The following is a 42,354-nucleotide window of genomic DNA, read 5'->3' as shown; positions in this document are numbered from 1 at the left end:
CTGAGCTAACGACCCATCTTCCGGCTTGCCAGACACTGTTTAGAAGTGCTGGTGCAACGGCGGCATATATTACTGATTTACGGAGATGGCGCAACCCTATTTTTCAATAATTTGTTCATATGCTTACCTTTCATGCAGCATGACCAGAATTCAGACGAAAACTGGTCATGGTAAGCACAATTACAAACTATTGAGTCGTTTTTGCGCGAGTTTTGCAGATTCACTGTTTGGGTAAACTTTGATCACCTGCTGGAAAACCGCCTTCGCTTTCGCGGTGTCGTTTTTCTCTTGCATGATCACGCCGACCTTAAACAACGCCTCTGCGGCTTTCGGTGACTTAGGATAGTTTTTCACGACAGTGGCAAAATAGTAGGCTGCGTCGTCCTTTTTGCCCTTGTTGTAATACAACTGCCCCAGCCAATAATTCGCATTTGGCTGATAAGTCGAGTCCGGATACCGTTTGACCCACGCCTGAAGCGCGGTAATCGCCTGATCGAACTGTTTCTTTTCGAGAATCAGTGAGACGGCAGCGTTGTAATCGGTATTGGCATCACCGCTCTGCGTCGGTGCGGCCGCAGCAGGTGCAGGTGTGCTGCTGTCAGCGCCTGCGGCTGCCCCAGCTGCGGCGCCCGCTGCTGCTGCATCTGCGCCCGGCTGTGCGGCTGCGCTGCCACTGCTCATGCTATCCATCTGCTGATACATCTGTTTTTGACGATCAACAGCCTGGTTGAGCTGATAGGTATTTTGCTGGATTTGCCCACGCAAAGAATCGATATCGCTTTGGGTATCGTTCAACTGCTGCTGCAGCTGCTGAATGAGCTGTGCCTGAGCATTCGTGATTCGTTCAAGGGTGGTGACACGGTCTTCGACCGAGCCTGAGCCAACGCTACTGATTGACGCCTGGGCATTAGCGGCCCAAGGGGCCGCTACGCCAACCAGTAACGACAGACCCAACAGGTGATGTCTGAAGTTACTAATCATGTGATTCTCTTAGTAGACCAGTACGGCACGACGGTTTTTAGACCATGCAGCTTCGTCATGACCCAGAACAGCCGGCTTCTCTTTACCGTAAGAAACGATAGACATCTGGTCTGGAGAAACGCCTTTGCCCTGCAGGTACATTTTCACTGCAGAAGCACGACGCTCGCCCAGCGCGATGTTGTATTCTGGCGTGCCACGCTCATCCGCATGACCTTCGATGGTCACTTTGTAAGATGGGTTGCTACGCAGGAATGCCGCGTGCTGATCCAGCATCTGAGCGTACTCAGACTGGATGTCATACTTGTCCAGACCGAAGTAAACGATGTTGTTCTGCTGCAGCTGCTGCATCTGCAGACGAGCTTGCTCGTCTGAAGACATGTTGCCGCCGTTAGCGCCAGCGCCGTAAGCACCGTTGTCTGCGCCAACGCCAGTCTGATCGTTGTTGTTGTTTTTGTGTGAGCTACATGCCGCTACCGCGAGAACTGGCACAGCCAGCAGTAAGCCCTTCAGCACTTTGTTCAGTTGCATTGTTTTAGTCCTATTATTGTTTGCTATACGTATTTACACACGCATTTATCATGCATTACAGATAAGGCGACCAGGCAGGGAATGAGACCTGACCATCTGTCGCCGGAAGACGCGCTTTGAAACGCCCATCTGTTGAGACCAACTGCAACACGGAACCATACCCCTGAGTAGAGCTGTAGATTACCATCGTGCCGTTAGGCGCCAGACTTGGCGTCTCATCCAGATACGAGTTGGACAAAGTTTGTACCGCCCCGGAATCCAGATCTTGTTTGGCGATATGCTGCGCACCACCATTGGTGCTCACCATCACCAGAGTTTTACCATCAGCAGAGACGTCGGAATCCTGGTTCTGGGCACCTTCCCAGGTCAGGCGTTGCGAAGCGCCACCGTTGACGTTGATTTTGTACACTTGTGGTGCACCGGCCTGATCCGAGGTATACGCCAGGCTTTGGCTATCCGGGAACCATGCTGGTTCAGTGCTGTTATAGCGGCCATCTGTCAGCTGGCGGATCTGTCCAGAGGCTAAATCCATCACATACAGATTCAGGCTGCCGGTTTTAGACAGGGCAAACGCCAGCTTGCTGCCATCTGGGGAGAAGGCTGGAGCACCGTTGTGGCGCGGGAAACGCGCAACCTGACGAATGGCACCATTAGACAAGGTCTGAACCACCAGAGCAGACTGGCCGCTCTCAAAGGTCACGTAAGCCAGTTTAGAACCATCTGGTGACCATGCTGGTGACATCAGTGGCTCTGGCGAACGGTGGACCACAAACTGGTTGTAACCGTCGTAGTCTGCTACACGCAGCTCGTACGGGAACTGGCCGCCATTGGTTTTCACTACATAGGCGATACGGGTGCGGAATGCCCCTTTAATACCGGTCAGCTTCTGGAACACTTCGTCACTGGCAGTGTGCCCGGCATAGCGCAGCCACTGCTTGGTCACTTTATAAGAGTTCTGCGCCAGTACCGTACCTGGTGCGCCTCCGGTGTCCACTAACTGGTAGGAAATCTGATAGCTGCCATCTGGATTGGCACCCACTTTACCGACCACGACAGCGTCGATACCCAGCGCGCTCCAGGCAGCAGGCTGAACTTCCTGCGCCGTCGTTGGCTGCTGCGGTAAACGTGACGTATCAAGCGGATTAAACTTACCGCTGTTACGTAAGTCAGCGGCAACGATCCCGCCGATATCTTCTGGCGCAGCCCCTGGACCGGCCCACTGGAATGGCACGACACCAATTGGACGTGCAGTGTTTACACCTTGCGTGATCTCAATGCGCACTTCCGCATGGAGAACCGCTGCCCACAGCAGTAAAAAAAAGCTTAACGTAATACGAAATGCCTGCTTCATTTTCTCTCCCTTATCTGAACCTCAGTTCACGATAATTCGCACTTGTCCTGAAAACCACGGTTTAGAATCTAATACGGCAAGCTAAACATAGTTCAACCTGCCGCAAGATACTGCATTATTCCGGCTTGAAACGCATTGGGGCATTTTTAAACACTTCGTAGACCGCCTGGCTTGGTGGCTTAGGAATGTGTGCCTGTTTAGCAGCAGAGATAGCGGCCTGACATAACGCCGGATCGCCCCCTTCAGCTTTAACATCAATCAGTAAGCCATCCGGTGCCAGCTTGATACGCAGATTACACTCTTTGCCTTTAAACGAATCCGCATCGTAGAAGCGGCTCTGAATAGCCCCCACGACCTGACCCAGGTAAGAGTTGATCTCCGCACCAGAAGCACCGGCTTTCTTCTGATTACCCTGCCCAGCCGCACCCGCAGAAGCACCGCTTTTCGGCGCATTCTTACCTGATGAGAGGCCACCCAGCAGGTCATCAACGGCATCGGTGTTCTCCGCAGCCGCAGCCGCTTTGGCTTTTGCGGCAGCAGCAGCTTTGGCTTTCGCCGCGGCATCTGCTTTGGCCTTAGCCGCAGCTTCTGCTTTATCTTTCGCTGCCTGAGCCGCAGCAGCTTTCGCTTCTTCAGCGGCTTTCTCTTTGGCTTCCTGCGCTGCAGCAGCCTTAGCTTCAGCAGCAGCTTGTTTCTTCGCTTCTGCATCCGCCTGTTTTTTCGCTTCGGCAGCAGCAGCTTTAGCATCAGCATCCGCCTGCTTTTTCGCCTCAGCGGCAGCAGCCTTGGCATCCGCTTCAGCCTGTTTTTTGGCTTCAGCTGCGGCGGCTTTTGCCTGGGCATCCGCTTGCTTCTTCGCCTCGGCGGCAGCGGCTTTCGCATCGGCTTCGGCTTGCTTTTTCGCTTCAGCTGCGGCGGCTTTCGCTGCGGCATCCGCCTGTTGCTTCGCTGCCGCGGCAGCCGCAGCAGCGGCCTGTTTAGCCTGCTCGACCGCTTTCTCTTTAGCGGCTTCAGCCGCTTTTGCCTGCGCTACGGCTTCGGCTTTGGCATCTGCTTTCGCCTGGGCAGCAGCAGCTTCAGCGGCTTTCTGCTGCTGTTCTGCCTGCTTAGCCGCAGCTTCGGCCTGGCGCTGCTGTTCAGCGGCTTGCTGCTTCGCTTCCTGCTGTGCCTGAAGTTGCTCTTTAGCTTGCTGCTTCAGACGCTGCTGTTCGGCAGCCTGCTTTTGTTGCAACTCTTCAGCCTGCTGCTGCGCCTGTTTCTGGCGCTGCTGCTCGGCGCGCTGGCTATCGCTACGCTGATTTTGTTGACGATTATACTGGTCAACGACGGCCGCGGGATCGACCATAACGGCGGCGATATCGCTACCACCACCGCCGCCACCGCTGGAATCAACGTGCTCGTTAAACGAGCTCCAGATCAGTAGCGCGATCAAAACAATATGCAAAATCACCGAAATGATTATCGCGCGCTTTAATTTGTCGTTTTGTTCGGTTGCCTTCGACACTCTCGGTTCCCAAAAACGGTTCGGCTTTAAATCGGCTGCGTCATCAAACCGACAGATTTAACACCTGCCTGATGCAACAGGTTAAGCGCCTTGATGATCTCGTCGTAAGGCACATCTTTCGCTCCGCCAATCAGGAAGACTGTTTTCGGGTTAGCTTGCAGACGGCGTTGCGCTTCACTCACCACCTGTTCCGGTGGCAGCTGCGACATACGATCGTGATCCACGACCAGGCTGTACTGCCCTACCCCGGCGACTTCCACAATCACGGGCGGGTTATCATCACTGGAGACAGTTTTGGAATCAGTGGCATCCGGCAGATCCACCTCCACGCTCTGCGTGATGATGGGCGCCGTTGCCATGAAGATCAGCAACAGCACCAGCAAGACGTCCAGTAACGGAACAATGTTAATTTCCGATTTCAGGTCGCGACGGCCGCGACCACGCACTCTGGCCATCGTTTACCTCTGATTACTTAGCGTTGTCGCTGGTGAATGCCTGACGATGCAGGATGGCAGTGAACTCTTCCATGAAGTTATCGTAACCCTGTTCCAGCTTGTTCACGCGCTGGTTCAGACGGTTATATGCCATCACGGCGGGGATCGCAGCAAACAGGCCGATTGCGGTGGCAATCAACGCTTCTGCAATACCCGGAGCTACCATTTGCAGCGTAGCCTGTTTTACCGCACCCAAGGCGATAAAGGCATGCATGATCCCCCACACGGTACCAAACAGGCCGATATACGGGCTGATTGAACCCACTGTGCCCAGGAAGGGAATATGGGCTTCAAGGCTTTCCAGCTCACGGTTCATCGAGATACGCATCGCACGGCTGGCACCTTCAAGAACGGCTTCCGGTGCATGGTTATTTGCACGATGCAGACGAGCAAACTCTTTAAAACCGGCATAGAAGATCTGTTCGGAACCGCCGAGCTCATCACGACGCCCCTGGCTTTCCTGATAGAGCCGCGACAGCTCAATGCCTGACCAGAATTTATCTTCAAACGCTTCGGCCTCACGACCTGCTGCATTTAAAATTCGGGTACGTTGGATAATGATGGCCCATGAGGCAATCGAAAAGCCGATCAAAATCAACATGATAAGTTTGACCAGAAGGCTCGCCTTCAGGAACAAATCAAGAATGTTCATGTCAGTCACTGCTTGAACTCCGCGACAATAGACTTGGGAAGCGCTATCGGCTTCATTAGATGTGGGTTGATGCAGGCAATCAGGACTTCGGCTTCGTTTAGCACTTTCCCTTCTGCATTCACGATACGCTGGGTAAAAGTCATCGTCGCGCGGGTCATTGCCGTGACTTCACTCTGGATTTCCAGCAGTTCATCAAGGCGAGCCGCAGCGTGATACTCAACCGTCATGCGCCGTACCACAAATCCCACCTGTTGCTCTAACAGGGTTTGCTGACTGAAATGGTGCTGACGCAGCATTTCGGTACGTGCTCGTTCATAAAAAGCGATATAGCTGGCGTGGTAAACCACACCGCCGGCATCAGTGTCTTCATAGTAGACCCGAACCGGCCAGCGAAACAGCGTTGTACTCACTCTACATCCCGGTCTCATTTTAAACGTTGCTACTATACTTAAGTGAGATCGGCTTGGGAATGGGTCGCCAGGACCTGGAGAAAATAATTATCAAACAGTTACAAAGCATCGAAGATTTACGGAGAAAAGTTGACCGGATGCTGACAGAAGTCGACCGCCAGCATCGGTTTATTTGGTCTTGAATCAGGATTTACTCGGTGGATTCGGGTGCTGATTTTTCTTCAAGGTGTTCCAACGCTAACGCGGTGATCACCCCAAAGGCACAGGCCAGCAACGTGCCAAGTATCCAGGCAAAGTACCACATGATTGATCTCCTGTTCTCAGTAAAGGGAGTGAGTGTTGCGTTCAATATCTTCACGGGTGATGCGACCAAACATCTTGTAGTAGCACCAGCCGGTGTAGCCCAGCACCACCGGCACAAAGATAATGGCGGCGATGGTCATAATCGTCAGCGTCAGATGACTTGAGGTGGCATCCCACATTGTCAGGCTGATATCCGGCACGGTGCTGGACGGCATGATGAACGGGAACATAGCAATACCCGCCGTCATGATGACCCCCGCCAGCGTGAGCGAACTGCTGATAAATGCCCAGGCACCCCAGTTAAGGCGTGAACACAACACCGTAACCAGTGGCAATAACGCCCCCAGCAACGGGAAGATCCACAGCAACGGCGACTGCTCAAAGTTGTGCATCCAGGCACCGCTCTCACGAATCACGCTTTTTCCCAGAGGATTAGACGCAGCATGGTGATCAAGCACGCTGGTGACCACATAGCCATCGATGCCGTATTTAACCCACAGACCCGCCACCACAAAGGCGACCAGCATCACCAGTGCAGCCACCTGCGCAGTGAGGCGACTGCGCAGTCGCAACTCACCCTGCGTGCGCATCTGTAAATAGGTTGCTCCCTGAGTCAGGATCATCGCGACGCTGATGACACCCGCTAATAACCCAAACGGATTCAGCAACTGGAAGAAATTGCCGGTATAGAAGAGACGCAGATACTCATCCGCATGGAATGGCACGCCCTGCAGCAAGTTGCCGAACGCGACACCGATCACCAGCGGCGGGACAAAGCTGCCAATGAAAATGCCCCAGTCCCACATGCCGCGCCAGCGCGCATCTTCAATTTTTGAACGGTAGTCAAAGCCGACCGGGCGAAAGAACAGTGCGGAAAGCACCAGAATCATCGCCACATAGAAACCGGAAAAGGCGGCGGCATACACCATCGGCCAGGCCGCAAACAGTGCGCCACCGGCGGTGATCAACCACACCTGATTGCCATCCCAGTGGGGTGCAATACTGTTAATCATGATGCGGCGTTCATTGTCATTGCGCCCGAGGAAACGGGTTAACATGCCAACGCCCATATCAAAGCCGTCTGTCACCGCGAAACCGATCAGCAAAATGCCCACCAGCAGCCACCAGACAAAGCGCAATACTTCGTAGTCAAACATCGTGTTGCTCCTTTATCCACGCAGGGGCTGTTGAGAGAGGGAAATTTGCTCGTGATGATATCGGCCGGTTTTCAGACTGCTGGGACCAAGGCGCGCGAATTTAAACATCAGGTACATTTCTGCGATCAGGAACAGGGTGTAGAGACCGCAGATCAGAATCATGGAGAACAACACATCCCCCACCGCAAGAGATGAGCTGGCCACCGCCGTCGGCAACACCTCACCTATCGCCCAGGGTTGGCGGCCATACTCCGCCACAAACCACCCCGCCTCAATGGCAATCCACGGGACTGGCAAACAGTAGAGCAGCGTTTTCAGCAACCGGCGCGATTTGCCGATGCGATTGCGGATCACACTCCAGAACGCGAGGCTTATCACCACCAGCATAATCACGCCACCCAGCACCATAATGCGGAATGCAAAGTAGAGCGGTGCCACGCGGGGAATGGAATCCTGCGTTGCCTGATGGATCTGTGCCTCAGTGGCATGACTGACATTATCGGTGTAGCGCTTCAGCAGCAGCCCATAACCGAGATCGCCTTTGCTCTGTTCAAACTCACTGCGTACGGCGGGATCACGGCTACCCGCACGCAGTTCATTAAGCAGCGCGTAAGCCTTCATGCCATTGCGAATGCGAACTTCATGCTGCTGAAGCAGGTCTTTCAGACCCAATACCGGCTGATCCAGGGATCGTGTGGCGATCAGCCCCAACAACCAGGGGATCTGCACGGCGTAGCGGTTCTCCTGAGCTTGCTGATCGGGCAGGCCAAACAGCGTGAAAGCCGCCGGAGCCGGTTGGGTTTCCCACTCGGCTTCAATCGCGGCCAGTTTGGTTTTTTGCACATCCCCCACTTCATAACCGGACTCATCACCCAGCACAATGACGGAGAGAATGGCCGCCATGCCAAAACTCGCTGCGATAGCGAACGAACGTTTGGCAAAGGCCACATCCCTGCCCTTTAGCAGATACCAGGCACTGATGCTGAGAATAAACATCGCCCCGGTGGTGTATCCCGCCGCCACGGTATGCACAAATTTCACCTGCGCCACCGGGTTAAACACCAGCTCAGAGAAACTCAGCATTTCCATTCGCATGGTTTCGAAATTAAATTCCGAGGCGATGGGGTTCTGCATCCAGCCATTGGCGACCAGAATCCACAGGGCTGACATATTTGAACCCAGCGCCACCAGCCAGGTGACGGTAAGGTGCTGGATTTTACTCAGACGATCCCAGCCAAAGAAGAACAAGCCGACAAAGGTGGATTCGAGGAAGAATGCCATTAGCCCTTCTATCGCTAATGGCGCACCAAATATATCGCCGACATAGTGCGAGTAATAGGACCAGTTGGTGCCGAACTGAAACTCCATCGTCAGACCGGTCGCCACACCCAGCGCGAAGTTAATCCCGAATAACTTACCCCAGAATTTGGTCATGTCTTTGTAGATCTGCTTACCCGACATGACGTAGACGGTTTCCATGATGGCCAGCAGGAAAGCCATACCCAGCGTCAGCGGGACAAACAGGAAGTGGTACATCGCCGTTAAGGCAAACTGTAACCGCGAGAGTTCAACAATATCTAACATAGTGACTCCTTGCTCCGGGATTGACGCGGCTCTTATTAACGGTATTTATAAGAGTGACACGCCAGGAACGACTGATTATTTATTCCAGTTCTCTTATCTTCAGAATGGAAGACGACTGAATACTGAATAACAAGTAAAGAGGATTAAAATTCCCTGAAATAGCCGCATTAAAACTAAGCATGGCTTAATTGATTAACACCGCTTAAAATAAACCACCTTCAAACCATTGATAAAAATAGATATAGCATCCTGATTCAGCGCAATTTAATCGCAATATGTGTGCTTAAGCCAGCGGTATAGTTTTTTATAATTTGCGTAAAATTGATCCAGATTAAGGTATAAAACTTCCAGAAATGTTGCTAACGGTGAGTTGTTAATCTGCTGTGATTTTCTGATGCGGGTTGTCGAAAAAAGGTTACCAATCGCGCGATGGGTTAACGTCAATGTGGCTAATCAGCGCGCGCAACCGTGGGTATATCGCGCGCATAAAAAAGGGCCATCCTTAGATGACCCTGTTTCAACGCACTAAGGCGAGATTATTTTGCTGGCAGAACGGCTTTCACTGCATCACCGATGTCAGCCAGGCTGCGCACGGTTTTGACACCAGCGGCTTCCAGTGCAGCGAATTTCTCATCCGCAGTACCTTTACCACCGGCAATGATGGCGCCCGCGTGGCCCATACGTTTGCCTTTAGGCGCAGTCACACCCGCGATGTAACCTACAACAGGTTTGGTTACGTTGGCTTTGATGTAAGCTGCTGCTTCTTCTTCAGCGCTACCACCGATCTCACCGATCATAACGATCGCTTCAGTCTGTGGATCTTCCTGGAACAGCTTCAGGATATCAATGAAGTTTGAACCTGGGATCGGGTCACCACCGATGCCCACACAGGTAGACTGGCCGTAGCCAATATCTGTGGTCTGTTTCACTGCTTCATAAGTCAGCGTACCTGAGCGGGAAACGATCCCTACACGGCCTGGCTTATGAATATGACCTGGCATGATGCCGATTTTGCACTCGCCTGGGGTGATCACACCTGGGCAGTTCGGGCCGATCATGCGCACACCGGCTTCATCCAGCTTCACTTTCACGGTCAGCATATCCAGGGTCGGGATGCCTTCAGTGATGGTGATGATCAGTTTGATGCCTGCATCGATAGCTTCCAGGATACCGTCTTTGCAGAACGGTGCTGGTACATAGATGACAGATGCAGTTGCACCTGTGGCTTCAACTGCTTCACGCACGGTGTTGAACACTGGCAGACCCAGATGCTCAGTACCGCCTTTACCAGGAGTTACACCGCCAACCAGCTGTGTGCCGTAGGCCAGAGCCTGTTCAGAGTGGAATGTACCCTGGCCGCCAGTGAAGCCCTGGCAGATAACTTTGGTGTTTTTGTCGATCAAAATGGACATTATTTACCCTCCGCTGCAGCAACAACGCGTTGCGCCGCGTCTGTCAGGCTGGTTGCTGCAATGATATTCAGACCGCTGTCTGCCAGTTTTTTGGCACCCAGCTCGGCGTTGTTCCCTTCAAGACGCACCACAACTGGCACGTTCACGCCAACTTCAGCGACTGCGCCGATGATGCCATCAGCGATCAGGTCACAGCGTACGATACCGCCGAAGATGTTAACAAAGACGGCTTTTACCGCTTCATCAGAGAGGATAATTTTGAAGGCTTCTGTTACGCGCTCTTTGGTTGCGCCGCCGCCAACGTCCAGGAAGTTAGCAGGCTGACCACCGTGGTGTTTCACGATGTCCATGGTACCCATTGCCAGACCGGCACCGTTCACCATACAACCGATGTTGCCTTCCAGCGCAACGTAGTTCAGTTCCCACTGTGTTGCATGCGCTTCACGTGGATCTTCCTGGCTTGGGTCACGCATTTCGCGCAGTTCTGGCTGACGGAACAGCGCGTTGCTGTCAGCAGTCAGTTTACCATCCAGACAAACCAGATCGCCCTGCTTGGTGATAACCAGTGGGTTGATCTCAACCAGCGCCAGATCGCGCTCCAGGAACAGCGTCGCCAGACCCATGTAGATCTTGGTGAACTGTTTAACCTGCTTGTCGTCCAGACCCAGCTTGAATGCCAGCTCACGGCCCTGATAAGGCTGTGGACCTGCCAGCGGATCCAGTGCAACTTTGTGGATCAAGTGTGGGGTTTCTTCTGCCACTTTCTCGATCTCAACGCCGCCTTCGGTGGATGCCATAAACACCACGCGACGGGTTGCACGGTCAACCACCGCACCCAGATACAGCTCTTTACCGATATCTGTCGCTGATTCAACCAGAATCTGATTTACCGGCTGACCTTCAGCATCTGTTTGATACGTGACCAGACGCTTACCTAACCAGTGTTCAGCAAAAGCACGGATATCTTCTTTGCTGTTTACCACTTTCACACCGCCCGCTTTACCACGGCCACCGGCATGAACCTGACATTTTACTACCCACGGGCCTGAACCAATTTTAGAGGCCGACTCTTCTGCTTCACGTGGAGTAGTACAGGCGTAACCAGTAGGTGCCGGTAAGCCATACCGCGCAAACAGCTGTTTGGCCTGGTATTCGTGTAAGTTCATGATGTTCTTTCCATTTGGTCTGAAAAATTAGGTGAGTTTGGCGCGCCTTCCGGCGCGCCCAGGGTAAATCAGACGTCCAGCAGCAGACGTGCAGGATCTTCCAGCAGCTCTTTGATCGCCACCAGATAGCCAACTGATTCGCGGCCATCGATCAGACGGTGATCGTAGGAGAGCGCCAGATACATCATTGGCAGGATAACCACCTGACCATTCACCGCCATTGGGCGATCTTTAATGGCGTGCATGCCTAGGATTGCACTCTGTGGTGGGTTGATGATTGGCGTTGACATCAGCGAGCCAAAGACACCACCGTTGGTGATGGTGAAGTTACCGCCGGTCAGTTCCTCTACTGTCAGCTTGCCATCACGGCCTTTCACTGCCAGCTCTTTAATTTTCTTCTCGATATCCGCCATGCTCAGCGCATCAACGTCTTTCAGCACTGGGGTCACCAGACCGCGCGGCGTTGAAACAGCAATGCTGACGTCAAAGTAGTTGTGGTAAACCACGTCTTCGCCATCGATAGAAGCGTTCACTTCTGGATAGCGTTTCAGTGCTTCAACCACGGCTTTGATATAGAAGGACATGAAGCCGAGACGCACGCCGTGACGTTTCTCGAAGGCATCACCGTACTGCTTACGCAGATCCATGATTGGCTTCATGTTGATTTCGTTGAAGGTGGTCAGCATTGCGGTGCTGTTTTTCGCTTCCAACAGACGCTCAGCAACACGCTTACGCAGGCGCGTCATCGGTACGCGTTTTTCACTGCGATGACCCACAGCTGGCTGTGCAGCTGGTGCCGCGGCTGGCTGCGGTGCCGCTTTACTGGTTTCTGCTTTCTTCGCCAGATGTTTTTCAACATCTTCACGGGTCAGACGACCGCCAACACCGGTGCCTTTGATCTGGCTGGCATCCAGTTCATGCTCGGCAATCAGACGACGGATCGCTGGGCTGAGTGCATCGTTGCTCTCTTCTTCCAGTGAAGCAGTCTGGCGCTGAGCAGGGGCTGATTCGTTGTTTTCAACTTTCGCTGAAGTCTCTTTACCTGCGCTGTTGCCCTCTTTCAGGCGACCAAGGATCTGGCGGGACAGGACGGTTGCGCCCTCTTCTTCCAGCACAGCTTCCAGGATGCCATCAGCACTAGCAGGCACTTCCAGCACAACTTTATCTGTTTCGATCTCAACTATAACTTCGTCACGCGCGACGGTGTCACCCGGTTTTTTGTGCCAGGTAGCAACGGTGGCATCCGCTACAGACTCGGGTAGATCAGGAACAAAAATATCTACGCTACTCATTATCTTTCCTTTTATTAACCAAGGTTCAGCGCGTCATTGACGAGATCTTGCTGCTGTTTCTGGTGTACTGACATATAGCCCACAGCCGGTGAGGCCGAAGCCGGACGGCCCGCGTAACGCACTGAAGCACCTTTTGGCACCACATCGTAGAAGTGATGTTGGCTGCAATACCAGGCACCCTGGTTCAGCGGCTCTTCCTGGCACCAGACGAAATCGGTGACGTGCGCGTACGCTTTCAAAATTTCCTGTACCGCTTTGTGCGGGAACGGATACAGCTGCTCGATGCGCACAATCGCCACATCGGTTTGTTCGTTTTTACGGCGCTGTTCCAGCAGGTCGTAGTAAACCTTACCTGAGCAGAACACCACACGTTTAACCTGCTGCGGATCAAGCGCATCGATTTCGCCAATCGCTGGCTGGAAGCTGCCACTTGCCAGCTCATCCAGGCTGGAGATCGCCAGCGGGTGACGCAGCAGAGATTTCGGTGACATCACAATCAGTGGACGACGCATGCCGCGCAGTGCCTGACGACGCAGCATGTGGTAAACCTGCGCTGGCGTAGACGGTACGCAAACCTGCATGTTCTGCTCAGCGCAGAGCTGCAGATAACGCTCCAGACGCGCCGACGAGTGCTCTGGGCCCTGGCCTTCGTAGCCGTGTGGCAACAGCATGACCAGACCACACATACGGCCCCACTTCTGCTCACCAGAACTGATGAACTGGTCAATCACGACCTGTGCACCGTTGGCGAAGTCGCCGAACTGCGCTTCCCAGATAGTCAGCACGCGCGGTTCTGCTGTGGCGTAACCGTATTCGAATGCCAGTACCGCCTCTTCCGACAACACGGAGTCCCAGACCTTGAATTGGCCCTGGCCGCTGTGGATATGGTGCAGAGGGGTGTAGGTTGAACCGTTAGCCTGGTTATGCACTACCGCATGACGGTGGAAGAAGGTGCCACGGCCGGAGTCTTCACCTGACAGACGTACTGGAATGCCTTCATCGACCAGCGTTGCGTAAGCGAGGTTTTCCGCACCGCCCCAGTCAAAGGCTTTATTGCCTTCGGCCATCTCTTTACGGTCGTTGTAGATTTTGGCCACGCGAGCCTGAACCTCAACCGCTTCCGGCACCTGGCTGATACGACGCGCCAGATCCTGCAAACGTTTGGTTTCTACCGTAGCCGGGTAGCTCTCATCCCACTCGTGGTTGAGATACGGCGACCAGGTAAAGGAGTGCAGGCTCATCGGACGCCATTCAGGCACCACGCACTCGCCCGCATCCAACGCATCACGGTAAAGATTGACCAGTTCGGTCGCATCTTCCAGCTTCACGACACCCACGCTTTCCAGACGGTCAGCATAGATTTTACGTGGCGTTGGGTGTTTTTTGATTTTCTGGTACATCAACGGCTGGGTGGCACTTGGCTCATCCGCTTCGTTGTGACCATGACGGCGATAGCACACCAGATCGATAAACACATCACGTTTAAAGGTGTTGCGATAGTCCAGCGCCAGGCGGGTAACAAACGCCACCGCTTCAGGATCGTCCGCGTTAACGTGGAAGATCGGGGCCAGTACCATTTTACCGATATCAGTACAGTACGGCGTTGAACGTGCATCCTGCGGGTTGGAGGTGGTGAAACCAACCTGGTTGTTGATCACGATACGCACAGTACCGCCAACCTCATAACCGCGAGCCTGCGACATGTTCAGGGTTTCCTGTACCACGCCTTGACCGGTTACTGCGGCATCACCGTGAATGGTAATCGGCAGAACTTTGTTGCTGCTTGGCTCGTCCAGACGATCCAGACGCGCACGCACCGACCCCATAACCACTGGGCTAACAATCTCAAGGTGCGACGGGTTGAACGCCAGCGCCAGGTGGACCATTCCGCCTTCGGTTTCGAAGTCAGAAGAGAAGCCCATGTGGTACTTCACGTCACCCGTACCGAGGTGTTCTTTGTGTTTGCCCGCGAACTCGTCGAACAGGTCCTGAGGTTTTTTACCCAGAACGTTAACCAGCACGTTCAGACGACCACGGTGCGCCATACCCAGTACGACTTCACGCGTACCGCTTTTGCCCGCATGGCGAATCATTTCACGCAGCATTGGAATCAGCGCATCGCCGCCTTCCAGTGAGAAGCGCTTCGCACCCGGGAATTTTGCACCGAGGTAGCGTTCCAGGCCTTCTGCCGCAGTCAGCTCTTTCAGGAAACCTTTCTTCTCTTCATTGCTGTAAGAGGCATGGCCCACCACAGATTCGAGGCGCTGCTGAATCCAGCGTTTCTCTTCTGTGTTGTTGATGTGCATATACTCAGCACCAATGGAGCCACAATAGGTCTGCTCCAGAGCCACAATCAGATCAGCAAGCTTCATAGTCTCTTTGCCGATGGCGAAAGATCCTACGTTAAAAGTTTCCTGAAAATCAGCGTCGGTCAGATCATGAAAAGCAGGATCCAGGTCCGGCACGGCGTCCTGCTTCCACAATCCCAATGGATCGAGGTTTGCGTGCTGATGCCCACGGAAACGGTAGGCATTAATCAGCTGCAGCACTTTAACTTGTTTGGAGTTAGTGGCCGGATCGGACACTGACGATGTATAACGTGTGGCATCTTTAGCCAGGCGGCGGAAATAGTCACGCGTGGTGGAGTGAAACTGCTCAGGCTTCACACCTGTTCCCTGCAACTGCAGGAACATGGTACGCCATACTTCATCGACAGAGTCAGGATCGGTCAGGAAATCCTCATAGAGTTGCTCTATGTAAGACTGGTTCGCGCCAGCCAGCCAGGAGGAGTCCAGCCAGGGCTTCATCGCGCTGTTCTGCATTTCTGATCCCTTAAGCACTATTATGCTTTTTAGAGGTTTCATCTGTTGCCGCTTTCACGGCTTGCCGTAGTGAGTTCTGCGATACGAGCCCTCTGCGGCCCGTAAGGTAACCCGGGTAAGCGTAGTCGAAAACATCGCTTACCTGGATTGCCGTAAAAAGTCGGGAACCCAGGGTTCCCGACTTGAGAGACTTACGCGCCGCGTTGCAGCAGCATCGACTTAATGTGCCCAATGGCACGCGTCGGGTTTAGCCCTTTAGGACAAACACTTACACAGTTCATGATGCTGTGGCAGCGGAATACGCTGAAAGCATCACTGATGTTATCGAGACGCGCTTCCCTTTCGGTATCACGGCTGTCGATCAGGAAGCGATATGCTGCCAGCAAGCCAGCCGGGCCGATGAATTTGTCCGGGTTCCACCAGAATGACGGGCACGAGGTTGAACAGCACGCACACAGGATGCACTCATACAATCCATCGAGATGTTCACGCTCTTCCGGCGCCTGCAAGTGCTCGCGCGCTGGCGGATTCTTCCCATCATTCAACAGGTAAGGTTTAATCTTCTCATATTGTGCGTAGAATTGCCCCATATCAACCACCAGGTCGCGGATCACCGGCAGACCAGGCAGTGGACGGATAACCACTTTTTTGGTGCCCGCACCTAAAGCAGAAACCGGCGTGATACAGGCCAGGCCATTTTTGCCGTTCATGTTCAGGCCATCAGACCCACACACGCCTTCACGGCAAGAACGACGGAACGCCAGCGTTGGGTCCTGTTCTTTCAGCAGCATCAGGGCATCCAGCAGCATCATGTCGCGGCCTTCTTCTGACACCAGGCTGTAGTCCTGCATATACGGAGCGTCGTCGACTTCCGGGTTATAGCGATAGATGGAAAATTCAATTTTCATGTTCTTCTCTCCGCAAACTTAGTAAGTACGCACTTTCGGCGGGAATGCCGCGCGCAGTTTCGGCTGCATGTTCACCTCACGGCGCGTCATGCTCTCCGATTGCGGGAGATAGAGGCTGTGGCACAGCCAGTTCTCATCATCGCGATCCGGGTAGTCGAACCGGCTATGTGCACCACGGCTTTCGGTACGGTAGTTAGCCGCAACGGCTGTGGCGTAAGCTGTTTCCATCAGGTTGTCCAGTTCCAGGCACTCAATACGCTGCGTATTGAAATCTGGCGACCGGTCATCAAGACGGGCATTTTTCAGGCGTTCACGGATGACTTTCAGCTCATCCAGCCCTTCTTTCATGGCATCACCTTCACGGAATACCGAGAAGTTGTTCTGCATGCAGCGCTGCAAGGCTTTACGAATTTCCGCAGGGTCTTCACCTTCGACGTTATTTTCCCAGCGGTTATAACGCGCCATTGCCGCTTCAATCTCTTCTTCAGTGGCATCACGCAGTGGCCCCTGCTCTTCCATGGATTCGAGCAGATGAACACCGGCCGCACGACCAAATACCACCAGGTCGAGCAGTGAGTTGCCGCCGAGACGGTTTGCACCGTGTACTGATACGCAGGCGATTTCGCCCACCGCAAACAGGCCCGGGATCAGAACGTCTTCACCTTGTTCATTCACTGTCAGTGCCTGGCCGCTAACGCGGGTCGGTACACCGCCCATCATGTAGTGACAGGTTGGAATGACCGGAATCGGTTCTTTAATCGGATCGACGTGAGCAAAGGTACGTGACAGCTCAAGGATACCCGGCAGGCGTGCTTCCAGTACTTCGGCACCCAGGTGGTCGAGTTTCAGCTTAAGGTGTGGACCCCATGGGCCATCACAACCACGGCCTTCACGAATTTCCACCATCATGGAGCGTGCTACCACGTCACGACCGGCAAGGTCTTTGGCGTTTGGCGCATAACGTTCCATGAAGCGTTCGCCATGTTTGTTGAGCAGATAGCCACCCTCACCACGACAACCTTCAGTCACCAGTACACCTGCACCCGCAATCCCGGTTGGGTGGAACTGCCACATTTCCATATCTTGCAGTGGCACGCCCGCACGCAGCGCCATACCTACACCGTCACCGGTGTTGATGTGGGCATTGGTGGTGGATTGATAGATACGGCCTGCACCGCCGGTGGCCAGAATCGTGGCTTTCGCTTTGAAATAGACCGTTTCACCGGTTTCGATGCAGATAGCCGTACATCCGACGATAGCGCCATCCTGATTTTTTACCAGGTCAAGGGCATACCATTCGGAGAAGATAGTGGTTTTGTTTTTCAGGTTCTGCTGATACAGCGTGTGCAGTAAAGCGTGACCTGTACGGTCCGCTGCAGCTGCGGTACGTGCCGCCTGTTCGCCACCGAAGTTTTTCGACTGGCCACCAAACGGACGTTGATAGACGCGGCCATCATCGAGGCGCGAGAACGGCAGCCCCATGTGTTCCAGCTCCAGAATCGCTTCCGGGCCAACGTTACACATATATTCGATGGCATCCTGATCGCCAATGTAGTCTGACCCTTTTACGGTGTCATACATGTGCCATTCCCAGTTATCTTCATGGGTGTTACCCAGCGCAACGGTGATACCCCCCTGCGCAGATACGGTGTGGGAACGGGTCGGGAAGACTTTTGATAACAGCGCACAACTCTGGCCGGACTGAGAAATCTGGAGTGCTGCGCGCATTCCTGCGCCACCGGCGCCGATAACTACGGCGTCAAATTCTCTTACTGGCAAACTCATTTACACACCCCACACTACAACAGTTCCATAAATTGCATAGGCAAACAGCGCCACCACGATAACTAACTGTGCGACCAGACGAATCGCTACGGGTTTTACGTAGTCGGTCAGCACTTGCCACATACCAATCCAACCGTGGATCAGGATGGCAAACAGCGTTAAGAGGGTGAACACCTTAGTAAAGGCAGAGGCAAAGAAGCCGTGCCATACGTCATATGTCAATGGATATGACATCACAACGAAACCAAGGAGGTAGAGGGTGTAAAGTGCAATTAACATTGCAGATGCGCGAATGAGCAGCCAGTCCTGGATACCGCTACGCCCTAGCGCGGATGCATTGCTTACCATACGAGAACTCCAGCCAAAATTGAGAGCACGACAGTGATACCAAATGCGGCATACGCTGAACGGATACCCGTTTGCAGCGTTTCCGGAAGAAAACCAAAGTCCATCAGCATGTGGCGGATACCGCCCACGGCGTGGTAAGCCAACGCGGTCAGAATGCCCCACATGATAAACTTCGCGATGAAGCTATGCATGACGATGGCCGCAGATTGAAAACCTTCCGGGGAGGAGAGCGACAAGCCCAGTAACCAGAGTAGAATCCCTACGGCGACGAACATAATGACGCCAGAGACGCGGTGGAGAATGGACGATATTGCAGTTACGGGAAACCGGATCGTTGTGAGATCCAGGTTGACAGGACGTTGTTTTTTCACGGTTTTGCCCACACAGCTCTTTTATATTTTTTACTTCCTCCGGTCCTGATGGCGGGGTCGTAGCACGAGAGTGTTTCGACTCTAACCGTCACCAAATCAGCAACATCCAGTGTTTGATTGACGCGGTAAAACAACGCTGGGTGGCTCCTGGTGTCAGGTAAATCCGGAGACCTTGTGGCAGTATAGGAGGATCACATTCCTATTACAATTCCCCTACAATCCTTATTGTCGGGATTTAGGTGGAACAGTGATCTGCCTCACGAATTTTACATTTCATACAATTTTAATCATCTGATTTGACAATAGATCAACAATTCAGTTACAAACTTAGCCTCCAACCCGCTTTGATACACAAAAGTTATGGGGATACACTTTCCCCTAAGCAGTAGTTATGTAACATTGACTGCCGTTTTCAACAATAAGTATCAGGTTATTGGTTCATAAAGAGTTATGTTATCCCGGTCCGTTCAGCCCTCTAATGCTTTAGATCAAAGCAGCGGTGTTCGCCGTAACGCGACCTCTTGCTCTGTGTCCTACACGACTTTCAATCGACAGAGTGATAATGTGAAGTTTTGCCAATCTGCAACGTGAGCGCTTTTCAGGTGTCTAAATTTCCTACCGACCAAAGGCGCTATGGAGAACAAAATGACAGATAAAAAAGTAACGCTAACCCTACAAGACAACACCCCGGTAGAGCTTAAAGTGCTGGAAGGCACCATCGGGCCGGATGTCGTTGACGTTCGCACCCTCGGCAACAGTGGTCTGTTTACCTTCGATCCGGGTTTCACTTCTACCGCATCGTGCGAATCCAAAATTACCTATATCGACGGTGAACAGGGCATTTTGCTGCACCGTGGCTATCCCATTGATCAATTAGCGACACATTCAAACTATCTTGAAGTGTGCTATATCCTGCTGAATGGCGAAGCGCCAACGCCAGAGCAGTTTGAGAATTTCCGTACGACTGTTACCCGCCACACCATGATTCACGAGCAGATTACGCGTCTGTTCCACGGCTTCCGTCGTGACTCACACCCAATGGCCGTTATGTGCGGTGTGACCGGTGCCCTGGCGGCGTTCTATCACGACTCACTGGATGTCAATCTGGAGAGCCACCGTGATATCGCTGCATTCCGTCTGCTGTCTAAAATGCCGACAGTCGCAGCAATGTGTTACAAATATTCTATCGGCCAGCCATTTGTTTATCCGAAAAACGACCTCTCCTATGCCGGTAACTTCCTGCATATGATGTTTGCAACGCCGTGCGAAGAGTACAAGGTGAACCCGATTCTGGAACGTGCCATGGATCGCATTTTGATTCTGCATGCCGATCACGAACAGAATGCCTCGACTTCAACGGTGCGTACCGCAGGCTCTTCTGGTGCGAACCCGTTTGCTTGTATCGCCGCAGGTATCGCTTCTCTGTGGGGGCCAGCACATGGCGGCGCCAACGAAGCTTGCCTGCGTATGCTGGAAGAGATCAGCACGGTTGACCACATTCCTGAGTTTGTGCGTCGTGCGAAAGATAAGAATGACTCGTTCCGTCTGATGGGCTTCGGTCACCGCGTGTACAAGAACTATGACCCGCGTGCTACCGTGATGCGTGAAACCTGTCATGAAGTGTTGAACGAACTGGGCATGAAAGACGATCTGCTGGAAGTGGCCATGGAGTTAGAGCACATCGCACTGAATGACCCGTATTTCATCGAGCGTAAGCTGTATCCAAACGTGGACTTCTATTCAGGTCTGATCCTGAAAGCGATGGGTATTCCTTCTTCTATGTTCACCGTGATTTTCGCCATGGCACGTACCGTTGGCTGGATTGCGCACTGGAAAGAGATGCACGACGATGGCATGAAAATCGCCCGTCCACGTCAGCTTTACACCGGTTATGCTGAGCGCGAGTTTAGTTCAAAACTGGCTAAGTAACCTTCGTCAGAAGTTCTTAAATCAACCGTCAGCCTTTGGGCTGGCGGTTTTTTTATACCTAAAATTATGGGAACAACTGCAAAACAATTGTCTGCTAACCTGAGAGCAATAACATCAAACCGCACGAAACGTCTTACAGCTACACCGCTCCCTGTCGGGAAGGTAATGGGGGAGATGATAGCGAGTGCTTGCCCGACATGGACGTCGGGCCAGATCGGCATGGAGCAATCTTTCCGAGCAGTCATCTCCCCCATTACCTGACCTGACCTGACCACCCAACCGGTAGCGACACGTCTCTGACAGCTACACCGCTCCCTGGCGGGAAGGTAATGGGGGAGATGATAGCGAGTGTTTGCCCGACATGGACGTCGGGCCAGATCGGCATGGAGCAGCCTTTCCGAGCAGTCATCTCCCCCATTACCTGACCTTATCACCCAACATGTAGCGGCTCACTCACCGCCGCTACACACCAGATATCAGGCCGATTTCACCGTCTCCAGAATATCAATCCAGCCATGCCCCGTGCTGACCTCACTGCCGTGCAGCCAGCGTCGCAGCATATTTTGCGCCATCATCGCGACCACTTTCTGTTGTGTTTCGTGGTTATAACGGCCAAAGCTGAACTTCACTCGCTGTCCCCAGCTACCTTCAGGCGTATGCAGTGCAATAGACACCTCGCCCTCGGCCAGCGAACCGACCAGCAGAGCAACATCCGCGTGCTGTTGAACGGCAAAAGCCCCCGCACGCGCAACCATGGCTTCCAGCGACTCTGGCTGGGCCATCAGCAACTCACCACCTCGTAATGGCACCTCGGCAGCATTCAACTGCCAGTAAACCAGGCCGGCAGTAAACTGCTCGCTCACTGCCAGCGACAACTTACGCTGCTCCAGCTCACGTGCCAGCAGCGGTTGTAACCCTTCGGTGCCTTCAAAAATTGTGCACTCTGCCAGTAACAACCGCACCTGCTGCCATACTTGCTCCATGGCAACACGTTGGCTCGCAGGGCCCGTCAACTTAATTTCGATGATTGGCATGGAAGAGCGATAACCCATGACCACCCCTTCAGGGAGTGGCAAAGGTTCCAGCTGGTTCGCAATATCACTTTCACCACGCCCAAACGTGGTGAGACGCAAGCAAAGCGGCGGTTCTGGCAGGTCAAAACGTGCTTTCAGGCGCGGAATAATCTGCTGTTCAACCATCACCTTAAATTCAGAAGGCACTCCCGGAGTGAAAAACATCCAGCAACGATTGAGCTGCATCGCAAAACCGCAGGCAGTGCCTACCGGGTTATCCAGCATCTCTGCGGTAGCAGGAATTTCGGCTTGCTTACGGTTGCTGGCAGCCATCACGCGTCCACGGCTGGCAAACCAGGCTTCCATTTTCTCCAGCCACTCCTGGTGCATCACTAACTCCGTGCCCGCTGCCTGAGCGGCTGCGGCAGAACTCAGGTCATCACTGGTGGGGCCAAGCCCGCCGTTCACAATCAATACATCCGCAATCTGACTGCGCGCCAGTAGCGTTTCCACCAGTGAACTCATGGCATCACCAACAGTGGTACGGCTGGTCATGGGTAACCCATGCTGAAACAGCACATCTGCCAGCCAGGCCGCATTGGTATCCACAATCTGTCCGTGCAGCACTTCATCGCCCGTTGCGAGCATCTCAACTCTCATTACGTGATCTCTCCTTTATCCGATGCAACTACTGTAGAAAGCCAGAGCAGGAAACACAATCAGAGTATTGGGAACGAGCATGAAAGGTGTGAGCTTTGCGGGGGAGACAACGCTGTTAGCCTGCCAGGTGCAGGCTAACAGCCTTCAAATAACACATTAGGCGTTAGCGGCGCGCCAACAGCAAGCCCAGGAACAGACCCGCAGCAGCACCGATCCCAATTCCCTGCCACGGCTTGTCATGCACGTAGTCATCGGCACGGTATACCGCCCTTTTGGCACGGTAGTAGTAGCCGTCAGAGGCCTGACTGACGCGGGATTTCACCTCATTGAGCGCCTGCTCTGCTTTCTCTTTCAGTTCGATGTAGGTCTGATCGGCAGAATCGCCCGAAGACTTCAGCACCTCTTCCAGAGTTTTAGTCAGCAACGCGAGATCTTCATTCGCGCGAGTTTCAAACTGATCGGGATTGTATTGATCATCAGAATAAGACACGTAGTGATTCCTCCATGTTATGCCATCGTTGCTGCTTAACTATAGACGCTAATACTGTTTTCACCGCATTACAGCGGAGGTTCTGGCAATAAAAACAGGTTCGCGAATCAGATGAATCTGATACATTTTCTGCGGACTGAATTTTCCCGTTTAACGGCTGTCGTACCCCCTTGTAGCCTGTATTTTCAGGCCATACGCGAGGTGCGACAGCACGACAACTAAGACAACCCGAACTCAGGATAAGATTTCTGGCATGAATCGAAGAATGTTTATGAAAGCGTCAATGGCCTTCTCCGCTGTCAGTGGCATGACAGGCCTATCCACCCTGTTTGCGCAGTCCGCCTGGGCAGATGACGGCATCGCCGATGGCACAGCAGTCCGCTTCGATTTTGAGGTGCTGAAACAAAAAGCGGCCAGCCTGGCAAAACAGCCCTGGGGAGGGCAACCCGGCCCACTGCCGCAAACGCTGGCTGACCTGACGCCGCAGCAATACAACGCCATTCAGTATGACGCCAACCACTCACTGTGGAACAACATCCCCGATCGCGAGTTGGATGTGCAATTCTTCCACGTTGGCATGGGGTTCAAACGGCGTATCCGCATGTTCTCTGTTGATGCTGAAAGCCGCCAGGCTCGGGAAATTCACTTCCGCCCAGAGTTGTTTAACTATCACGATGCGGATGTCGATACTAAGCAGCTTCAGGGTAAAACGGACCTCGGCTTTGCGGGCTTCCGCGCGTTCAAAAAACCCGAACTGGCGCGCCGTGACATTGTCTCGTTCCTCGGGGCCAGCTACTTCCGTGCGGTGGATGAAACCTATCAGTACGGTCTTTCCGCGCGTGGTGTTGCCATTAATACCTTTGGCAGCCACGAAGAGTTCCCTGACTTCACCGCGTTCTGGTTTGAAACGCCCAAAGCCGACGATACCACCTTCACCGTTTACGCGCTGTTAGACGGTGCCAGCGTGACCGGTGCGTACAAATTTACGATTCACTGTGAAGAAAAGCGCGTGGTGATGGAGGTCGAAAACCACCTCTTTGCGCGTAAAGATATCGAACAGTTGGGTATCGCGCCGATGACCAGCATGTTCAGCTGTGGCACCAACGAGCGCCGTATGTGCAACACCTACCACCCGCAAATCCATGACTCAGATCGCCTTGCGATGTGGGCAGGTAGCGGTGAATGGATCGCTCGTCCACTGGACAACCCGCAGCGTCTGCAATTTAACGCCTATCAGGATGAAAATCCGCGTGGTTTCGGTCTGCTGCAACTCGACCATAATTTCGAAAACTATCAGGATGTTATCGGCTGGTATGACAAACGTCCAAGCCTGTGGGTCGAACCGGTGGGCAAATGGGGTAAAGGGTCTATCAACCTGATGGAAATCCCCACGACCGGCGAAACGCTGGACAATATTGTCTGCTTCTGGCGACCGGCAGCACCGGTTAAGGCAGGCAGCGAATTCAACTTCAGCTATAAACTCTACTGGAGCCAGCTGCCACCGGTACGCAGCAGTCTGGCACGGGTTGGCGCTACCCGTACCGGCATTGGCGGCTTCCCGGAAGGCTGGGCGCCGGGCGAACATTTCCCGGAGACCTGGTGCCGACGCTTTGCGATTGATTTTATCGGCGGAGATTTGAAAGCAGCAGCACCGAAAGGCATTGAGCCGGTAATCACGGTTTCTGCGGGTACGATTAAGCAGGTCGAAATACTCTATGTCGAACCGCTAGACGGCTATCGCATTCTGTTCGACTGGTATCCAAACAGTGATTCAACCGCACCAGTCGATATGCGCCTGTTCCTGCGCACCAAAGAGGAAACGTTGAGTGAGACATGGCTCTATCAATACTTCCCGCCTGCCCCGGATCAGCGTAAATACACTGACGACCGGCAAATGACTCCAGTTTAATTCAGCGCGGCGAGATGTTTTCTGTCTCGCCCCTTTCTTCTGAAGCCAGCCTCTTATAACCTTATCCAACTATACGAACTCGTTTCCTCTTAAAGCGACTGAATATTTACCCGCAGCAATGCTGATTTCGGGAAAATGACTTTATTCATTTTGACTTAAATGAGGAAAATTATGCCTTCTTTAATTTCAGCCTGGAGTTTCACAAATAGTGGTGGAATATTTCAGGGAGAGCATCCACTTCATCTTCGCCATCACCAGGGAGATAACAGTAAAGAAAATACCATGACGGCCTGGCCCTTCCCTGGCGCAGAAGCTAAAAGAGGCCGTGGAAGAGTTAAGCCGATTAAAACCGTCACGATTAAAACCAAAGCACCGCGGCCTGCATCAACCAGACGTAATCCCTTGTTACGCCGCACTCCCAGCCAGTCTACCATCAGGCTCAACAACAATAGTGCGACGCGCAATGCACCGGTTGTGCCTGCCGTAACACACAGTAACAGTGCGACAGGAAATGTAGACAGTGCCAAAGAGAGCATGACGGTTTCCGCCTCCTACAACAGTTATGTCGGGAAACGAAATAAGCTGGCTGAAATTAATCGACCTGAAAGTGAAGATAAACATAGCATCCGAAAAGATCCGCCATCCGCTGTAAAAAAATCGGGCAGTAGCATTGCAAAGTCATTGGTTAATGCTATTCCCACTCCTGCGAGTACGACCAGTACGACTATCCCTCCCCTGAACGTCTCATTTAGCGGTGCGGTTCCCATAAAAACAGCAGTCTCTCTGGCATGTTTTGATTTTACTGATACCACGGAAGCAGAAAGCCATTTGCAGCAACAAATCACAGAGCAAAAGAACAATTACTTCTGCGTCAAGCCAGGTAATGAGGAGTTATTTAATCGCTTTTTCACATCAGGCCTGAAAATAACATCCCATTCTGATATTACCGCGATGTGCATGCTATCCTGCCGACATAATTCACCCAAAGATAAAGAAATTTTCGAGTTCACAGGATACAGTCAAAAAGAAAACATGACTTTAGCAACAAGCAGCAGTCGAGATAACAAAAAAAATCCAGAAATGTATTCCGTAGTCACCCTGTCATTACTCCTTCCAGATGAAGCAAAGAACCGAACCCTACCAAAATCGCTAATACTACCCGCCAACAGTTTCAAGATAATCAACTTCCCAGATATCTCGGGTGAATATCATCATTTTCTGGCCTTCCATGCAAATCAACATGGCTCAGATAATGGTTTCAATGCTGGCATTTATCCAGTTAATGTGCAGGATGGTGTATTTGTTCTTAAACACCCTCATTCTGGTCTTGAGTTTAGTAGCTCAAGCCTGGAGAGCCTTGTTTCAGGCTTAATCAAGCAAACTGGGTTTTCATACGCATTTGATTCCGCTTCACAAAAATCAAAAAATGCCTTGAGCATTAGAGAAATCGTTCCGACTTATGCCCAATCACTATTTATTAGTAATAATGAAACCATTTCAGACTCTATAACACGAAATAAAATAAACCCTGAACTTTCATTTATATCATCTTACCCTACCGATGAAAACAACGGAGAAGGTTCATTAATCAAAGGCAGCTTTACACTTATTAATGACACATTATGCTATGTCGATTTTAAAGGTGTCAAAGGTGAAATGGCATTGAATATAGAAGTGGGCGACCCAGGTAAAATAAGAATTCACATCACAAGCCAGCAAGAGGCGGATTTATTCAATCATCTGGGGGTGAGCCTGGCAACATCTTATCGCAAAGAGGAGTTAGTAGAATTAATGGATTCCAAAGGGATCACTTATTTACCTAATGATGGCTCACCTTATGTTTCACTGCCGGCTAAATCTGATGATTTTTATATCGATACAATTTATCAAGATGATAGTGGTGAAAATAAAAACATCCATTCCGTAGGGAATGGTAAGTCAGTATCCTTACCCAAATACACCAACTGTTTTAGCATCAGCAATAAACCCCTCTACTTGTACGACCGAAATGGCCGCTTTCGTACAATAGAATTCAACTCCACTCTACCCGGAGAAATATTGATGATGAAAGACAATACAGAAGCTGATGAATCATTCGTTACAAAACGATTTAACATCACCCCTGATCGTTATTACCGTCGCGATGAGTTGATGAATATACTGAAAGGCATGTCATTCGTTCATCACCCGGAGATGATATTGCCGCATTAATTGGCTTTGCAGGAATTCAGTTTTCTTTGTTAAACAAGAACCGCATAACAATGCGGTTCTTGTTTGATGATACTTACATCAGCGGCTGTGCAAGGCGCACCAGATCAATCAGCGGTTGCGGATAAACCCCCAGCACCAATACCAGAATGGCCGAGATCAACACCACGATGCCGCCCGCGGTATAAGCCCAGTTGGCTGGGGTATCACGGGTATGCAGCTCTGGTGGGTTCAGGTACAGGCTCACTGTGACGCGCAGGTAGTAATAGAGGCCAATCGCACTCCCCGCCACCACGGCACCGGTCAGCCACCACAGATGCGCATTAACACCGGAAGCCATCACGTAGAACTTACCGATAAAGCCCAGCGTCATTGGGATACCCGCCAGGGACAGCATCATCACCGTCATCACCGCAGACAGAATTGGACGATGCCAGAACAGGCCGCGATAGGAATACAGTGAATCCGCATCCGGTCCACGATAGGGAGAAGACATCAGGCTAACGACACCAAACGCGCCGAGGCTACTGAACAGATAACCTGCCAGATAGACACCCGCCGTTTCCAGCGACAGCTGCTGTGTTTTAACCGCAATCAGCGCCACCAGCAGATAACCGAGATGAGCAATTGAAGAGTAACCCAGCAGGCGCTTGATGTTGCTCTGCGAGATCGCCATCAGGTTACCAAACAGGATGGAAACAAAGGCTATCACACCCAGCACGGTTCGTACTGCTTCGCTGTCGGTGACCGGTGCATACAGGAACAGACGCATCACCACACCGAAAATCGCGATCTTACTGGCCGTTGCCAGGAAGGTGGAAACCGGAGCAGGTGCGCCCTGATACACATCTGGCGTCCACAGGTGGAACGGCACCAGTGACAGCTTAAAGCCCAGGCCGATAATCAGCATCCCCAGACCCATCAACAGCAACGGTTGCTGCAATACCGTGTCGCTCAGGCTTTTCCCCAGTTGCACAAAGCTCAGGCTACCGGAGTCGGCATAAATCAGGGCAATACCAAACAGCAGGAAGGAAGAAGCGGCTGCCGAAAGAATGGTGTACTTCAATGCCGCTTCCAGCGAACGCTTCTGGCGGAAGGCATAACCAATTAACCCGAACAGCGGCAACGACAGCAGCTCAATGCCAATGAACAGCGCCATTAAATGATTGGCGCTGGCCAGGACGATACCGCCCAGTGCGGCAATCAGTACCAGTAGATAGAACTCATCTTTGTTATCGGGATAACCCCCCAGCCATGGGTAAGCAAAGGTGCAGGTTGCCAGGCTAGCGAGGATCACCAGCGCCGTATAGAACATCGAAAAACCATCTACGCGCAGCAGCGGTGTGACATCCATCGCCCCGACGTGGCCGACAAACCACAGTGAAGCCAGCGCGACGTTGAGACCAATCACCGTCAGGGTGGCGTTAACAAAGTGGTTGCGTCGCCACGCAATGGACAGCATCACCACCACCACTGTTAACCCAGTGATCAACAGCGGCAGCAGCGCAATCAATTGTTGAGGAGTTATTGTCATGGCGAATTACGGCCTTGTAGTTGAAATTGAAGCGGTAAACCACTGCTGAATGTTGCTCATCGCAGCGTGGGAAGTGTCGAGGATAGGCTGTGGATAGACGCCCAGCAGCACCAGCAACACCACCAACACCATAATCATGATGAACTCACGCGCAGACATTCCTGGCAGCGGAGCTTTAGATTTCGCTTCACCGTAGTAGGCGCGCTGCATCATGATCAGGGAGTAGACCGAGGCGAACACCAGACCAAAGGTAGCAATCACAATGATCACCGGCACCACCTGGAAACTGCCGGTCAGAATCATGAATTCACCGGCAAAGTTACCGGTACCCGGCATACCCAGGTTGGCAACGGCGAAGAACAGTGACAGGCCCGGAATCCACTTAATGCGTGACCACAGCCCACCCATCTGACGCATATCGCGGGTGTGCAGACGTTCATACAGCTGACCACACAAGATAAACAGTGCAGCAGCCGACAGACCGTGAGCAATCATCTGCACCACAGCCCCCTGGAACGCCAACTGGCTGCCGGTGTAGATGGCAATCAGCACAAAGCCCATGTGGGAAATCGAGGTGTAGGCGATCAGACGTTTGATATCCGTCTGAGAGAACGCCATCCAGGCACCGTAGAAGATACCAATAATACCGAGCCACATCGCAATCGGTGCAAACTCAGCCGAAGCATGCGGGAACAGCGGCAGGCTGAAGCGCAGTAAACCGTACGCAGCGGTTTTCAACAGAATACCCGCGAGGTCTACTGAACCGGCAGTCGGAGCCTGGCTGTGTGCATCTGGCAACCAGCCGTGCAGGGGCACCACCGGCATCTTCACCGCAAAGGCGATAAAGAAGCCCAGCATCAGCAGATACTCAACGTTATGTGACATTGGGGTCTTCAGCAGCTCTTCATAGCTGAACGTCCACACGCCGGTGGCGTTGTAGTGGACAAACACCAGCGCCAGAATGGCGATCAGCATGATCAGGCCGGAAGACTGGGTATAGATGAAGAACTTGGTCGCGGCGGTGATACGGGTTTTACCGTCAGAGGCTTTGTGGCCCCACAGTGCGATGAGGAAGTACATCGGCACCAGCATCATTTCCCAGAAGAAGAAGAACAGGAACATGTCGATGGAGAGGAACACACCAATCACACCACCGAGGATCCACATCAGGTTGAGGTGGAAAAAGCCCTGATACTTCTCAATTTCATTCCACGAACAGAGTACAGCCATCAGACCGAGCAGCCCGGTCAGCACCACCATCAGCAGTGACAGGCCATCAATCGCCAGATGGAAGTTGATACCAAAACGCGGGATCCAAGAGACGATAAAGCTCGACTGCCACTGCGGCAAGCCGCTCGCCTGAGTCAGTGAATAGCCACCCTGCATCCACAGCTGCAGTGAAAGCACCAGGGTGAGAGCCATGGTGACCAGTGCGATCCAGCGTGGCACTTTCGCGCCGAGGCGCTCTGCCAGCCAGCACAGCAGGCCTCCAACAAACGGTATTACGATCAGCCACGGTAATAACACGGCGTAGTATCCCTTTTCTTAACCTGCGTGGGGGTTATCCAGTTTTACCGGTCATACACCAACCGGCTCTGTCGATAACCGCCGCAGCATCAGGCAATTTTGACATTCTCTACCGGGGCGAAAAGTGCTCCGCCCCGCTCATCATCTTTATACGATCAGCAACAGCGCCAATACGACTACCGCACCCACGCTCATGGAAGCCACATACCAGCGCAGATACCCGTTTTCACTCACCACCAGCCCTTTGTTGCCAATGCGTGAAACCAGTGCCGGGATGTTCATCAGGCTATTCAACGGATCGCGCTGGAGCAGCCAGGCAATGCCGAGGTAAGGTTTGACGAACACTTTGTCGTATAGCCAGTCGAAGCCCCAGGCGGCAAACCACCAGGTGCCAAAGAAGCGGCCAACGGGGCTGTTCGCTACGCTGGTCACCCATTGACGTTTACCCAGCCATAGCGCGGCGGCAATCAGGATGCCGAGAATAGCCACCACACCAGAGGTAATTTCGAGGCCGACTTTACCCTGTTCACCAAACTCGTTATGTGGCAATACGCTTGCCAGCGGAGGTGTGATCAGTGCACCGATAAAGGTCGACAGCACCAGCAGTACAATCAGCGGAAGATGATGAGTAATGCCCTTACCTGCATGCGCGTGGATCTGCTCTTTACCGTGGAACACGATGAAGATCATGCGGAAGGTATAGATGGACGTCAGGAATGCCCCGACCAGCCCGGCAACCATCAGATTGATATGCCCATTGGCCAGTGCGCCAAACAGGATTTCATCTTTACTGTAGAAGCCAGCGGTAATCAGCGGCAGCGCCGCCAGGGCTGCGCCCCCGACCAGGAAGCAGGCGTAAACAAGCGGAATACTTTTACGCAATCCACCCATCTTGAAAATGTTCTGCTCGTGGTGGCAGGCCAAAATCACCGAACCGGAAGAGAGGAACAGCAAGGCTTTAAAGAACGCGTGGGTCATTAAGTGGAAAATTGCCGCGTCCCATGCCTGTACACCCAGAGCCAGGAACATATAGCCGATCTGGCTCATGGTGGAGTAAGCGAGTACGCGTTTGATATCGGTTTGCACCAGCGCGGCAAAACCAGCCAGTACCAATGTCACCGCCCCGACAATCCCGACCAGATGCAGAACTTCTGGCGTCAGCAGGAACAGACCGTGGCTGCGGGCAATCAGGTAGACACCCGCCGTCACCATGGTTGCCGCGTGAATCAGTGCGGAGACCGGGGTTGGGCCGGCCATTGCATCCGCCAGCCAGGTTTGCAGCGGTAACTGTGCTGATTTACCTACCGCACCACCCAACAGCATCAGGGTTGCCCACTGCAACATGTGGCTGTCAGCGGCAAAGTGTGCCGGTGCCAGTTCCATCATCTCGCGGAAGTTCAGCGTACCCAGTTCGTTGTAGAGAATGAACAGTGCAAAAGCGAGGAACACATCACCCACGCGGGTAATGATAAAGGCTTTCATCGCCGCTTTGCCGTTTTCCGGATTGCTATAGTAGAAGCCGATCAGCAGATAAGAGCACAGCCCCACCCCTTCCCAGCCGAGATACATCAGCATCAGGTTATCGGCCAGCACCAGAACCACCATGCTGGCGATAAACAGGTTGGTGTATGCGAAGAAGCGCGAGTAGCCCTCTTCACCGCGCATATACCAGGAGGCAAACATGTGGATCAGGAAGCCGACGCCCGTGACCACAGACAGCATGGTCAACGACAAGCCATCCAACACCAGGTTAACCTGAATATTGAACTGACCGACCTGCATCCAGGTCCAGAGCGCCTGGGTAAAAGGTTGCTGACCATGCGCAAAGAAGTCAAAACCAGCCCAGGCAGCCACCAGCGCCGCCAGGCCAACAGATCCCATGCCCACGGTGGCCGAAAGGTTCTCCGACCAGCGACCACGGGAAAACGCTAACAGCAAAAAGCCGATCAGCGGAAACAGTATGGTTAAGTAGAGAAGATTCATCCGCGCATCTCGCTCACTGTATCAATGTTCAGCGTCTGACGACGACGATAAAGCTGGAGCAGCAGTGCCAGGCCAATACTGGCTTCTGCCGCAGCAAGGCTGATAGCCAGAATGTAGAAGACCTGACCGTCTGCCTGCCCCCAGTAACTTCCTGCTACCACCAGCGCCAGCGCGGCGGCGTTGATCATGATCTCCAGACCAATCAACATAAACAGCAGGTTGCGACGCAGCACCAGTGATGTCAGCCCAAGGACAAACAGCACCGCCGCGAGAATCAGGCCATGTTGTAATGGGATCATTGTTGTTCCTCCCCGGTTGACTGCGCATCAGCAGCAGAACGCTGACTGACCACTTCCGTTTTTTGCTCGTCACGCCCGATGTGGAATGCCACCACCAGGCCTGCCAGCAGGAGCATGGAGGCCAGTTCCACCGCCAATACATACGGACCAAACAGGCTGATGCCCACCGCTTTAGCATCAATCACCGTGCCATCAATGCCCTGATCGTTTGCACTCAGGATGGCGTGGATCATCACCACTAACAGCAACAGAGAGACAATGCCAGGACCGATCCACAGCGTGGGTTTGAGCCACTCACGTTCCTGATCCTGTTGGGTTTTGCCAAGGTTCAGCATCATCACCACAAACACGAACAGCACCATAATGGCACCGGCATAGACGATGATCTCCAGCGCGCCAGCGAAGTAAGCTCCCAGCGAGAAGAACACACCTGCAATCGAAAGCAGTGACACAATGAGGTACAAAAGCGCATGTACCGGGTTGGTATGGGTGATGACACGAAGTGTGGTCAACACCGCAACCAGACCGCAAAGATAAAACGCAAATTCCATGCCTGGCTCCTTAGGGTAACAAGCCTTTGACGTCGATAGGTTTGGCTTCGTTTTCTGCGTCGCCTTTATCTTTCCCGTCGATCGCCATCCCCGCCATGCGGTAGAAGTTGTACTCGGGATATTTGCCCGGACCTGAAATCAACAGATCCTGCTTCTCATAAACCAGGTCCTGACGCTTGAACTCACCGAGTTCGAAATCAGGGGTCAGCTGAATCGCTGTTGTTGGGCAAGCCTCTTCACACAGGCCGCAGAAAATGCAGCGTGAGAAGTTGATGCGGAAAAACTCCGGATACCAGCGACCATCTTTGGTTTCTGCTTTTTGCAGTGAGATACAGCCCACTGGGCAGGCAACAGCACACAGGTTACAGGCTACGCAGCGCTCTTCACCGTCAGGATCGCGCGTTAAGACAATGCGACCACGGTAGCGCGGCGGCAGATAGACCGGTTCCTCGGGATACATCTGCGTTTCGCGCTTCGCGAAGGCATGCATACCGATCATCCAGATACTGCGTACTGTCGTGCCGAAACCAACGACAATATCTTTTAATGTCATGTTGTTACCCCTTACTGCGCGTTGAACAGAATCACTGCGGCGGTTGCCAGCAGGTTCAGTAACGTCAACGGCAGGCACACTTTCCAGCCAAATGACAGCACCTGGTCATAGCGTGGGCGCGGTAGCGCAGCACGGATCAGGATGAACATGGTCATAAAGAATGCAGTTTTAATGGCGAACCAGATGAACGGTGGCAGGAACGGGCCATGCCAGCCGCCGAAGAACAGCGTGACGATCAGCGCGGACACCGTGGTAATTGCCACGTATTCTCCGACGAAGAACAGGCCAAACTTCATCCCGGCGTATTCAATGTGATAGCCATCCGCCAGCTCCTGCTCGGCTTCTGGTTGGTCAAAGGGATGGCGGTGACATACCGCAACACCCGCAATGGCAAAGGTGACGAAACCAAAGAACTGCGGAATGATGTTCCACAGATGCGCCTGGCTATCCACAATCACGTTCAGATTGAAAGAACCTGCCTGCGCGACCACTCCCATCAGCGACAGCCCAAGAAACACTTCATAACTCAGCGTCTGTGCAGAGGCACGCATTGCACCCAACAGTGAGTATTTGTTGTTACTTGACCAGCCGGCAAACAGCACCGCGTAGACCGCCAGACCGGCCATCATCAGGAAGAACAGCAGTCCGATGTTGAGGTCCGTGACCATCCACGTTGGCGACACTGGCACAATGGCAAACGCCAGCAGCAGGGAAACAAACGCGATAACCGGTGCCAGGGTAAAAATGGCACGGTCAGTGAACGGTGGAACCCAGTCCTCTTTAAAGAACATTTTGATCATGTCGGCGGCCAGCTGGAGCGAACCGCCCCAGCCGACGCGGTTTGGCCCGTAGCGGTTCTGCCACAAGCCGAGCAGACGACGCTCGGCGAAACTCATAAAGGCACCACAGGCGACCACCACCAGCAGAATGACAATCGCTTTACCAACGCCAATCAGGACGTCGAGCACTTCCGGTGTGAACCAGCTCATTGCGCGGCCTCCTGGAGGTTTTCAACCTGAGCATTGGCAAGGAACGGCGGTACGCCTGGCATCCCCAACGGCAGACCAATCTGGCCGGGTTCTAAAGCGCTGGAGAAGCGCACTGGCAGCCGGATATGTTCACCCGCACAGTTGAATTCCACCGCAGTACCTTGATTAACGCCCAGTTTTTCCGCATCAGCCGGGTTAATGACCAGCGTCGGCTGCGCCATACGTTTCTGGAACACCGTAGACCGCTGTGTCATCTCCTCACTACCAAACAGCTGGTAGTAAGGTGCAACACGCCACTGGCCATTGCTGCTGAAACTGGCGGGCACGCTATCAAACCACGCCAGCGAAGCCCCTTCTTGCGCATTGAACAGGCGCACACCGGGATCGCCGAAGCGCAGATGTCCACCCACTTCAGCCTGGAACTTGTTCCAGGCCTGCGGTGAGTTCCAGCCTGGCGCCCAGGCAAATGGGATCTGTGAGCGTGGTGCGCTGGGTTGGTTGTTACCTTCCATCGAGAAGGCAAACATGGTGTCTTTATCTTGCGGCTGGCGCGGTTCGTGCACGCTGATATTGGCGCGCGCAGCGGTACGACCACTGAAGCGGTGTGGCGAACGCGCCAGTTTTTGCCCACGAATACGGAAGCTGGCATCAGGTGCGGCATCTTTGATGCCTTGCAGCTGGGGCAGCTCCGCGATCAGAGAATCGATCACGTGATCTAACTGCGTCCAGTCAACGCGGCGGCTCTCAATGGTACTGTGCAACGAATGCAGCCAGCGCCAGCTCTCCAGCATCACAATGCTGTTGTCGTAGTAAGCCGGATCGTAAACCTGGAAGAAACGCTGAGCGCGGCCTTCCTGGCTGACGGAGGTGCCGTCACTTTCGACATAGCTGGCCGTTGAGAAGATCAAGCCGGCTTTTTCTAACGTCGCCGTGCGCTGGTGATCCACCACGATCACATTCGGTGTGCCAGCCAACGCGGCATCAACGCGCGCTTTCGGCGCCTGACGGTAAAGATCGTTTTCCAGGATCACCACAGCATCAGCAGAACCGTTTGCCAACTGATCCAGTGCGCTATCCAGCGTGTTGCCGCCCATCAGGCCGAGTCCCATGCTGTTTGCATGAGAAGCCAGCAGGGTAATACCCACGTCAGCCCCGCGTGACTTCAACGCTTTGGCGACGTTGGCTGCGGCCTGGATCATTTCGAGGCTGCCAGAGTGCGTGCCGGAGATAATCAGCGGCTTTTTCGCCCCTGCCAGCGCCTGCACTACCACATCCAGCTTGCCATTCAGGCTACGGTCAAAATCGCTGACTGCTGGCGCGTTCTCATCCAACGCATTGGCAATCGCGAAGCCGAGGCGAGCCTGATCTTCGATCGGTGCGCGATAGCTCCAGGCGGCGATATCATCCAGACGGGTTTCATCCACGTTGGTAATAAACAGCGGATGCTTAGCATGTTGGCCGATGTTCAGAATGGCGGCAATTTGCCAGTCAGCGACTTTCTGCGCGGCAGCCATCTCACGGGCTTTACCTTTCACCGCCTGACGCACCGAAAGAGAGACACGAGCACCCACTTGCGTCAGGTCTTCACCCAACACCAGCACGGCGTCATAGCTTTCAATTTCGCGCAGTGACGGGGTATAGATCCCCCCTTCGCGCAGAATTTTTACCATCAGTTCCAGACGTGCCTGTTCGCCCGCTGGCATACCGGTTGAGAAGTTTTCTGCTCCCACCAACTGGCGCAGCGCAAAGTTACTTTCGAGGCTGGCGCGCGGTGAGCCGATACCAATCACTTTTTTCGCCTGACGCAGCACATCTGCCGCGGCATTCACAGCCTGCTCGGCGTTCAGTGTCACCCAGTCATCACCACGACGCTGCTGTGGGTGACGAGGACGATCTTCACGGTTCACGAAGCCATAGCCGAAACGGCCACGGTCACAGAGGAAGTAGTGGTTTACAGAACCGTTATAACGGTTTTCGATACGGCGCAGTTCGCCATAACGCTCACCCGGGCTGGTATTACAGCCGATGCTGCACTGCTGGCAGATGCTTGGCGCGAACTGCATGTCCCACTTACGGTTATAGCGTTCAGAGTGAGTTTTGTCGGTGAACACACCGGTCGGACAAATTTCGACCAGGTTGCCCGAGAATTCACTTTCCAGCGTGCCATCTTCCGGGCGACCGAAGTAGACGTTGTCGTGCGCACCGTAAACGCCGAGATCTTTACCATCGGCATAATCTTTGTAGTAACGCACACAGCGATAGCAGGCGATACAGCGGTTCATTTCATGGGAAATGAACGGACCGAGATCCTGGTTTTGGTGTGTACGTTTGGTAAAGCGATAGCGACGGAAACTGTGGCCAGTCATGACCGTCATATCTTGCAGATGGCAGTTACCGCCCTCTTCACACACCGGGCAGTCGTGTGGGTGGTTAGTCATCAACCACTCCACCACGCTTTCGCGAAATTCTTTCGCTTCGCCATCTTCAATGGAGATGAACGTGCCATCAGAAGCCGGAGTCATGCAGGACATGACCAGGCGGCCTCGGGTATCTTCGGCATTCTGAAATTGCTTCACCGCACACTGGCGGCAGGCACCAACGCTGCCCAGCGCCGGATGCCAGCAAAAGTAAGGAATATCAAGGCCAAGAGAGAGACACGCCTGCAGCAGGTTGTCCGACCCGTTCACCTCGTACTCTTTACCCTCTACGTGGATAGTAGCCATAGTGACATGCTTCCGTAAGGCCCGTCAGAGACGGGCGTTAATCAAATTCTGACCCCTGTTCGGGGCGACCAGCTTCTCAGCCAGTTCCGGGAGTGCTGAATTACCAGCGCGCTTTAAGCAGGTTGGGCTGAATCCCGTTTATCGCACGGGTATTGCCAAACACCTGCGGCGCTATGCCAGCTTCAAACTCTTCGCGGAAATATTTTATGGCGCTTTGCAGCGGCTCAACGGCACCGGGTGCATGGGCGCAGAACGTTTTACCTGGGCCCAACTGACGGCAGAGTTGCAGCAGGGTTTCGATATCGCCCGGTTGGCCTTTTTTCTGCTCCAGCGCACGCAGAATTTTCACGCTCCACGGCAACCCGTCACGGCATGGCGTACACCAGCCACAGGACTCACGCGCAAAGAACTCTTCCAGATTGCGCACCAGCGAAACCATGCCAATCTCATGATCAACCGCCATCGCCAACGCCGTACCTAAACGACTGCCGGCTTTACCAATGCTGGCAAACTCCATCGGCAGATCGAGGTGTTGTTCAGTCAGGAAGTCAGTCCCTGCCCCGCCCGGTTGCCAGGCTTTGAATTTCAGGCCATCACGCATCCCACCCGCGTAATCTTCGAGGATTTCACGTGCGGTGGTGCCAAACGGAAGCTCCCACACACCAGGGTTTTTGACCCGGCCAGAGAAGCCCATCATTTTGGTGCCGGTGTCTTCACTGGTAGAGATGTTCTTGTACCAGTCAACGCCGTTCAGGAAGATGGCGGGAACGTTGGAGAGCGTCTCAACGTTGTTCACGCAGGTTGGTTTGCCCCAGACGCCAGCACTGGCCGGGAACGGTGGCTTAGAACGTGGGTTAGCACGACGGCCTTCCAACGAGTTGATCAATGCCGTCTCTTCACCGCAGATATAGCGGCCCGCACCGGTGTGAACGATCAGTTCAAAATCGAACCCAGTGCCTAGAATGTTTTTGCCGAGGAAGCCCGCTTCGGTGGCTTCAGCAATCGCACGACGCAGGTTGACTGCCGCTTCGATATACTCGCCACGCAGGAAGATATAGCCACGGTAGGCTTTCAGCGCGAAGGCACTGATCAGCATGCCTTCTACCAGCTGGTGCGGCATTTGCTCCATCAGCAGGCGGTCTTTATAGGTGCCCGGTTCCATCTCATCGGCGTTACACAGCAGGTAACGGATATTCATGGATTCGTCTTTCGGCATCAGGCTCCACTTCAGGCCGGTGTTAAAGCCCGCACCGCCGCGCCCTTTCAGGCCAGAGTCTTTGACTGCCGCGACGATCTCATCCTGAGACAGGCTTTTCAGCGCTTTCTCTGCACCGACGTAACCGTTTTTGCTGCGATACTCATCGATCCATACCGGCTGCTTGTCGTCACGCAGTCGCCAGGTGAGTGGATGGGTTTCCGCAGTACGAATGATCTGTTTAATGCTCATTGATACTGCTCCAGCAGGTTAGCGATGCCTTCCGGCGTCAGATGAACGTGCGTATCTTCATCCACCATCATGGTCGGGCCTTTATCACAGTTGCCCAGGCAGCAGGTCGGCAGCAGCGTAAAGCGGCCATCGGCTGTGGTCTGGCCAGGTTTAATATTCAGGCTCTGCTCAAGTGCGGCCTGAATGCCCTGGAATCCGGTGATATGGCACACCACGCTGTCGCAGTAGCGAATCACATGGCGTCCTACTGGCGTGCGGTAGATCTGGCTGTAAAACGTCGCCACCCCTTCCACATCACTGGCAGGAATGCCGAGCACATCAGCAATGGCATTGATGGCGCCGTCTGGCACCCATCCACGCTGCTTTTGCACAATTTTTAATGCTTCAATCGACGCCGCGCGAGCATCTTCGTAGTGATGTTTTTCGTGCTCAATGGCATCGCGTTCTGCCACGGTCAGCGTAAAGACCGCTTCTGGCTCGATGGTGTGAATAGCAATTTTTTGATCGTGCATAATTAGCGGTCCACGTCTGACATAACAAAGTCGATACTACCGAGGTACACGATCAGATCGGATACCAGGCTGCCACGGATCACCGATGGGATCTGTTGCAGATGCGGGAAGCTTGGCGTGCGCACGCGTGTGCGGTAGCTCATGGTGCTGCCATCGCTGGTCAGGTAGTAGCTGTTGATTCCCTTGGTCGCTTCAATCATCTGGAACGATTCGTTAGCCGGCATCACCGGGCCCCAGGAAACCTGAAGGAAGTGGGTAATCAGCGTTTCAATGTGCTGCAACGTGCGCTCTTTCGGCGGCGGCGTAGTCAGTGGGTGATCGGCTTTAAATGGCCCTTCCGGCATGTTGTTCAGACACTGCTCAAGAATACGCAGCGACTGCCACATCTCTTCCATCTTCAGCTGAACGCGGGTGTAAGCATCACTGATCCCTGCGCCCACAGGCACTTCGAAATCAAAGTTTTCATACCCTGAATACGGACGCCATTTACGCACATCGAAGTCCAGACCGGTGGCACGCAGGCCTGCACCGGTTGTCCCCCAGGCCAGGGCTTCTTCCATGTTGTAAGCAGAAACGCCTTTCGAGCGGCCAATCAGTACCGTGTTACGCAGTGCCGCTTTGTCGTACTCTTTCAGACGTTTTGGCATCCAGTCGAGGAACTCACGCAGCAGGCGCTCCCACCCTTTTGGCAGGTCATGGGCAACACCACCAATGCGGAACCAGGCTGGGTGCATACGGAAGCCGGTAATCGCTTCAACCACATCATAAATTTTCTGACGGTCGGTGAAGGCGAAGAACACCGGGGTCATCGCGCCTACGTCCTGAATAAAGGTCGAGATGTAAAGCAAGTGACTGTTAATGCGGAACAATTCAGACAGCATGACGCGAATCACATTGACGCGATCCGGTACGGTAATCCCCGCCAGTTTTTCCACCGCCAGCACGTAAGGCATCTCGTTAACGCAGCCGCCAAGGTATTCAATACGGTCGGTATAGGGGATGTAGCTGTGCCATGACTGACGTTCGCCCATCTTCTCTGCGCCACGATGGTGGTAACCAACATCGGGTACGCAGTCGACGATCTCTTCGCCATCCAGTTGTAGGATGATGCGGAATGCACCGTGCGCAGAGGGGTGGTTTGGACCCAGGTTGAGGAACATGAAGTCTTCGTTGGTCGTGCTGCGTTTCATGCCCCAGTCTTCCGGCTTGAACGTCAGCGACTCCATTTCGAGATCTTCTTTTTGCTTGGTCAGCTCAAACGGATCGAATTCCGTGGCGCGTGCCGGGTAATCTTTACGCAGCGGGTGCCCTTCCCAGGTCTGCGGCATCATGATGCGCGTCAGATGTGGGTGACCATCAAAGGTGATACCGAACATTTCCCAGGTTTCGCGCTCATACCAGTTGGCATTTGCAAACAGTCGGGTAATGGTCGGCACGTGCAGATCGTTTTCGGACAATGCCACCTTGAGCATGATGTCACGATTGCGTTCAATTGAGATCAGGTGATAGAACACGGAGAAATCAGCCGCCGGTAACCCTGCGCGATGGGTACGCAGGCGTTCATCCATCCCATGCAGGTCATAAAGCATGACATAAGGTTTAGGCAGCTTGCGGAGAAATTCGGTGATTTCCAGCAGTTGTTCACGCTTCACCCACACAACCGGAATACCGGTACGGGTGGCCTGAACGGTAAATGCATCGGGTCCAAAGCGGTTACGCAGCTCGCCAATCACCGGGTCATCCTGGTGATCGCGGGTGAGCCAGCCAGGCTGAGCGAGATCTTGCGTGGTTAAATCAGTCATACGTTACTCACCATTCCGGCCTGTAATCAGGCGCTGAAAAGAAGGCGTCAGGAGGGGCCACGCAATAATTTTGATAGTCTGCTGCGGGCCTGTTTACCCTAAGCGACGCGATGATGTGCTGTCACAGTCGCTTTTGGGCATCTCCATCCATACACGGTTAACTTATACTTCGTCAGGCGTTCGCAGGTTGGTCACTGCGATACGCTCGCCGCGTTTTCTTTCGCGCTCTGACTGCATATTGGCGCGGTAGACGCCCTGATCGCCGACCACCCAAGAGAGAGGGCGACGCTCTTTACCGATGGATTCCCGCAACAGCAACAGCGCTTGCATGTAGGCTTCTGGGCGTGGTGGGCAGCCTGGGATATACACATCAACCGGCAGGAATTTATCGACGCCCTGCACAACGGAATAAATGTCGTACATGCCGCCAGAGTTGGCGCAGGCACCCATGGAGATAACCCACTTTGGCTCCAGCATCTGGTCATACAGGCGCTGAATGACCGGGGCCATTTTGGTGAAGGGTGTTCCGGCAATCACCATGAAGTCAGCCTGACGTGGTGAGGCGCGCATAACTTCAGCACCAAAACGTGCAACGTCATGCACCGCAGTGAACGACGTCGTCATTTCCACGTAACAGCAGGAAAGGCCAAAGTTATAGGGCCACAGGGAGTTTTTACGGCCCCAGTTCACCATGTCATGCAGGGCATTTTCGAGTTTGCCCATGTAAACACTACGGTGAACATGTTGTTCTAACGGATCGCCAACAACTTCCTGTTTCTGCAACGGGTAACGGTCTTGATCACCACCGTTCGGGTCCACGCGGGTGAGCGTATAGTCCATCTTATTGCCTCGCTTTTACTGCTTGCTGGAGTGGTTGTGGCTGATCGGGGCGCTTTTCACGACTACCCGACGTTTTGCAGGGGCCCAATCAAGCGCACCGATGCGCACCAGATAGACCAATCCAGCCAACAGGACCAAAATGAAAATGGCAGCTTCCACAAAGCCTACCCAGCCGCTTTCGCGGATTGAGGTCGACCATGCGTAAAGAAAGAGGGCTTCAACGTCGAAGATGACGAAGAACATCGCAACCAGATAAAACTTTGCGGAGAGACGGATATGGGTATCGCCTACTGAAGCAATACCGGATTCGAAAGGGG

At 53.4% G+C, this 42,354-nt stretch carries 36 protein-coding genes (1 of these 36 cut by a window edge); 3 read left to right on the top strand and 33 right to left on the bottom strand.

Features of this window, described 5'->3' with window-relative positions; all coding sequences use genetic code 11:
• Positions 1–180 precede the first annotated feature (180 nt).
• The 18 genes from cpoB to sdhC all read right to left on the bottom strand — a co-directional run bounded on the left by cpoB (position 181) and on the right by sdhC (position 19,080).
• A complete protein-coding gene (gene cpoB / locus B880_RS0100725; protein ID WP_017345468.1) occupies positions 181–981 on the bottom strand; it encodes a cell division protein CpoB in 801 nt (266 codons plus the stop codon).
• A gap of 9 nt (positions 982–990) precedes the next feature.
• Positions 991–1,509, bottom strand: a complete 519-nt coding sequence (pal, locus tag B880_RS0100720; RefSeq protein ID WP_017345467.1) for a peptidoglycan-associated lipoprotein Pal — start codon at positions 1,507–1,509, stop codon at positions 991–993.
• A gap of 55 nt (positions 1,510–1,564) precedes the next feature.
• A complete protein-coding gene (tolB, locus tag B880_RS0100715; RefSeq protein WP_017345466.1) occupies positions 1,565–2,860 on the bottom strand; it encodes a Tol-Pal system beta propeller repeat protein TolB in 1,296 nt (431 codons plus the stop codon).
• A gap of 115 nt (positions 2,861–2,975) precedes the next feature.
• Positions 2,976–4,364 carry a cell envelope integrity protein TolA gene (gene tolA, locus B880_RS0100710; protein ID WP_017345465.1) on the bottom strand — a complete coding sequence of 463 codons (1,389 nt, stop codon included), beginning with the start codon at positions 4,362–4,364 and terminating at the stop codon, positions 2,976–2,978.
• 26 nt (positions 4,365–4,390) lie between these two features.
• Positions 4,391–4,819, bottom strand: coding sequence for a colicin uptake protein TolR (gene tolR / locus B880_RS0100705; RefSeq protein WP_017345464.1), 429 nt, complete (start codon positions 4,817–4,819; stop codon positions 4,391–4,393).
• A gap of 13 nt (positions 4,820–4,832) precedes the next feature.
• A complete protein-coding gene (gene tolQ, locus B880_RS0100700; RefSeq protein ID WP_026042338.1) occupies positions 4,833–5,519 on the bottom strand; it encodes a Tol-Pal system protein TolQ in 687 nt (228 codons plus the stop codon).
• The gene (gene ybgC, locus B880_RS0100695) at positions 5,516–5,920 is read right to left on the bottom strand and encodes a tol-pal system-associated acyl-CoA thioesterase (RefSeq protein ID WP_017345462.1); all 405 of its coding nucleotides are present in this window, start codon (positions 5,918–5,920) and stop codon (positions 5,516–5,518) included. Before ybgC ends, tolQ begins: the two co-directional genes overlap by 4 nt.
• A gap of 190 nt (positions 5,921–6,110) precedes the next feature.
• Positions 6,111–6,224, bottom strand: a complete 114-nt coding sequence (gene cydX / locus B880_RS25760) for a cytochrome bd-I oxidase subunit CydX (RefSeq protein WP_017345461.1) — start codon at positions 6,222–6,224, stop codon at positions 6,111–6,113.
• Between the two features lie 16 nt (positions 6,225–6,240).
• Complete coding sequence (gene cydB, locus B880_RS0100685) at positions 6,241–7,380, bottom strand: cytochrome d ubiquinol oxidase subunit II (RefSeq protein WP_017345460.1); 1,140 nt, start codon at positions 7,378–7,380, stop codon at positions 6,241–6,243.
• Between the two features lie 12 nt (positions 7,381–7,392).
• Positions 7,393–8,964 (bottom strand): cytochrome ubiquinol oxidase subunit I, encoded by a 1,572-nt coding sequence (gene cydA / locus B880_RS0100680; RefSeq protein WP_017345459.1) that lies wholly within the window; start codon positions 8,962–8,964, stop codon positions 7,393–7,395.
• 536 nt (positions 8,965–9,500) lie between these two features.
• Positions 9,501–10,376, bottom strand: a complete 876-nt coding sequence (gene sucD, locus B880_RS0100675) for a succinate--CoA ligase subunit alpha (protein WP_017345458.1) — start codon at positions 10,374–10,376, stop codon at positions 9,501–9,503.
• Entirely contained in the window at positions 10,376–11,542 is a 1,167-nt protein-coding gene (gene sucC, locus B880_RS0100670) for an ADP-forming succinate--CoA ligase subunit beta (protein WP_017345457.1), read from the bottom strand. Before sucC ends, sucD begins: the two co-directional genes overlap by 1 nt.
• Before the next feature lie 68 nt (positions 11,543–11,610).
• Positions 11,611–12,834 (bottom strand): 2-oxoglutarate dehydrogenase complex dihydrolipoyllysine-residue succinyltransferase, encoded by a 1,224-nt coding sequence (gene odhB / locus B880_RS0100665; RefSeq protein WP_017345456.1) that lies wholly within the window; start codon positions 12,832–12,834, stop codon positions 11,611–11,613.
• A 14-nt stretch (positions 12,835–12,848) separates the two neighbouring features.
• A complete protein-coding gene (sucA, locus tag B880_RS0100660; protein WP_017345455.1) occupies positions 12,849–15,656 on the bottom strand; it encodes a 2-oxoglutarate dehydrogenase E1 component in 2,808 nt (935 codons plus the stop codon).
• Between the two features lie 191 nt (positions 15,657–15,847).
• On the bottom strand, positions 15,848–16,564 hold the full coding sequence (locus B880_RS0100655; RefSeq protein WP_017345454.1) for a succinate dehydrogenase iron-sulfur subunit: 717 nt from the start codon (positions 16,562–16,564) through the stop codon (positions 15,848–15,850).
• A gap of 18 nt (positions 16,565–16,582) precedes the next feature.
• Complete coding sequence (gene sdhA / locus B880_RS0100650; protein ID WP_017345453.1) at positions 16,583–18,349, bottom strand: succinate dehydrogenase flavoprotein subunit; 1,767 nt, start codon at positions 18,347–18,349, stop codon at positions 16,583–16,585.
• Positions 18,350–18,697 (bottom strand): succinate dehydrogenase membrane anchor subunit, encoded by a 348-nt coding sequence (sdhD, locus tag B880_RS0100645; RefSeq protein ID WP_017345452.1) that lies wholly within the window; start codon positions 18,695–18,697, stop codon positions 18,350–18,352. It abuts the gene before it with no gap.
• The gene (gene sdhC, locus B880_RS0100640; protein ID WP_017345451.1) at positions 18,691–19,080 is read right to left on the bottom strand and encodes a succinate dehydrogenase cytochrome b556 subunit; all 390 of its coding nucleotides are present in this window, start codon (positions 19,078–19,080) and stop codon (positions 18,691–18,693) included. Before sdhC ends, sdhD begins: the two co-directional genes overlap by 7 nt.
• A gap of 633 nt (positions 19,081–19,713) precedes the next feature.
• Between sdhC and B880_RS0100635 the strand changes: the two genes are divergently transcribed.
• Positions 19,714–20,997, top strand: coding sequence for a citrate synthase (locus B880_RS0100635; RefSeq protein ID WP_017345450.1), 1,284 nt, complete (start codon positions 19,714–19,716; stop codon positions 20,995–20,997).
• Positions 20,998–21,473: 476 nt separating this feature from the next.
• Here B880_RS0100635 and B880_RS0100630 read toward each other — a convergent pair whose 3' ends face one another.
• Together B880_RS0100630 and elaB are read right to left on the bottom strand one after the other, a co-directional pair.
• A complete protein-coding gene (locus tag B880_RS0100630; RefSeq protein ID WP_017345449.1) occupies positions 21,474–22,658 on the bottom strand; it encodes a nicotinamide mononucleotide deamidase-related protein YfaY in 1,185 nt (394 codons plus the stop codon).
• 175 nt (positions 22,659–22,833) lie between these two features.
• Positions 22,834–23,160, bottom strand: coding sequence for a stress response protein ElaB (gene elaB / locus B880_RS0100625; RefSeq protein WP_017345448.1), 327 nt, complete (start codon positions 23,158–23,160; stop codon positions 22,834–22,836).
• 253 nt (positions 23,161–23,413) lie between these two features.
• On the opposite strand from elaB, the gene B880_RS0100620 reads away from it, so the two are divergent.
• Entirely contained in the window at positions 23,414–25,069 is a 1,656-nt protein-coding gene (locus tag B880_RS0100620; RefSeq protein WP_026042337.1) for a glucan biosynthesis protein D, read from the top strand.
• Positions 25,070–25,240: 171 nt separating this feature from the next.
• Positions 25,241–27,280: a hypothetical protein gene (locus tag B880_RS0100610; RefSeq protein ID WP_157060478.1), complete on the top strand. Its 2,040-nt coding sequence runs from the start codon at positions 25,241–25,243 to the stop codon at positions 27,278–27,280.
• A gap of 73 nt (positions 27,281–27,353) precedes the next feature.
• On the opposite strand, the gene nuoN is transcribed toward B880_RS0100610, so the two are convergent.
• The 13 genes from nuoN to B880_RS0100545 form a co-directional block, all read right to left on the bottom strand.
• The gene (nuoN, locus tag B880_RS0100605) at positions 27,354–28,811 is read right to left on the bottom strand and encodes an NADH-quinone oxidoreductase subunit NuoN (protein ID WP_026042336.1); all 1,458 of its coding nucleotides are present in this window, start codon (positions 28,809–28,811) and stop codon (positions 27,354–27,356) included.
• A 6-nt stretch (positions 28,812–28,817) separates the two neighbouring features.
• Positions 28,818–30,338 (bottom strand): NADH-quinone oxidoreductase subunit M, encoded by a 1,521-nt coding sequence (nuoM, locus tag B880_RS0100600; RefSeq protein ID WP_017345443.1) that lies wholly within the window; start codon positions 30,336–30,338, stop codon positions 28,818–28,820.
• 147 nt (positions 30,339–30,485) lie between these two features.
• A complete protein-coding gene (gene nuoL / locus B880_RS0100595) occupies positions 30,486–32,321 on the bottom strand; it encodes an NADH-quinone oxidoreductase subunit L (RefSeq protein ID WP_017345442.1) in 1,836 nt (611 codons plus the stop codon).
• Positions 32,318–32,620 (bottom strand): NADH-quinone oxidoreductase subunit NuoK, encoded by a 303-nt coding sequence (gene nuoK / locus B880_RS0100590; RefSeq protein ID WP_017345441.1) that lies wholly within the window; start codon positions 32,618–32,620, stop codon positions 32,318–32,320. Before nuoK ends, nuoL begins: the two co-directional genes overlap by 4 nt.
• Positions 32,617–33,171: an NADH-quinone oxidoreductase subunit J gene (gene nuoJ, locus B880_RS0100585; protein ID WP_017345440.1), complete on the bottom strand. Its 555-nt coding sequence runs from the start codon at positions 33,169–33,171 to the stop codon at positions 32,617–32,619. Before nuoJ ends, nuoK begins: the two co-directional genes overlap by 4 nt.
• A gap of 10 nt (positions 33,172–33,181) precedes the next feature.
• A complete protein-coding gene (gene nuoI / locus B880_RS0100580) occupies positions 33,182–33,724 on the bottom strand; it encodes an NADH-quinone oxidoreductase subunit NuoI (RefSeq protein WP_017345439.1) in 543 nt (180 codons plus the stop codon).
• Positions 33,725–33,735: 11 nt separating this feature from the next.
• On the bottom strand, positions 33,736–34,713 hold the full coding sequence (nuoH, locus tag B880_RS0100575) for an NADH-quinone oxidoreductase subunit NuoH (RefSeq protein ID WP_017345438.1): 978 nt from the start codon (positions 34,711–34,713) through the stop codon (positions 33,736–33,738).
• The gene (gene nuoG / locus B880_RS0100570) at positions 34,710–37,436 is read right to left on the bottom strand and encodes an NADH-quinone oxidoreductase subunit NuoG (RefSeq protein WP_017345437.1); all 2,727 of its coding nucleotides are present in this window, start codon (positions 37,434–37,436) and stop codon (positions 34,710–34,712) included. Before nuoG ends, nuoH begins: the two co-directional genes overlap by 4 nt.
• Before the next feature lie 100 nt (positions 37,437–37,536).
• A complete protein-coding gene (gene nuoF / locus B880_RS0100565; RefSeq protein ID WP_026042335.1) occupies positions 37,537–38,877 on the bottom strand; it encodes an NADH-quinone oxidoreductase subunit NuoF in 1,341 nt (446 codons plus the stop codon).
• Between the two features lie 2 nt (positions 38,878–38,879).
• Positions 38,880–39,395 (bottom strand): NADH-quinone oxidoreductase subunit NuoE, encoded by a 516-nt coding sequence (gene nuoE, locus B880_RS0100560; protein WP_017345435.1) that lies wholly within the window; start codon positions 39,393–39,395, stop codon positions 38,880–38,882.
• Between the two features lie 2 nt (positions 39,396–39,397).
• Positions 39,398–41,197 carry an NADH-quinone oxidoreductase subunit C/D gene (nuoC, locus tag B880_RS0100555; protein WP_017345434.1) on the bottom strand — a complete coding sequence of 600 codons (1,800 nt, stop codon included), beginning with the start codon at positions 41,195–41,197 and terminating at the stop codon, positions 39,398–39,400.
• Between the two features lie 162 nt (positions 41,198–41,359).
• Positions 41,360–42,037 (bottom strand): NuoB/complex I 20 kDa subunit family protein, encoded by a 678-nt coding sequence (locus B880_RS0100550; protein ID WP_017345433.1) that lies wholly within the window; start codon positions 42,035–42,037, stop codon positions 41,360–41,362.
• 15 nt (positions 42,038–42,052) lie between these two features.
• Positions 42,053–42,354, bottom strand: the 3' portion of a protein-coding gene (locus tag B880_RS0100545; RefSeq protein ID WP_026042334.1) for an NADH-quinone oxidoreductase subunit A. Its footprint extends 136 nt past the window's final position; 302 of the gene's 438 nt are visible here — the last part of the coding sequence; its start codon lies off the right edge, out of view; it ends in the stop codon at positions 42,053–42,055.

The organism is Pantoea sp. A4 (assembly GCF_000295955.2).
GTDB classification, from domain to species: Bacteria; Pseudomonadota; Gammaproteobacteria; order Enterobacterales; family Enterobacteriaceae; genus Pantoea; species Pantoea multigeneris.
Note: the sequence above shows the minus strand (reverse complement) of the source record. Positions and strands in the feature narration are given on the sequence as shown.

What these genes read in the sequence shown, in the direction of transcription:
- cpoB (WP_017345468.1), bottom strand. Translation starts at nt 981, where the DNA reads ATGATTAGTAACTTCAGACATCACCTGTTGGGTCTGTCGTTACTGGTT.
- pal (WP_017345467.1), bottom strand. Translation starts at nt 1,509, where the DNA reads ATGCAACTGAACAAAGTGCTGAAGGGCTTACTGCTGGCTGTGCCAGTT.
- tolB (WP_017345466.1), bottom strand. Translation starts at nt 2,860, where the DNA reads ATGAAGCAGGCATTTCGTATTACGTTAAGCTTTTTTTTACTGCTGTGG.
- tolR (WP_017345464.1), bottom strand. Translation starts at nt 4,819, where the DNA reads ATGGCCAGAGTGCGTGGTCGCGGCCGTCGCGACCTGAAATCGGAAATT.
- cydX (WP_017345461.1), bottom strand. Translation starts at nt 6,224, where the DNA reads ATGTGGTACTTTGCCTGGATACTTGGCACGTTGCTGGCCTGTGCCTTT.
- cydB (WP_017345460.1), bottom strand. Translation starts at nt 7,380, where the DNA reads ATGTTTGACTACGAAGTATTGCGCTTTGTCTGGTGGCTGCTGGTGGGC.
- cydA (WP_017345459.1), bottom strand. Translation starts at nt 8,964, where the DNA reads ATGTTAGATATTGTTGAACTCTCGCGGTTACAGTTTGCCTTAACGGCG.
- sucD (WP_017345458.1), bottom strand. Translation starts at nt 10,376, where the DNA reads ATGTCCATTTTGATCGACAAAAACACCAAAGTTATCTGCCAGGGCTTC.
- sucC (WP_017345457.1), bottom strand. Translation starts at nt 11,542, where the DNA reads ATGAACTTACACGAATACCAGGCCAAACAGCTGTTTGCGCGGTATGGC.
- odhB (WP_017345456.1), bottom strand. Translation starts at nt 12,834, where the DNA reads ATGAGTAGCGTAGATATTTTTGTTCCTGATCTACCCGAGTCTGTAGCG.
- sucA (WP_017345455.1), bottom strand. Translation starts at nt 15,656, where the DNA reads ATGCAGAACAGCGCGATGAAGCCCTGGCTGGACTCCTCCTGGCTGGCT.
- B880_RS0100655 (WP_017345454.1), bottom strand. Translation starts at nt 16,564, where the DNA reads ATGAAAATTGAATTTTCCATCTATCGCTATAACCCGGAAGTCGACGAC.
- sdhA (WP_017345453.1), bottom strand. Translation starts at nt 18,349, where the DNA reads ATGAGTTTGCCAGTAAGAGAATTTGACGCCGTAGTTATCGGCGCCGGT.
- sdhD (WP_017345452.1), bottom strand. Translation starts at nt 18,697, where the DNA reads ATGGTAAGCAATGCATCCGCGCTAGGGCGTAGCGGTATCCAGGACTGG.
- B880_RS0100635 (WP_017345450.1), top strand. Translation starts at nt 19,714, where the DNA reads ATGACAGATAAAAAAGTAACGCTAACCCTACAAGACAACACCCCGGTA.
- B880_RS0100630 (WP_017345449.1), bottom strand. Translation starts at nt 22,658, where the DNA reads ATGCTCGCAACGGGCGATGAAGTGCTGCACGGACAGATTGTGGATACC.
- B880_RS0100620 (WP_026042337.1), top strand. Translation starts at nt 23,414, where the DNA reads ATGAATCGAAGAATGTTTATGAAAGCGTCAATGGCCTTCTCCGCTGTC.
- B880_RS0100610 (WP_157060478.1), top strand. Translation starts at nt 25,241, where the DNA reads ATGCCTTCTTTAATTTCAGCCTGGAGTTTCACAAATAGTGGTGGAATA.
- nuoN (WP_026042336.1), bottom strand. Translation starts at nt 28,811, where the DNA reads ATGACAATAACTCCTCAACAATTGATTGCGCTGCTGCCGCTGTTGATC.
- nuoL (WP_017345442.1), bottom strand. Translation starts at nt 32,321, where the DNA reads ATGAATCTTCTCTACTTAACCATACTGTTTCCGCTGATCGGCTTTTTG.
- nuoK (WP_017345441.1), bottom strand. Translation starts at nt 32,620, where the DNA reads ATGATCCCATTACAACATGGCCTGATTCTCGCGGCGGTGCTGTTTGTC.
- nuoJ (WP_017345440.1), bottom strand. Translation starts at nt 33,171, where the DNA reads ATGGAATTTGCGTTTTATCTTTGCGGTCTGGTTGCGGTGTTGACCACA.
- nuoI (WP_017345439.1), bottom strand. Translation starts at nt 33,724, where the DNA reads ATGACATTAAAAGATATTGTCGTTGGTTTCGGCACGACAGTACGCAGT.
- nuoH (WP_017345438.1), bottom strand. Translation starts at nt 34,713, where the DNA reads ATGAGCTGGTTCACACCGGAAGTGCTCGACGTCCTGATTGGCGTTGGT.
- nuoG (WP_017345437.1), bottom strand. Translation starts at nt 37,436, where the DNA reads ATGGCTACTATCCACGTAGAGGGTAAAGAGTACGAGGTGAACGGGTCG.
- nuoE (WP_017345435.1), bottom strand. Translation starts at nt 39,395, where the DNA reads ATGCACGATCAAAAAATTGCTATTCACACCATCGAGCCAGAAGCGGTC.
- nuoC (WP_017345434.1), bottom strand. Translation starts at nt 41,197, where the DNA reads ATGACTGATTTAACCACGCAAGATCTCGCTCAGCCTGGCTGGCTCACC.
- B880_RS0100550 (WP_017345433.1), bottom strand. Translation starts at nt 42,037, where the DNA reads ATGGACTATACGCTCACCCGCGTGGACCCGAACGGTGGTGATCAAGAC.